The following is a 47,171-nucleotide window of genomic DNA, read 5'->3' on the forward strand; positions in this document are numbered from 1 at the left end:
ATAATATTTCGAGAAATTGATTGAATAGAATACATAAAGTAGGTGTAAATGTGAATAAAGACCCTATTCTTCAAATAAAGGACTTAAAGGTTTCATTCCAATCAGGTAAGAAATTTGTCGCTGCTGTAGATGGGATCAGTTTTGAATTGAAAGAGGGAGAAATTCTTGGGATTGTCGGCGAGTCCGGGAGCGGCAAAAGTGTGACATCATTAGCCACGATGGGACTTATCCCGTCTCCTCCAGGAAAAATTGAGCATGGAGAAATTATCTTTGAAGGAACAGACCTGAAAAATATTTCAGAAAAGGAATGGCGAAGAATCCGCGGAAATCAGATTTCGATGATTTTCCAAGAACCGATGACCTCGTTGAATCCTTTGTTTACGATTGGTAATCAGTTGATGGAAGCTATACGGTTACATACCGATCTCAATAAATCACAAGCAAAGGTACGAAGTATAGAATTACTAAGGCTTGTAGGCATTCCAAGAGCAGAAGGAATTCTTAAAGACCATCCACATCAGCTCTCAGGTGGAATGAGGCAGCGGGTCATGATTGCGATGGCGATGGCCTGTAATCCAAAGGTACTGATTGCAGATGAGCCCACAACGGCTCTCGATGTCACTATCCAGGCACAAATACTGGCATTAATGAAGGATTTAAATCAGAAAACAAATACATCGATTATCCTCATTACCCACGATTTAGGTGTTGTAGCGGAAATTTGCGAGCGGGTCATTGTGATGTATTCAGGCCAAATCGTTGAACAGGGTGATGTCAGAAAAATTCTAAAGGACCCACAGCATCCATATACAAAGGGACTTTTGAAATCCGTCCCAGACCTAAGCAGAAAAAAGGATCGGCTCTATAGTATTCCGGGGACAGTTCCTGCTCCAGGAACAGTTCTAAAGGGTTGCAAATTCGCGGCCAGGTGTGCTGAGGTATTTGGTCAATGCCATGAAGAAACACCGGAATTATATAATACGGAAAAAGACGGGCATGAAGTGCGCTGTTTCCTACATACCTTGAAGGAGGGGAGTGACAAACATGTCGGAGTTTCTTCTTGAAGTAAATGGTTTGAAAAAGTATTTTCCAATCACTGGTGGGCTTCTTGGGAGAAAACAAGGGGAAGTCAAAGCGGTTGATGATGTTTCTTTTTATGTAAAAAAAGGAGAGACACTTGGGATTGTAGGTGAAAGTGGTTGCGGGAAGTCCACGACTGGCCGATTACTCATGCGCTTGATTGAGGCTAGTGATGGAAGAATAATTTTCGAAGATAAAGAGATTACCAGTTTGTCAAAGTCAGAATTACGAAAAACACGTAGGGAAATTCAAATGGTATTCCAGGATCCTTATGCTTCCTTAAACCCTAGGCATTCGATCGAGCAAATTCTTGAGGAGCCTCTGATTGTTCATGGAATCGGAACGAAAGAGGAGCGCAGGAAGCAGGTAAGAGAAATGCTGGAGGTTGTTGGCCTTAGCAGTTACCATGCTAAAAGGTATCCCCACCAGTTCAGCGGCGGGCAGCGCCAGCGGATTGGGATTGCCAAAGCATTGATGACAAAACCGAAACTAATTATTGCGGATGAACCGGTTTCCGCTCTTGACGTTTCGATTCAGGCCCAGGTTCTCAATCTGATGAAGGACATCCAAAAAGAGTTCCAGCTTACATACATATTTATCGCACATGATTTAGGTGTTGTTCGACATATCAGTGACCGTGTCGGCGTGATGTATTTAGGCAGATTAATAGAATTAGCCGATAGTGAAGAACTCTATGAAAATCCACAGCATCCGTATACGAAGGCACTTCTTTCCGCTGTACCAGTGCCAGATCCTGATTTAAAAAAGAAAACCATATTAATTGAAGGGGAACTGCCAAGTCCAGCAAATCCTCCATCAGGCTGCGCCTTTCACACAAGGTGCGGACAGGTAATGGATATTTGCAAAACTGCTAGACCAGCAGAACACGTAGAAAATGGTCATTTTGTGGCATGTCACTTATATAACAAATGATATGCGGCATTTATGATAAAAAACAAATAATTAGGGGGAAAAAAGCTTATGAGGAAAAAGTCATTTACACTGCTGTTGATTTCTTTATTAGCCATCAGCATGTTTTTAGTTGGCTGTAACAGCAAATCGAGCAGCGAGTCTGACGGCAAAAAAGAGCCAGCCACAAGCAATGGTTCCAAAAAGGATACACTTGTGTATGGCCGTGGTGGAGATTCCACTTCTTTGGATCCAATCACTACAACTGAGGGAGAAGCCTTTAAAGTCACTGAAAATATTTTCGAAACCTTACTTGAGTATGGCGAAAAAGATACTACTGTCCAACCGGGACTTGCTGAAAAGTGGGAGCCGTCTGAGGATGGATTAACGTACACATTCCACCTGCGTCAAGGAGTGAAATTCCATGACGGTACTGATTTTAATGCAGAGGCGGTTGTCTTTAACTTTGATCGCTGGATGAATGGGGATGAAGAGAAATTCCCTTATTACACCATGTTTGGCGGCTATAAAGCGGATGAAGGGCATGTCATTAAAGAAGTGAAAGCGCTTGATGAGTACACAGTCCAGTTCGTCTTGAAACGTCCGCAGGCCCCTTTCTTGAAAAACTTAGCGATGTCGCCATTTGGAATTGCCAGTCCTGAAGCTGTTAAAAAGTGGGGCGATGATTTCAGAAGCCATCCGGTTGGAACCGGTCCATTTAAATTTGTTGAATGGAAAAAGAAAGACCGTATTGTCGTTGAAAAAAATCCAGACTACTGGCAAGAAGGTTTACCGAAGTTAAACAAAATCATCTTCCGCGTTATTCCGGAAAATGCTGCTCGTCTTAACGCCCTTTCAAAAGGTGAAATCGATGTCATGGATGGGTTGAATAATTCTGATGAGGCAACAGTTAAGTCTGACGACAAACTGCAAATTATCGAACGTCCATCAATGAACGTTGGCTATATTGGATTAACAAATACTCGTAAACCATTTGATAATAAGCTTGTTCGTCAGGCAATTAATTATGCTATTGATAAAAAGTCTATCATTGATGCGTTCTATGGCGGCAAAGCACTTCCAGCTAAAAACCCTATGCCACCTTCCATTGAAGGATATAACGACGCCATTGAAGAGTATCCATATGATTTAGAAAAGGCAAAAGCGCTATTGAAGGAAGCAGGTTATGAAAAAGGTTTTAAAATGGATTTATGGGCAATGCCTGTAGCTCGTCCATATATGCCTGAAGCACAGAAGGTTGCTGAAGTTATCCAAGAAAGCTTAAGCAAAATTGGCGTAACTGCAGAAATCAAATCAGTAGACTGGGCAACTTATTTAGAAAAAGCAACAAAAGGAGAGTTTGATGCCTTTATGCTTGGCTGGACAGGTGACAATGGTGACCCTGATAACTTCATTTACACATTGCTTGATAAAGATGCCATTGGCAGCAACAACTACTCTTACTACAGCAACGATGAACTACACAACATCTTAATTGAGGCGCAAACAGAAACAGATCAAGCAAAACGGAACGAGCTTTATAAAAAGGCTCAAGAAATCATCCATGATGATGCACCTTGGGTACCGCTTGTACACTCAACACCACTATTAGCGGCGTCTAAAGATGTACTGAATTACATCCCGCATCCAACTGGATCAGAATGCTTAAGTAAAGTTGAATTTAAATAGTAATGGGGGAAAAGGGGAGGGAGCATTGCCTCCCCTTTTCTTACCATTAGGCGGAGTGATGGTTCTGTTTTGGGTGAAAATCCGATGGAACATCGAAGTAGAGGGGTTCTATTTTCGTATTTTTTTCAAAAGAGGTGATGGTTATGTTAACGTATACAGTCCGGCGAATACTAGCCTTAATTCCAGTATTAATCGGAATGACCCTTGTTGTTTTTGCCATTATTCATGCAATTCCGGGGAATCCGGCACAAGTTATTCTTGGGCAAAGGGCAACGCAGGAAGCAGTTGCCAATTTGACAGCTCAATTAGGGCTGGACAGGCCTTGGTACATACAATATTTCGATTATATAAAATCTCTTTTACATGGGGATTTAGGTGTTTCTCTGGAGACAAGGTTACCGATTAATGAAGAAATATGGCCTTACCTGGCCGCCACATTGGAATTAACCATTGTTGCGATGATTATCGCCATTGTTATTGGCGTCAATGCTGGTATTATTAGTGCCTGGTTTTCAAATTCATGGTTTGATTATGCTGCCATGATTCTTGCCTTAATTGGTGTATCGATGCCGATTTTTTGGCTTGGTTTAATGGAACAATGGGCTTTTTCCATTGAGTTAGGCTGGCTTCCGACAACAGGAAGAGAGGATGTTCGGGATCCGATCACAGCAATAACTAATCTTTATATGATTGATACCTTATTACAAGGCAATTTTACTCAATTTATTACGGTCATCAAGCATCTCATTTTACCGAGTATTGCCCTTGCCACTATCCCGATGGCGATTATCGCAAGGATGACCCGTGCCACGATGCTTGAGGTAATGAAATCAGATTACATTCGTACTGCTAGAGCAAAAGGATTAAGAATGTTTTGGGTCGTGTACAAGCACTCGCTCAAAAATGCCATCATTCCTGTGCTCACAGTTATTGGATTGCAGACGGGGCTGCTACTAGGTGGAGCGATCCTAACAGAAACGATCTTTAGCTGGCCGGGCATTGGCCGCTATTTATACGACGCCATTGGCTACCGTGATTATCCGGTCATTCAGTCTGGAATTTTAATTATTGCGGCTATATTTGTCCTTATCAATCTAATCGTTGACCTATTGTATGTCATAGTGGATCCAAGAATTAAATTTACAAAATAAGGAGGGGATCAAAAGTGGCAGAATTAGCAAAAAACATTGCAGACATCGCGGTTGCACCTGCCGAGGAAAAGCTGGTACCACCATGGAAAGAGGCATGGCAATCCTTTTATAAAAATCGCTTAGCATTGGCAGGATTATGTATCGTTTTATTTTTTATCATTTTAGCCATCATCGCTCCTTTGATTGCTCCATATGGATTTAAGGAACAGGTATTAGCTGATCGGATGCAGGCACCATCAAGTAAACATTGGTTCGGAACCGATGATTTTGGCCGTGATATTTTTTCTCGTGTGATCTACGGGGCAAGAATTTCTTTATGGGTCGGATTTTTCTCGGTGTTGGGATCTGTTGTTTTTGGAACATTGCTTGGAATTGTGGCAGGTTACTATGGGCGCTGGGTCGATGCGATCATTTCCCGAATCTTTGATGTTATGCTTGCCTTTCCAAGTATCCTTTTAGCGATTGCCGTTGTTGCAATCCTTGGACCATCCCTGAAAAATGCGCTCATTGCGATCGCTGTTATCAACATCCCTAATTTTGGCCGGCTTGTCAGATCAAAGGTTTTAAGTGTGAAACAAGAGGAATATATTATGGCAGCTAGAGCTGTCGGAATGAAGGACATAAGAATTCTTCTGAGACATATTCTGCCTAACAGTATTTCTCCGGTAATTGTCCAAGCAACATTGGCGATTGCCACTGCCATTATCGAAGCCGCTGCTTTAGGCTTTCTTGGCTTAGGTGCTCAACCGCCAACGCCTGAATGGGGGAAAATGCTCGCCGATTCGAAAAACTATATTACCAATGCCCCTTGGACATTAATTTTTCCGGGGATGGCTATTATGCTGACGGTACTTGGATTTAACCTAATGGGTGATGGACTCCGGGATGTTCTCGATCCGAAAATGAAAAACTAGGCGGTGACAATCACCGCCTAGTTTTTTTACAATTTGAAGTATGTTTAGCATTGATTATTACATCAATAATAATCATACTTATCCCAGCATAACCACTTGAGATTGTTGTTTTTAAACACGATTTAGGGATATAATAATCCCAATTTAAAAACTGAAATTTCTTAATTTAGATTAATAGGGGGATCGGAAAGATTGACTAATAAAAGCATTGTTTTTATCGGATTTATGGGTGTCGGAAAAACGACAATCGGCAGAATGGTTGCAGAAAAACTTGGTCGTGAATTTATTGATGTCGACGAGGAAATAGAAAAAGAGTATGAAATGAGGATTTCAGATATTTTTGAAAAAATCGGAGAACGGGCTTTTCGAGATAAAGAAAAAAGTGTTATCACCAATCTATGCGAACAAACGAATAAGGTTTTGTCTTTAGGTGGCGGTGCCTTTTTGCAAGAAGACATTAGAGAGCTGTGCATGGATTCCAGTTATGTTATTTTACTAGACTTGTCATTTGAAAAATGGAAAGAGCGGATCAATCTAATTATAAACAGCCGCCCAGTATTGCAAGGAAAGTCATTAGCAGAAATGGAGGAGCTCTTTTATAAAAGGCAGGAAGTGTATGCAAAGCATCATTTGAAAGTGATTACGGATGGTCATACTCCTGGGGAAATAGCCGATCTAATCATAAATACAGTAATAGAGAAGGGTAGATAATGAAAAAAACAGTAACAGTACGAGGAATTACAATTGGTGAAGGGGCACCAAAAATTTGTGTCTCTTTAATAGGAAGAACGAAAACCGAGTTAATCGAGGAGGCTGCATTTTTAAAAACAGTAGATTTGGATATTGTGGAATGGCGGGCAGATTTTTTTAATCATGTAGAGAGTATGATAAACGTGAAAGAGGCCCTTGGTGAAATACGTGCTATTCTAGCAGATATGCCGCTAATTTTTACGTTCAGAAGTAAAAAGGAAGGCGGCGAAAAAGAAATAAGCAATAAATATTACATTGAATTAAATAAAGCAATGGCTGAAAGCGGTATGGTTGATATCATTGATATAGAGTTGTTTAATGAAGAAATCGAAGTGAAGGACCTAATTAACACTGCACATGCAAATGACGTTTTTGTTATTCTTTCTAATCATGATTTCATTAAGACTCCATCGCGAGAGGAAATAGTGGAACGATTAAGGAAGGCGCAGGAATGGGGAGGAGATTTACCAAAAATTGCCGTCATGCCGGCTAATTCCTCGGATGTCCTGACTTTATTGGAAGCAACCAATACAATGAATGAAAACTATGCAGACAGGCCATTTATTACGATATCTATGGGAACTAGGGGGATTATCAGCCGCCTTGCAGGGGGATCGTTTGGATCAGCCATAACCTTTGGAGCTTCTGGGAAGGGATCGGCACCAGGTCAAATTGGAGTGAATGAATTAAGAAATATTTTAAACCTACTTCAATAATCTTATAAAAGGACAGCAATCCATTTTCAAAAAGGATGCTGTTTTTTTAATAATCATGCATAAAAATTGTATCTAAATTTACACCGAAATGAAAACGTTTTCATTATTAAACTTGATTATTTTCAGTAAACGCAAAAAATTAAGTCATTTTAATATTGAATAATTATATACATGTATGTATAATAATTCATTATATAAGCAACGTGGGAGTTGAAGAAATGAAGGCTGCAATTATTGGTGGCACAGGTTATGGGTCAATTGAGTTAGTCAGGTTATTAAATAAACACCCTTACATGGAGGTTGGTTCTGTCGTTTCTAACTCCCAAGCAGGGTTTAATTTTAGCGATGTGTATCCGCACCTTTCTAATATAATGGTTCAACCGCTTGAAACATTCAATGCAGATAGATTAAGTGAAGAAAATGACATTGTCTTTTTTGCAACACCATCAGGGGTAAGCAGCAAGCTTGTTCCAAAGATGATAGAAAAAGGTAAAAAGTGTATAGATCTATCTGGAGATTTTCGTCTAAGGAGTGCTGAAGAATATGAGTCATGGTATAAGCATTTACCGGCCTCAGAGGACTATTTAAAGCAGGCAACATACGGATTAACTGAAATTTATTCAGAAGAAATAAAAACTGCTAATCTGCTAGCTAATCCAGGCTGCTACCCTACTGCAACGACACTTGGCTTAATACCCATTGTAAAAAATGGGTTTGTAGATGAAAAGTCAATCATCATTGATGCAAAATCAGGTGTAACTGGTGCAGGCAGGGGACTTACATTAACATCACATTATGCGGAAATAAATGATAATGTCAGAGCTTATAAGCTGGGAGCGCATCAACATATTCCCGAAATTGAGCAAGTCCTTCAAGATGAAACAGGGATAGAGATCGCCATTACTTTCTCGACACATTTGGTTCCGATGTCACGCGGTATTATGTGTTCGATGTATATGAATCTAAAAGATTATATTTCAACAGAGGAAGTTATAGAAATTTATACTCAATTTTATGAAAAGCATCCCTTTGTGAGGGTTCGGCCTATTGGAAATGTTCCAACCACTAAAGAGGTACTTGGCAGTAATTTTTGTGATATCGGCCTTTATGTGGATCCACGAACTAATCGCTTAACGGTCATTTCCGTCATCGATAATTTAGTAAAAGGGGCAGCTGGTCAGGCAATTCAAAATGCAAATGTAATGAACGGATGGGATGAACGGACAGGACTTACAGATATTCCATTGTATCCTTAAAATTCATAAATTAGTAGATACCTAGTTATACGACCAAAGGGAAAAATAAGGGGGAAATAAAATTGGCGCAAGCAACATCAGTAAATGAAATTGTTGTTCTAGAGGATGGGAGTATAACAGTTCCACAAGGGTACAAAGCAGGCGGAATGCACTGTGGTATTAAAAGAAAACGACTTGATCTTGGGTATATTGTTTCTGAAGTGCCAGCCACGGTTGCCGGTGTGTATACCACAAATATTTTCCAAGCAGCACCATTACTTGTTACGCAAGAAAGTATTGCAAAAGAAAATAAAGCTCAAGCGATCCTCGTGAATTCTGGTAATGCCAATGCTTGCACTGGCGAGCGAGGAGTAGCTGATGCACTTGAAATGCAAAAAGAATTTGCAAGCCAATTGGGAATTCAAGATCACCTTGTAGCAATTACCTCAACTGGAGTCATTGGCGAATTGCTCCCTATGGATTGTATTAAGACGGGAATCCATAACATTCTTAAAACAGAATATGAATTTGAAGAAAACTTCAAACAAGCCATTTTAACAACTGATACATGTACAAAACAGATTGCTGTTCAGTTTACCATTGATGGTAAACAAGTGAGCATCGGGGGAACTTCTAAGGGATCGGGAATGATTCATCCAAATATGGCGACGATGCTTGGTTTTGTTACAACAGATGCAAGTGTTGCCCAGGAAGACCTTCTACATGCATTAAGAGAGGTAACCAATACCACATTTAATATGATAACCGTCGATGGAGACACCAGCACGAACGACATGGTGTTAGTAATGGCAAACGGTTTAGCTGACAATAAGCAACTGACGATGGACCATCCAGAATGGGGCATTTTTAAACAGGGATTACAAATCGTTTGCGAATCACTAGCTAAAAAAATTGCCCGTGACGGCGAAGGAGCAACTAAACTAATTGAGGTGCAAGTTGAGGGGGCTTTTAGTCTAAATGCAGCTAGAGCAGTAGGAAAATCAATTATTTCTTCTAATCTTGTAAAAACAGCTATTTACGGTACAGATCCAAATTGGGGAAGAATTGTAACGGCTGCCGGTTACAGTGGGGTTCCAATCGAGCCGAATTTATTGGAGGTTTCTTTAGGGCAATACAAAGTATTTGAAAAAGGGCTGCCTTGTCCGATTGATGAAGAGGAAGTAAAAGGCTATTTGGAAAATGAAAATGTTGTTATTTATGTTCATTTACATCAAGGCGAGTACAGCGCAACTGCTTGGGGATGCGACCTTACTTACGACTATGTAAAAATTAACGCATCTTACCGCACTTAAGGGGGAAGTGAAAATGAAATATTTAGTCATTAAGTGCGGCGGAAGTGTGTTAGAAAATCTGCCAAGGTCTTTTTATGAGGACGTTGTGAAGATGTATCATTCTGGTGAATGGGTACCGGTAATCGTGCACGGCGGTGGCCCTTTAATTAATCAGTTATTAAAAAACTTAAACGTTGAGACCACCTTTGTGAATGGTTTAAGAGTAACAAACCACGAGGTGTTAGATATTGTTGAAATGGTCTTAAGCGGCATGGTTAATAAACAAGTAGTAAGAAATATTGCTGAAGTTAATGGAAGAGCAATTGGAATAAGTGGTGTTGATGGCACCTTGTTGAAAGCAAAACCTAGTCATGATGCTGAAACTTTAGGTTTTGTCGGCGAAGTGGTCGAAGTGAATGAAAGTATCATTGCAGGCATTGTAAATCAAGGATATATTCCTGTCATTTCTCCAATTGGGGTTGATGCAGGCGGCCAGCGCTACAATATTAATGGTGATATTGCTGCATCAGCAATCGCCAAAGCACTTGAAGCAAATTTATGCTTTATCAGTGATATCCCTGGGATCTTAATCGAGAAAGATAGTGTGAAAACCAAACTTGATAGAGTATCAAAACAAATGATTGAAGAAATGATTACTAATCAAACAATCTACGGCGGTATGATTCCTAAAGTAACGGCAGCGATTGACGGGCTGGTTCATAATATACCAGAGGTTGGAATCATAAACGGATTTGAAAAAAATAGCTTACTAGATTATACAAATGGAAAAAATGTCGGAACAAAAATAGTTCTAGAAGAGGTGATTGCATAATGGCTGCCAACCCAACTGTTTCACAAATCTCACCGGTAATGCCAACATACGCACGCTTCCCCATCACCCTTGTAAAGGGAAAAGGAAGTTATGTTTGGGACGATCAAGAAAACAAATACTTAGATTTCACTTCTGGGATTGCCACCTGTAACCTAGGGCATGTTCCCGATCCAGTGAAAGAAAAACTTGAAGAACAATTACAAAACCTATGGCACTGCTCAAACCTTTACCACATTCCAAACCAAGAGGAGCTTGCAGCATTGCTCACGGCGAACAGCTGCGGCGATCAAGTCTTTTTTTGTAACAGCGGGGCAGAAGCGAATGAAGCAGCCATTAAACTAGCAAGAAGATATGCTAACAATGTTAAGGGAAGTGGCTCAAACGAAGTTGTCACCTTTCAGCAATCATTCCATGGAAGAACGTTAGCCACCTTAACCGCCACAGGCCAGGAAAAAATTCAACAGGGATTTTCTCCGCTCATGCCCGGATTCAGCTACCTGCCGTTTAATGACAGTGGAGCACTTGATCAGCTTCAGACAATCAAACCTGCCGCGGTCCTGCTAGAGCTTGTCCAGGGCGAAGGAGGAGTGATTCCTGCCAACCCAGATTGGGTGAAAAAACTAGCCCAAATTTGTAAAGATAACGAAATTCTGCTAATGGTGGATGAAATTCAAACAGGCATCGGACGAACGGGTACACTTTTCGCCTACGAACAATACGGTATTGAACCGGATGTTATCAGCATCGCCAAAGGTCTCGGCTCAGGATTTCCAATCGGAGCCATTATTGCAAAAGAAGAAGCAGCAAAGGGGTTTGAGCCGGGCAGCCACGGCAGTACATTTGGCGGGAACCCATTTGCGACGGCGGCAGGGCTTGCGACCATTACACATATCCTTGAAAGTGACGTACTCAAACAAGTTGTCGACATATCAGCGTATTTAGATCAACAACTTCAAATTCTAAAAGAAAAGTACCTTGTTATAAAAGAAATCCGTGGTACCGGGCTGCTAAAAGGGTTGGTTGTCGAGACCAGCGCCTTAGAAATTGTCCAAAAAGCGATAGCAAACAATCTGCTAATTTTATCTGCAGGCCCGAATGTGGTACGGATTTTGCCTCCGTTGACCGCCACAAAAGAAGAAGTGAATGAATTTGCCAACAAATTGGAAAGTGCTTTCCAAAGTATAGAGAAAGGCGCGTGAGTATTTTGGAGAATGGTTATCTTACTTTGGAAACGGGAGAAGTGTTTGAAGGCATTCTAATCGGTGCAGAGAAGGATTCGCTCGGAGAAGTAGTTTTTAACACGAGCATGACGGGCTATCAAGAAATTATTACTGATCCATCATACGCCGGCCAAATCATTACTTTCTGCTATCCGATTATCGGAAGCTATGGAATTAATGCTATCGATGATGAAAGTATTTCACCTGCCTTATCAGGAGTGATCATTGGCGATTTATGTGAAACACCGAGCCACTATCAATCAATTAATAAATTCTCGGAAAAACTTAAACAGGCAGGGGTTCCTGGAATCGCAGGGGTTGATACGAGACTTCTCGTGAAAACCATTCGCAGTCGCGGTACTGTTAAAGGGTACTTAAGCTATAAGAAGAAAACAAACTTGCCAACAACAGGAAACCAGGCATTTTGGGTAGACAAAGTATCAACAAAGAAGACACAATTTTTCAAAAATAGCGGGCCACATATCGTTCTATATGATTTTGGCTATAAAAAGTCGATCCTAAATGCGCTATTAGAAGAAAATTGTGCGGTGACGATTGTGCCATACAATACTTCTTTTGAAAAAGTAAAAGCACTGAATCCCGATGGTGTCCTGTTAAGTAACGGACCTGGCGATCCCATGGAATTAAAACAGTGGTTCCCTGAGATTAAGAAAATAAGCCAGCAATTTCCAACACTAGGAATTTGCCTAGGACACCAGCTGATTGCCCTTGCCTATGGGGCTAAAACTACAAAACTTGCATATGGCCATCGCGGCGGCAACCATCCGGTTAAGGAAATAAATACTGGCAAGGTTAAAATAACAGCACAAAATCACGGCTATGTCGTCGTTGATGAAAGCATTGATGAAAAAGTTTTTGATGTCACATACAGAAATGTAAATGACAAATCAATCGAAGGTCTGAAGCATCAAAACTTTCCTATCCAAACCGTACAATTTCATCCGGAAGCACATCCTGGGCCAAGTGATACCGAATATATTCTGAAAGATTTCGTAAAACAGTTAGCATCAATGGGAGAGACAGTATATGCCGCTAAATAAAAAACTAAAAAAAGTACTTGTTATTGGATCTGGTCCAATTGTGATCGGCCAGGCAGCAGAATTTGATTATGCCGGTACACAGGCATGTATTGCCCTTAAAGAGGAAGGGATAGAAGTTGTTTTAATCAATAATAACCCTGCGACAATCATGACAGATGAGGCGATTGCCGACAAGGTATATATCGAGCCATTAAACGTTGAGACAATTGAAAAAATCATTCAAAAAGAAAAGCCTGATGGGGTCATTGGGACCCTTGGTGGGCAAACAGGTTTGAATTTAACCGTTCAGCTGTATGAACAAGGGATATTAGAAAAATACAATGTAAAACTCCTTGGCACCTCCGTCGAATCAATCAAAAACGGGGAAGACCGTGAAAGGTTCCGTAACCTAATGCTGGAAATCGGGGAACCAATACCGGAATCAGCGATCATACACAGTTTTGCAGAAGGCGAAGCTTTTGTGAAAGAAATTGGCTTTCCGGTCATCATTCGTCCGGCCTATACCCTTGGGGGAGAAGGGGGCGGTTTTGCCTACAATGACGAAGAACTTGAAATCGTCCTTAAGAAAGGCTTAGCAGCAAGTCCCATCCAACAAGTGTTAGTCGAAAAAAGTATTAAAGGCTGGAAGGAAATTGAATATGAGGTCATGAGAGACGCAAATGATACGTGCATTATTGTCTGCAATATGGAAAACATGGATCCAGTCGGCGTTCATACAGGTGATTCCATCGTTGTCGCTCCATCGCAGACATTAACAGATGTTCAGTATCAAATGCTCCGTGACGTTTCGATAAAAGTAATCAGAGAGCTAAAAATTATTGGCGGATGTAATATCCAGTTCGCGCTGCATCCGGAATCCAATCAATATTACATCATTGAAGTGAATCCAAGGGTAAGTCGTTCGTCTGCACTTGCTTCGAAGGCTACTGGTTACCCGATTGCCCGTATGGCAGCAAAATGTGCAGTAGGATATCACCTCGATGAAATTGTGAACCCGATAACAGGTAATACCTTTGCTTCGTTTGAGCCAGCGATTGATTATATTGTGGTAAAACTGCCTCGATTCCCATTTGACAAGTTCCCTGAAGCAGATAGAACACTAGGGACACAAATGAAAGCAACTGGAGAGGTCATGGCAATCGACAGGACGTTTGAAGGGGCTTTAAATAAAGCAATCCGGTCAATGGAAATGAACGTGTATGGACTTTGCCGCGATACAAACCATTCATTAAGTGAAGAAGTCCTTTTTGAACTGCTTGAAATCGCCAATGATCAGCGTTTATTTGTTATTGCTGAAGCATTCCGCAGAGGTATCTCGCTTGAAAAAGTGCATCAGTTGACCGAGATTGACCCATGGTTTTTGCACAAAATTAGCTCAATCGTTGCGTTAGAAACAGAACTTGCCTCCTATGAATGGAGCAATGTTCCAACAGCGCTGCTGAAAGAAGCAAAACGAAATAATGTTGCAGATAAGCTTTTATCGCAAATTTTTAATATCCCAGAAAAACAAGTCAGAAAGCAGTGGAAAGAATTTGACTGGAAACCGGGCTATAAGATGGTTGATACCTGTTCAGCAGAATTTGATGCGGTCACACCTTACTATTACTCAACATGGCACGGTGTTGATGAAGTAGAGCCAACAAATAAGAAAAAAATTCTGGTCATTGGGTCAGGACCGATTCGGATTGGCCAGGGAATTGAATTTGATTACTGCTCTGTCCACGCCGCAATGGCGATTAAGAAAAAAGGCTATGAGGCAGTTGTCATTAATAACAATCCGGAGACAGTCAGTACCGATTATTCCATTGCAGACAGTCTTTATTTCGAACCACTTGCTGCTGAAGATGTCCTCCATGTCATTGAAAAAGAACAAGTCGAGGGCGTATTGATCCAGTTCGGCGGGCAAACGGCGATTAATTTGGCCCATGCTTTAGAAGAAGAGGGTGTCAAGATTTTAGGAACTACCGTTGAAAATATTAATCTTCTTGAAGACAGAAAAGAATTTTATCAATTGCTGGAAGACTTAAGCATCCCGCATATCGAAGGAAAAACAGTATCGCATCCTGAAGAACTAGTGGAAGCTGCAGCTAAACTAGGATACCCGGTTCTCGTCCGCCCGTCGTACGTCATTGGCGGTCAGGCGATGTTTACGATTTTTTCAGAAGAGGAATTAGGGCAGTATATTTCCCAGCTTAAGAATAATTCATATGATGCGATGTGGCCGCTATTAGTAGATAAATTTTTACCAGGACTAGAATGTGAGATTGATGTTATTTGTGATGGAGACCAAATCGTAGTTCCGGGGATTTTTGAACATATTGAAAAAGCCGGTGTTCACTCTGGTGACAGCATATCGGTGTTCCCGCCCATCTCAATGTCTGAAGTGGTAAAAGAAACGATCATTCAGTATGCAGAGAAAATTGCTATATCGGCACCAGTTATCGGCATGATGAACATTCAATATGTGGTTTATGAAAATCAGGTTTTTGTGCTCGAAGTAAATCCGCGTTCATCAAGAACGGTGCCAATTATCAGTAAGGTAACAGGTATTCCGATGATTGATTGGGCAGTCAGTGCCCAATTAGGGGAGAAATTATCCGATTTATCGGAAGTTCAAGGTTTACTTCCTGAACCGGGTTATTATTCTGTAAAAGCCCCCATATTTTCATCCAGTAAGCTTAAGGGCGTTGACCATGTGCTAGGGCCGGAAATGAAATCAACTGGCGAAGCACTCGGAATGGGCGTAACGTTTCAAGCAGCTCTTGAAAAAGCACTCCCGGCTCTTGGGGGAAAAGCGGAAGAAAAGTATCTGTTTTGTTCTATTTCCGATCGGGAAAAAACAGCTAGTCTTCCAATCATTCGCGATCTTATCAACCAGGATTATCAGATTGCAGCAACAGAAGGTACTGCATTGTTTTTACGAAATAATGGAATATCGGTTGAACAGGTAGCTACGGACGATCAAGATGTAAGTGAACTTTTTCGAAAACAGCCAATAAAAGCAGTCATTAATATACCGAACCAAGGCCGACAAAAACAAAAGTTTGGTTTTCAAATTCGTGAGCATGCAGTTCGTTACAAAATACCTGTATTTACACATTTAGATACAATTGCAGCGACTAGTGGTTTACAAAATCAATCCAAGTCAGAGAATGAAGTCCTTACAGTCTGTGAGTATTACGATTTGGAAAAAAGGGGTGCTGAACATGTTAGAAGCATATAAATTGAAAAAGCAAGAATTAAAGGGAAAGGATTTTTTACAGCTGTCGGATTTTACTACAGATGAAATTCTCTATCTGCTTGAAGCGGCTCAGGAGTTAAAGGCACTGCAGAAACAAGGTACGCCCCAGCCGCACTTAAACGGGAAGGTATTGGGAATGATTTTTGAAAAATCTTCTACCCGTACAAGAGTATCTTTCGAGGTGGGAATGCTGCAGCTCGGAGGTCATGCGATTTTCCTAAGTTCGAAGGATATTCAGCTCGGAAGAGGAGAAAGCATTTCCGATACAGCGAAAGTGTTATCCCGTTATGTCGACGGCATCATGATTCGAACTTTTTCACATGAATCAGTAGAAGAATTAGCAGACCACGCAACAGTACCGGTAATAAATGGGCTAACGGACCTGCAGCATCCAACGCAGGTGCTGGCCGACTTGCTGACCATCTTAGAGCACAAAGGTAAATTGGCTGGTATAAAGCTTTGTTATATTGGTGATGGCAATAACAATATGGCCCATTCGCTAATGGAGGGCGCGGCTAAAGTGGGGATGAATATAAGCATTGCCAGCCCGACTGGATATTTGCCAAATGGTAAAATAACAGAACAGGCCATTCAAGTGGGTAAGCTTACAGGAAGTACGGTTACGGTTATGAATGATCCGCTGGAAGCAATTAAAGATGCCGATGTCGTGGTGACGGATGTTTGGACCAGCATGGGCCAGGAAGAAGAAACTGCGTTAAGATTAGAGGCATTCCGAGGCTTCCAGGTTAATGAGGAATTGTGTAAGTATGCGAAGAAGGATTTTATTTTCTTACACTGTTTACCGGCTCATAGGGGTGAAGAGGTTACCGCAGAAATTATTGATGGACCTCATTCAGTTGTTTTTGATGAAGCAGAAAACCGCCTGCATGCACAAAAGTCAATTTTAAAACTTTTACTTGCATAATAGTTTCATTTTTTATAAGATTAACTGTATAATAATTCTATTGATTGAATAAAAATTCATACATGACACAAGGAGAATACAGATGACGAAGGAAAAAATTGTTTTAGCATACTCAGGCGGTTTGGATACTTCCGTATCAGTAAAGTGGATTCAAGAAAAATATGGATATGATGTGATTGCATTAGGTCTTGATGTTGGCGAAGGTAAGGATCTAGAGGCGATAAAAACAAAGGCACTGAATGTTGGTGCCGTTAAAGCATATATCGTAGATGCTAAGGAATTGTTAGCGAAGGAATATATTCTTCCAGCTCTGAAAGCTAATTGTTTATATGAAGGAAAGTACCCGCTATCATCGGCGCTTTCAAGACCGCTCATTTCAAAATTATTAGTAGAGGTCGCGGAAAAGGAGGGCGCTGCAGCTGTTGCCCACGGTTGTACCGGTAAAGGGAATGATCAGGTTCGATTCGAGGTTTCCATCCAAGCATTAAATCCAAGTTTAAAGGTGGTCGCTCCGGTTCGTGAATGGGGTATGACCCGTGATGAAGAAATTGCCTATGCCGAAGAAAACGGCATTCCAATCCCAGTTGATTTAGACAATCCATTCTCGATTGATGCTAACATCTGGGGGCGTGCTTGTGAAGCTGGCGTTCTTGAAGATCCATGGGCAGAGGCGCCGGAAGCAGCATTCGATTGGACGAATCCAATTGAATTAACACCGGATGCGGCAGAATACGTGGAAATTGAATTTGAACAAGGTGTCCCTGTTTCCTTAAATGGCGAGCAACTTCCATTAGTACAATTAATCGAAACATTGAACGAGCTTGGCGGCAAGCATGGAGTTGGCCGTATCGATCATATTGAGAATAGATTAGTTGGAATCAAGTCGCGTGAAGTGTATGAAAATCCAGCAGCATTAATTTTAATTAATGCACATAAAGAATTAGAATTTTTGACATTACCTCGCGAAGTTTCACAATTTAAGACGCAAGTTGAACAGCAGATGGCGAAGATTATCTATGAAGGTCTTTGGTATTCGCCGTTAAAATCCGCTCTAGATGCTTTTATTGATGAAACGCAAAAAACGGTTTCCGGTACAATCCGTGTCAAGCTTCATAAAGGAAATCATACGGTTGTAGGCCGTAAGTCACCGCATAGCTTGTATAACGAGGAATTGGCAACATATGCAAAAGGCGACGCTTTTGATCATAATGCGGCGGTTGGTTTTATTAAGCTTTGGGGATTACCGACAAAAGTATATTCAGAGGTTAATAAGAAAGAATCGGTTCTTAAATAATATGGACATTGCCCTCGAAGGTGGAAATTCGGGGGCAAACTTCTATTGAATGTAAGGTATTTTGCGATTCGCCGATATACACTTAAAATTCGCTGAAAAAAAAGAAAAATACCAAAAATAGCCCAGTTTGAAGGGAGAAACACACATGTCTAAGCTATGGGGCGGACGTTTTACGAAAGAAACAAATAAATTGGTTGAAGAATTCACAGCTTCTATCACTTTTGATCAAAAACTAGCAAAAGAGGATATTGCTGGCAGCCTTGCCCATGTTCAAATGTTAGGGGAATGCGGCATTATTCCAATGGATGATACTGAGAAAATTAAGGATGGTCTCCTATCCATAAAAGAGATGGTAGATAATCACGAGGTTGAATTTTTAGTAGCCGATGAAGATATTCATATGAATATTGAAAAATTATTAATTGAAAAAATAGGCCCTGTCGGCGGCAAGCTTCATACGGGACGCAGCCGAAATGATCAAGTGGCGACCGATATGCATCTATATTTACGAACAAAAACAACAGAACTAATAAAATTACTTGAGGATGTCCAGCAGGCATTGATCTCTCAAGCAAAAGTGAATGTAGAAACATTAATTCCTGGGTATACGCATTTACAGCGGGCCCAGCCGGTTTCGTTTGCCCATCATCTCATGGCCTATTTTTGGATGTTTGAACGTGATAAAGAAAGATTAATAGACTCGTTAAAACGAATTAATTGGCTTCCGCTGGGTTCAGGTGCCCTGGCAGGGACGACCTTCCCGATTGACCGTGAACGTGTGGCCGAGCTGCTCGGATTTGAAACTGTTTATCCCAACAGTATGGATGCGGTAAGTGACCGTGATTTTATTCTAGAATTTTTATCGATTGGTTCCATCATCATGACACATATTTCAAGACTTTCTGAGGAATTGGTCATTTGGTCAAGCCAGGAGTTTCAGTTTGTGGAGTTGGATGATTCATTCTGCACAGGCTCAAGTATCATGCCACAAAAGAAAAACCCGGATGTACCGGAGCTGCTTAGAGGGAAAACAGGCCGTACTTATGGTAATCTAATCGGCTTATTGACCGTCTTAAAGGGCTTGCCACTCGCCTACAACAAGGATCTGCAAGAAGATAAGGAAGGTATGTTTGACACAGTGGAAACACTAGAAGGCTCTTTAAAGCTTTTGGCACCAATGATCGAAACGATGACGGTCAAGAAAGATGTGATGCGTAAGGCAATCAACAATGATTTTTCCAATGCAACAGATATTGCTGATTATTTGGTTAGAAAAGGCTTGCCGTTCCGTGAAGCCCATGAAGTAATTGGAAAAATAGTGTTGTATGCTATTCAAAACAACAAATTTTTATTGGATTTACGTTTTGAGGAATATCAAGAGTTCAGTGCATTATTTGGGGACGATATTTATCAGGTATTGGCTCCTGAGCATGTTGTGGCCGTGAGGAACAGCTTTGGCGGTACAGCTCCTGAACAGGTGATGAAACAAATTATCCTTGCTGAGGGGAAATTGGAAGAATAATGCTGAGCAAGGTTAATAAGAACCTATTGACATTACCAGAAGATTCAGCTAATATTCTTTTTATAACTTTGGAAATTTAAAGAAAAATTAAATAAAACTCTTATCCAGAGCGGCGGAGGGACTAGGCCCGATGAAGCCCGGCAACCATCAAGGTATTCCTTGAAAAGGTGCTAATTCCTGCAGGTTAATTTTAACCTGAAAGATAAGGGGAGGAATCTAGCCCTCTTCTTATGAAGAGGGCTTTTCCTGTATACAGAAAAATGAAAGGGGCGAATGACCATGGCTGTATTACAAGTGGCAATTCTAGGTTTTGGAACGGTTGGTGAAGGGGTTTATCGGACGATTCAATCACATGCGGAGGAGTTAACAGCGGTATTAGGGAAAAAAGTGGAAGTGGCAGCTGTTCTGATAAAAAACAAGCAAAAGCCAAGAAATATTAGTGAGGAGGTTCTTGTTACTACAGAATTTGCAGAAATTCTCTGCCTTCCGCAGCTTGATATTGTTGTCGAAGCCATCGTCGACAGAGAACCGCCCTTTTCATTTTTGAAAAAGGCAATTGACCATGGCTGTCATGTTATTACCGCTAATAAGGAAATGTTTGCCCATCATGGAAAAGAGCTGTTGGAGCTAGCGAATGAAAATAATGTATCGGTTGGCTATGAAGCAACAGTCGCCGGTGGGATTCCGGTTATTCAAACACTAAGACAATTATTAAATATCAATCGTGTAAAACAAGTTCAAGGAATCCTGAATGGGACTTCAAATTTCATTCTGTCTGAAATGCGTGAGAAAAAGCAATCATTTGCACAGGCACTGAAATTAGCCCAAGTGAACGGGTTTGCCGAGGCTAATCCAACAAATGATGTCGAAGGTTTTGATGCTTTTTATAAAACCATGATTCTTAGCAGAATCGCCTTTGGGGATGAACCAAATTGGCATGAAGTGGAGCGGGAAGGGATTACAACCATCACAAGTGAAATGATTGAATCGGCAGAAAAAATAGGGTTAAAGTATAAACATATTGCTACTATTAGCAGATCGGGTGATCAAATTAAAGCGACAGTTAAACCGGCACTGATTGGAAGGGATCATCCTTTTTACCATGTGGAAGGGGTTCAAAATGCTGTTAGTATTCAATCTGACATTGTTGGTGAAATCACGCTTCAAGGACCAGGTGCTGGGATGTTTCCAACGGCAAGTGCCGTCATCGAGGATTTGGTTTACGTGTGTAAAAACAATGCTCCTGCTCCTCGGTCAACGGCATTAACAATATAAAAATAAATCCCTCAAAAAGAGCCTCTCATGCTCTTTTTTTGTTTTCTCCAAAACAAAATGTATCCGAAATCACCTATACTAGGCTTAAGTTTAGTCAAAATCAAATGGTTATCATATTGTGTAAAAGCTCGACCAATGGGACTAGTTATTTGATGAAAACAAAAAATGAAGGGGTGCGTCATGTTAGAAAACAGCTTTACATGGTCAAAAAGCTTTAAAAATGAAAATACGCGAAAAAAGATGAAGCAAAATCCCCCAATAAGTACCGATGCGGAAGTATCCACAGTTAATAAGGACAATCACGATATTGAAGTTAGTATTATTATCCCATCACAAAATAAATATCCGCTTAATCTATTTACCCTCTATTCACTTGAACTCCAAACCTTTCATCCAGCAAAAATGGAGGTAATCTTTATTAATGATGCCTCTACAGATCAAACGGACGATCAAATAAAAGGTTATTCCCCGCAATACCATTTTAAATATATCCATAGTAAAGAAAAGTTGGGGAGGGCAAAGGTCAGGAATTTAGGTATTCGCTCTGCAAGAGGAAGCCTGCTGATTTTTCTTGATGCAGAAATGATGGTGGAACCCGATTTTGTCGCTAATCACTATAAGCATCACCAAACCAAGAATAACCTCATTTTGTCTGGGGTTATGCATTCCAAAGCACTTTATTCATGTGTTTTCCCGGCCTTCTCTGAGAAAAAAATAGATGCAATTACAGATTTATCCAAAAATAACAAGGAAATATATACGAGATTTCGTAACCGTAATGGCAATCTTGATCAACCATTCCCATTATTAAATAAAGGCGATTTAACTCGTAACACCTATCGAGATCTTGCCTTTAATGCCTTCCCATGGTTTCGGCAAATAATAAGAAATTACGGAAATGATTTAGAAGGCTTTGCGTTTCCATGGATGGCCTTTCTTACCGGGAATGTCTCGATCAAGAAGGAATTGATTGTCCAGGCTGGTGGGTTTGATGAAGAGTTTTATCACTATGGTTATGAAGACTGGGAATTAGGATACCGGTTATACAAAATGGGTGCGGAGTACATGGTCAGCGAACAATTAATTACCTACCATCAGGAGCATCCCGTTGGCGAAAGTAAATGGAAGGAAGCAGTTGGAAACTTTGGCCTGTTTACGATCAAACATCATGATGTTGATGTCCTCATCCTAGGACTTGAGCTTACCGGACTTACTGATCTACTAACGATGAGTAAGATTTTACGAGAATATAAAGCACTTGGACAATCGAGCCCTGAGCAGTTTAAAAAATTTCAAGAAAAATTTGTCCATATACTTGAAACCATCATCCTGATGCTCCAAGTCGATATCCGTCATTTCAATATCTTAGGTGCTTCAGGCTTTACTTCAGAGCAGCGGAAAGAACTCCTTGCTGATACAAAAAGTCTAAGCGGCTATCCCAATTTAGCAAACTTTTTAAAGCAGGTTATAAATTCCTAATATTTGAAGGAGTGAAAATGTGGTTTCCATTATAACGTGTACGATAAGAGAAGAGAGTATCGATAATGTCTTCAGAAATTACCAACAACAAACTTGGCCAGATAAAGAATTGATCATTATCCTGAACAGGGATTCGATGGATATTGACCAATGGATCAAAAAGGCCAAAAATTATTCTAATGTCCGGGTATTTCAATTGCATGAAAAAGCAACACTGGGGGATTGCTTAAATTTTGGGGTAATGAACGCAGGTTATGATATTATTGCGAAATTTGATGACGATGATTATTACGGTCCCGAATATATTGCAAGTTCAATCGAAGCTTTTACTAATAAACAGGTTTCGATCGTAGGAAAAAGCTCCTACTATATTTATTTTAAAAATAAAAAAGCCTTGATTCATGTGAATGGTACAGAGAATTCTATGACAGATACGGTTGCAGGAGCAACGTTACTGTTTAGGAAAGACATTTTTCATTATGTTCGCTTTGAAAAGGTAAATCGTGCCGAGGATTACTGGTTTATTGATCAATCGAAAAAAGCAGGCTTTCACGTTTATTCTACAGACCCACGACATTTTGCCGTTATTCGTAATGACTCAGACAAACATACGTGGAAGATTTCCGATGAAGATTTAATGGGGTGGGGTGATTTAGTCGGCTATACAGAAAATTTCGAGTCAATTGTATCAAATAGGAAGTAATTCTAATCAAGTGGAAGCAGGCCAAACCTGCTTCCATTTTTCTTTAGAGAGGATTACTTGCCTTTTCGGGCGCGCTGGTTAGCCGCATTCGCGCGGGCTTGTGCTTCCAAGTCCGCGTTATCTGCTAATTCTTGTGAATACTCTACATCCATTCCATCAGATTTCATGCTTTTCGGCACTTGTGGAAGTGATGCTTTATTTTTATCGCGACTTCTTTGTCCTCGTGACCGACCCATTAGAAAAACCCCTTTCATTTGTAAAAATAATAAGGAGCCGGAAACGCTCCTCATTACTAGCTTTTACAGGTAGGAAGAGGTTCATTAGTGGAAAAATCTTTAAGCGATTTAAAGCTTTGTTTTTCTGTCATGATAACCGCCAGCACGGTCAGCCATTTTAAATTCCCTTTGATAGGATACTTCCTGCATGCTCGAAAGCGTATATTTGCCTCTATCCCTATCCTTTTTCTTCTTTTCTGCCATTTTGCTCATTCCTTTCAACAATTAATAGTCAATCGTCATCAAGCGAAGTAGAAAAAAACTCATTTCCATTTTTACCTATTCGGAAAGGAATGATACTAATTTGTGGAAAATATATTTATTTACATCGAACTAGCAATGAAAATTATGATAAAGTAATGCTGAGGTGAAGGAATTGGCCATTATTACAAAGATCACCACGCAGCAGAAAAATAAGGATCGTTTTAATGTGTTCATGGATTATGGCAAAGGCGAAGAATTTGCATTTAGTGTTGATAGTGATGTATTCATCAAACATCAATTAAAAAAGGGAATGGAGCTTGATGATTTTTCACTCTTAGAAATTCAATACCAAGATGACGTTCGCAAGGCCTACAACCTAGCCGTCAATTATTTGGCAAGAAGAATGAGAGCGGAAAAAGAGATTAAGGATTACCTTCTAAAAAAGGAAATAGATGAACCAATCATAAAAGAGGTTATACATAGGTTGACCGCTCAAAAATACATCAATGATGAGGAATTTGCGTTAGCCTTCGTAAGGACACTAGCGAATACAACTGATAAAGGCCCTAATGTCATCAAAATGGAATTAAGGGAAAAGGGAATGGAAGAGAAGATTCTCCAACGCGCCCTAGAAGAATTTCCTTTAGAGCAGCAGATTGAAAAAGCAACGAAGCTAAGCAAAAAGCTGCTTCAAAAGTATGCAAAGGAATCACCTAAAATTCAAAAACAAAAGCTTGAGAATGTCTTGATTAGAAAAGGGTATTCTTTTGAGGTAATAGCTATGGTTATCAGTGAAATAGAAATGCCTAAAGAGGCTGATGAAGAGATGAATGCCATCAGATATCAAGGTGAAAAGGCGCATCGGAAATTTTCCCAATTAGCTGGGTATGAGTATCAGCAAAAGATGAAACAGGTTTTATATAGAAAAGGTTTTTCACTCGATCTAATTGAAAGGTTTCTTGCTGAATTAGAAAACTCATGACAATAAACGTCATGAGTTTTTCCTCTCGATTACAATTGAATCTTGATCCAACTGGCCCATAATGATCTCGGCAATTTCCTTGGCAGATCTTAGGGAGGATTTGTCTTTAATATGGTCGCTTTCATCCCAGAAAGGGGTATTCATACCGCCCATATAAACAGCGTTAAACTTAATTCCGCTGCCTTCATATTCTTTTTGCAGGCTTTCTGTAAAGCCCCTAATCGCAAACTTGCTAGCAACATACACAGCCTCATTCACTTTGCCCCTTAATCCGGCAGTAGAGATAATATTGATAATTTGCCCGGCATGATTGTGTTGCAGGACAGGAAGGACTGCCTTTGTCATCAAAATAGTCCCAAAGATATTTGTATCAATCATTTGGCTTATTTGCTGCTCAGTTATTTCCGTAAATGCGCCAAAATGCCCAATCCCTGCGTTATTGACCAAACCGAAAATCGTGTATCTACTGCTTAATTCTTTCACATTGTTTCCAATATCCTCAATGTTCCGGATATCTAATTGGAGAATATCTGCCTTTCCACCCATCGTTTCAATTTCCTTTTTTACCTCTGTTAATTTCTCCAAAGTTCTTCCAGTTAATAAAAGGTGATAGCCCTTTTGTGAAAAAAGAAGGGCTAATTCCTTTCCCAACCCTGAACCGGCTCCAGTTATAATAATTGTCTTCATTAATAGGCTCCTTTCAAAGTTATACCTTTATTAATTGTACAAATATTACTATACTAAAATAAAAGGATAAATGGGAGTGAAAGTGATGCAACAGGAGAAACGCTACAGTGCAATGTCAGAACATGAATTAAGGCAAGAAATTGCTAGCATACAAGAAAAGGCTAGAAAAGCAGAGCAATTGGGAATGGTCAATGAGTTTGCTGTTCTTGAAAGAAAAGTGCAAATGGCCAGGGCGTATTTAATGAATCCTGATTCTTTTAAACCCGGTGAGATTTATGAAATTGAAGGGGATCCTGGCCAATATTTTAAAATTGATTATATGAATGGCGTTTTTGCATGGGGCTACAGGCTTAAAGGTGATGGAAAAGAAGAAGCACTACCGATTTCTTTACTAAAGTGGTTAAAATAAATGAAAAGCCAGAGAACTCAATCTCTGGCTTTTCATTTTTAATATTGCGGTGATTCGTCATCGCGCTCCCCAGAAGCTCGCATTCGCTCTTGTGGATGGGTATTAATCGTACCATTTGCTCTCTTTGAAGCATATTCTGCTTTTGCTCGTGGCTCTCCCTCAAGCTTATTATTATTTTGATTAGGGAATCCTGTTTCTTTATTTCTCATGCTGGTACCTCCATTTAGGGAATGAGAAACACGTGAAAAGCAAAGAGCATCCTCGGGTGCTTACCACGTACTGTTAGTATTCACGCTTTGAAGGAAGCTTATTTTAAAAGAAAATGGAAAAAACGATGACCATAGTCAAAAGCTTTTTAGCTTGGTATTATACTCAACTTCTTCCGTAATTTCTTTTCACTAAACACCCAGCCCGTATATGAACTGATTCGATTTAAGTCCCTGTCTAATTGAACAACCGCCACAAAGGGGTAGTGGCCATTACTCCGGTAGCGTAAATCAATAAAACGAACTTCGTAAAAATCATTGTACTCATCAACTTCCCAGCGATATACAGGGGAAAATGATAAAAACGCTGAAAGATTCTTATCCTTTTTGGCTGCTTCGATGACAGGTGTATTAGGGACAGGTATTCGGTTAAAGCGGTCAAGAATGTCCACTTGATCCTTAACAGCTTTCCCGACAAAAAATTGCTGGTTATTCATGGCCGCAATTCGCCATTGATGATATCTCATGGTTGGTGCAATAATGATTTCTGTGGCGTCAGGGATGATGGCTCTTACCCCAACCAAAACTCGTTTCTTTGCTTGATACCGTCTGATATAGTAGGTAAAGATGACGGCATACATTAGTAAAAAGGTAATGCCCGGATTTGCCCCTAAAATCCAAATAAATATCCCTATAACATGAATGCCGAAAATAATCGGATCAAAGGTGTTTATGACGCCGAGCGCTACCCATTTTGTAGAAAAAGGTCTCAGCGCTTGCGTGCCATAGGCATTAAAAATATCAACAAATACATGGATGAACACAGCTGCGAACGTCCATGCCCATAAATGCAATAAATTGGCTGATGTAAAGAAAGGGTAAATGACAGCTACAATGAGGAGCGGCCATAATAACACTGCAGGTATGGAATGTGTCACTCCACGATGATTCCGAATGTAAATGGCATTATTTCTTAGTTTTAACACTGTATCGATATCTGGTATTTGTGAACCTGCAATCGTGGCAATTAACACACTGGTTGCAGTAGCGTGGCTGGCGGCGACGGATGGATCCAAGGTTGCAAGCCCACCCAGGGCAATCCCCATTACAACATGTGTTCCAGTATCCAAAAGGAAAATCCTCCTTTAATAATTTCTTGTCAAAAGAAATAAATTAGCTTATCGTAAAACGAAAATGTCTTATTATTATACCCTTTTTAACAATTTGGAGGCACTAATTATATGTTAATTGGACACGAAATTTTCAAAAATATCAATATAAATGCTTTTCAAAATGATTTAATAGCCTGGTTTAAAAATGAACAGCGTGACTTGCCTTGGCGCAAAGACCAAGATCCATATAAGGTATGGGTTTCAGAAATTATGTTGCAGCAAACAAGAGTCGACACCGTCATCCCGTATTTTAATCGTTTTATTGAATGGTTTCCTACAATTGATGATTTGGCTGAAGCGGACGAAGATAAAGTGCTTAAAGCTTGGGAAGGGCTCGGATATTATTCAAGAGTGCGAAACCTGCAATCTGCGGTTAAGGAAGTAAAAGAAAAATATAACGGAGAGGTGCCAAATACACCAAAGGAAATCGCAGAACTTAAAGGGGTAGGGCCCTATACAGCAGGTGCGATTCTAAGTATTGCCTACGGAATCCCAGAGCCTGCAGTTGATGGAAATGTGATGAGGGTCTTATCACGAATTCTCTCCATTTGGGATGACATTGCTAAACCCTCATCCCGAAAGATATTTGAACAAGTCGTGCGTGGATTAATTTCCCATGAGGACCCATCCGCATTTAATCAGGCGTTAATGGAATTAGGGGCGTTGATTTGTACTCCGACATCTCCTTCCTGTTTATTATGTCCGGTCCGCGAACATTGCCAGGCCTTCTTTGCAGGGGTCCAAAATGAGCTGCCGGTAAAAACGAAGAAAACGAAGACGCGTGATGTCCAACTGGCCTCAGCAATCATTACGGATACATCGGGTAAATTTTTAATTCATAAGCGCCCTAAAAATGGGCTGCTTGCGAATTTATGGGAATTCCCAACAATCGAGCTCCATCATCCCATGCTAAACGATCGGGAGCATATAGTTACCCGTTTTAACGAAACCCTTGATTTGGATATCAATCTTGAGCAAATCATTGGTCAAATTGACCATGTATTTTCCCATTTAGTTTGGAATTTGAAAGTATACACTGGGACCATTACTTCTGAATTTACGGAAACCGACGAGTGGAAGCTGGCTTCCTTTGAAGAAATGAAAGAATATGCCTTCCCTGTTCCTTATCAAAAAATGTTTAAACTGTATCAAAGTTTGTAAGAGAAGAGACCGTCCTAACGCGCGGTCTCTTTTCATTCACATTTTAATCCCGCCGCGGCTTTCAATTTCTTCAATGATTTCACGATGAATGGTCTGCCCTTCACTGTTTAAATAGGGGGCAATTTGCTGCAAGGAATGATGAAAAAAGGCAAGCTCCGAATCCTCCCAATTAGATTTCCCCATCATCGAAAGCTCAGTCATATCTCGTCCATCATACATAGCCTACATCTTCCTCCCAAATGATTAATTTGTCCTTAGTGTCTTTTATAAATTGTCTTCTATACGTAGAAAAGATAAAATAGTAACAAAACTGTACATGAAGAAGGGAATAGAGAAAATGACACAAAAAGTAGCATTAATAACAGGCAGCAGCAGAGGAATTGGCAAGGCAACCGCACTTAGGTTAGCAGAAGCCGGATATGATATCGTGATTAATTATGCGAGAAGTAAAAAATCTGCTCTAGAAGTGGCTGAACAAATTGAAGCACTGGGTCGAAAGGTATTAATTGTTAAAGCCAATGTGGGAGATGTGGCTAAAATTAGAGATATGTTTGCTCAAATCGACCAGGAATACGGTCGTTTAGATATATTTGTCAATAATGCCGCATCAGGTGTGCAGCGACCTATCATGGAACTGGAAGAGTCACACTGGGACTGGACTTTAAATATTAACAGTAAAGCCTTATTATTCTGTGCTCAAGAAGCGGCAAAATTGATGGAAAGAAATGGCGGCGGGAAAATTGTCAGCATCAGTTCGCTTGGATCCATTCGCTATTTAGAAAATTACACAGTAGTTGGTGTATCAAAAGCAGCCCTTGAAGCATTAACAAGATATTTAGCGGTTGAATTGGCATCGAAAAATATTATTGTTAATGCTGTTTCTGGCGGCGCAGTGGATACAGAAGCATTGAAGCATTTCCCTAATCGAGAAGAACTTCTTCAAGAAGCGAAAGAAAAAACCCCAGCAGGAAGAATGGTAGAAATTGATGATATGGTGAATAGCATCATGTTCCTTTTATCCGATGAATCAAGTATGATTAGAGGTCAAACCATTATTGTTGATGGCGGAATTTCATTACTCGTATAAGTTATTTCTAAATAGTAATTTTAATGGATAATCTCCGCGAAGCATGGATACATTATATTCGTGGAGGTGATAACCATGGCAAAATTCAATCAACAGCCAAACAAGACTTCAGCTGGAACAAACATCCAGGAAGTAAGACAACAAAATGCGGGGTCTGCTGGTGCAGGTTCTGCAGGTCAATTTGGTACTGAATTCGCAAGTGAAACCAATGCTGCAGAAGTAAGAAAGCAAAATGCTCAATCTGCACAAGGCGGTTCACAAGGTCAGTTCGGAACTGAATTTGGCAGTGAAACAAATGCACAAGAAGTAAGAAAGCAAAACCAAGCTGCTGAAGCTCGTAAAAACCAAAACGCAGGTCAATTTGGACAAGAATAAATATACTTAATCACTAGGGAGGCGCTCTTTTCGTTAAAGAGTGCCTTCTTCCTGTAATGCAGGGCGCTTCCGCTTTTCGATTTTCGACAAAACTTCCTCCCTTTTTACATAAGTAGTCAAAGGAAATCAGCAGTTGGAAAAGAATACATAGTATAGCTTAAAAAAATAAGGCGGTGAGGGAAATGGATCAGTTTAACCGATTGGTTTCCGAACAAATGGCGACAATGGAAAAATTACTATACCTTCAAACAGAACTCGAGCGTTGCCAACAAATTGAAGAAGAGCTTCAAACCTTAGAGAATGCCACAGACCTCGATAGTATTCAAAATGATATTCTCTTGATGAAAAAAGAGCTGAAAGAGATTCAACACATTTTTGAGAAGCAAACAGAAGAGGTTATTAATTCCTATCGAGAAACAAACTTAACCACGTCTGTCTAATTTTTTAGAGAGAAAATCAGGCACTTTTGCCGTGTTCTGCCCTATTTCCACAATAAATTCGCAATTTTTTACAAAGAGCCACTTGAATTGTGGCTCTTTTGTTTTAAATTCTGTCCTTAACCGTTATAATAATAAAAAATAGGAATTTTACTTTGTTACCTCTTATCATTAATTAGTAAAGGTTTAGGAATTAGGTTGCAAAGCGTTCAGGAATGAAGGTAGGGGAGAACATGGGCGTACCCATAGAAGGTGAACCAATGCAAATACATAGCTATAAGCATAATGGGCACATCCATCGCGTCTGGGAGGAAACAACCGTTTTAAAAGGGTCACAGAATTTGGTGATTGGTGGAAATGACCGAACTCTTGTTACAGAATCAGATGGCAGGACATGGATTACAAGGGAACCGGCAATTTGCTACTTCCACTCACAGTACTGGTTCAATGTCATAGGAATGATTCGTGAAGACGGCATTTATTATTACTGTAATATCAGTTCACCATTCATTTTTGATGGTGAGGCACTAAAGTATATTGATTATGACCTTGATATCAAGGTGTATCCTGATATGACCTTTAATTTACTAGACGAGGATGAATATGAACGCCATCGCCGTGAAATGAATTATCCAGATGCGATTGATCAAATTTTAAAAAGAAATGTGGAAAAATTAATTCAATGGATTCGGCAGCGGAATGGCCCGTTTGCACCAGATTTTATTGATATTTGGTATGAACGATATCTAACGTACAGACGTTAGAAACTTAACACCTGTTGATTGTTATATCAACAGGTGTTCGTATGTTCTGAAGGAAGGGGCATCTATTACTTTGAATAGTATTCGCAGATATCTTCAATTTGTGAAACCATATCGACTGCAGATTATCGGGACAGTCATTATAGGGGTAATAAAGTTTTCCATCCCGTTGATCATCCCGATGTTAATTAAGTATGTGGTTGATGATATTGTTGGGAATCAAACCCTATCCCATGATGGGAAAATTAATAAACTTATGCTCATTATGGTAGTCATGATTGTCGTTTTTGTCATCCTAAGACCGCCGATTGAGTATTATCGCCAATATTATGCCCAGTGGACGGCTAGTAAAATTTTATATGATATTCGCGATCAGATGTACACCCATATCCAAAAGTTAAGCTTCAAGTATTATTCCAATACCAGAGCAGGGGAAATTATTTCACGTGTAATTAATGATGTGGAACAGACAAAGACCTTTGTAATATCAGGATTAATGAATCTTTGGCTTGATATTGCCACTATTATCCTTGCTATTATTCTTATGTTTTATATGAATGTGAAATTAACAGTCGTATCGATCCTGCTCTTCCCGCTATACGCCTTTTCCGTTCGATATTTTTTTGGTAATCTTCGTCATTTAACAAGGAAGAGATCGCAGGCACTGGCGGAGGTGCAAAGCTATTTGCATGAACGAGTGCAGGGAATGCCGGTCATCAAGAGCTTTGCGATTGAAGAGTACGAGCAGACACAGTTTGATAAGCAGAATAAAAACTTTTTAGAAAAAGCTTTACAGCACACAAGCTGGAACGCTAAGTCATTTGCAGTAGTCAATACGATTACAGATATTGCCCCTTTAATTGTTATCGGATACTCTGCCTATCTTGTCATTCAGCAGCAATTGTCATTAGGAACAATGGTTGCGTTTTTTGCGTATATTGATAAACTTTATAATCCGTTAAGAAGGTTAGTGAATTCTTCTACCACCATTACGCAATCGTTCGCTTCCATGGACCGTGTATTTGAATTTTTAGATGAGAAATATGATATTGTTGATGAGCCAAATGCGAGGGTGTGCAGCAATGTAAAAGGGGATATTTCCTTTGAACATGTTTCTTTCTCGTATGATAAAGAAGATGAAATGGTCCTAAAAGAGATTCATTTAGATGTAAAAAGGGGAGAAACGATTGCGCTGGTTGGAATGAGCGGCGGCGGAAAATCGACGCTGGTCAGTTTGATTCCCCGATTTTATGATGTCACCAAAGGAAGAATTACCTTAGATGGGGTGGATATCCGTCAATTTAAGGTTCAAACGCTCCGTGATAAAATTGGCGTGGTTTTTCAAGATAATATTCTTTTCAGCGAATCCGTTATCGACAATATTTTATTGGGAAAACCGGGGTCCACTGAGGAAGAGGTCGTTCAAGCAGCTAAAGCAGCAAATGCCCATGAATTTATTCTAAATCTTTCAGATGGATACAACACCAAGGTGGGGGAAAGAGGTGTGAAGCTTTCCGGAGGTCAGAAGCAAAGGGTTGCAATTGCTAGGGTATTTTTAAAAAATCCTCCCATCTTAATTCTTGATGAGGCAACATCAGCACTGGATTTAGAAAGCGAGCATTCGATCCAGGAATCACTAGAAGAGCTGGCTAAGGATCGAACCACCTTCATTGTCGCACACCGGTTATCAACGATTACACATGCCAATCGGATTGTCCTAATTGAACATGGTCAAATCGTAGAAATTGGGACACATGAGGAACTAATGAATAAGCGTGGAAATTATTATAATTTATTTCAGGTGCAGCAGTTAGAACAGAAAGAACCCGTTGCGGAGTAATGTGATCCGCAACGGGTTCTTTTTTAATCGGCATTTTCTACTTCTATTGATATTTCGTTGTGATGAAAGGAATGGAAGCTGGTGATTAGAGTATCGAGATGTTCTACCTGTTCACCGTAATCAATAATAGAAGCGACAATTTGCATGGTATGGTAGTGATGTGGGCTATTTTGCTCGGCAGTTTCCTTTTGATGGGCTAAAAAGTAGTCGAAAAGTTCCTGCTTATTTAGGTAAAGATTCTCTTCAGGATTTGGAGTAGGAGTGGGAATCTTTCCTATGAATCTCAGTAAGACTTGTTCATGATGATAGATGAGGCTGTCGACTTGTTCTTGAATCGATTGCTTAAAGTCTTCAGGAAGCTGTAACAGTTCATTTTCATAACGATGTAATCTTTTTAACGTATCGAGAGCTTTTTTTGCGGTTACATTTAATTGTCGATAAATCACAAGCTTACGTGATTTTTCCGGAAGATTTTTTTTCAAATAATAGCGTTCTTCCTTCAACATTTTATAAAACAAATCCATCATATTGATACTTTCTTTAAATTTCTTTATATCTGTTTTTAGCTGCTGATGGTCATAATCATGTCGTGTACTTAGTCGAATCCATTTAATAATTTCCTCGGTTGCATCAACGATTTTAGAATAAAGCTTATTTTCATATTTTGGCGGCATAAACACGAGATTAACAATAAATGCTGAAAATACTCCAATCATAATAGTTGAGAAACGGATTCCAGCAAACTGAATAAAATTGCCGCTTTGTGTTTCCATAATCGAAATGAGGGTGACGAGCGTAAGTCCAATGGTATTCTCTAGTTTTAATTTAAGATTAATAATAATGACAATGATAGCCGCCAAACCAATGACAATAATATGATTTCCTAATAGAAGGACGAAGATGACTGCAAGTATTGCGCCAATGAGATTTCCTTGAACTTGCTCAATAATCGTTAAATAGGACCGATAGATGGTTGGCTGGATGGCAAAAATGGCTGCGATCCCAGCGAATACAGGAGAGGGTGAGTGCAGCAATAGACCTAAGTAAAGGGATAAAACAATAGCTATTCCCGTTTTTAAAATGCGGGCACCTAACTTCATTCCGTTTGAATTCCTTTCAAAAAATAGTCGTTTTCTTCTATATTGCTCACTGAAGAACAAATATGTACTATACATGGATTAAACCATTTTATCAAGAGAAAGTATATGAATTTATATTCGTAATGTTATAGTTTTATGTACCTCAAAAAACGTCCGCTAAACAGCGGACGTCTCTTAGAATAAATCGTAAACATAGAATTTGAAAATCATCCAGCCCCAGGGACCATCCGTATTTCTTATATCATTCTGTGGAAACGGACGGATCAGCTTGTTCTTTGACTGGAAGGATTTGGATAAAGTGATTTTCCGGGTCTGCTAAAAGACCGCGAAGCTGACCTGCTTCCTCAAGTTGACCATTTTGCTCAAGTATATCGGTATATTTTCCAAGAAGTTCGTTAATATCCTGTTTGCCTTTTTCATTTAAGTCAACAACAGATACTTTCGCACCCTTGGCAATTCGTCTTTTTAAGGCGTCCTTTGTCAAGCCCATAGCAGGGAGCTGGCGGACATAAACGACACCACCGGTCATACCGGCACAGATCCAAGGACCTGGGTCGCCTAGAACTAACCCGCGACCGTTTGTCATATATTCAAAGGCAAAGCCTTTAATATTGGCATTAGCTGCAATGTTTCCGGCTTCCTTTTCGGGTAGCGGTTGTTTCACCCCGCCGCCAATAATTAAATCTGCTCCGGAGAGGCGGATACCGGCACGGGCATCAGCATTACCTTGGGCAACAAGCAGCCCCTTCTGTGCGCCGTATCCAAAACCTTTTCCAACAGAACCATTTAGCATAAGGCCATTTTTCCCTTTAGACTTAAGGACATGAATATTTCCGCCAAAAGAGGTTTTTCCAACACCGTCTTGACCGCCGCCGTTAACAGTGATTTCAATTCCTTCACTATTATAGGCGCCTAAGCCGTTACCGGGAATAGAGCCCTCCTTATACTTAAGCTGTACAGACGGCAGTTGTTTGTAGGACCCATCTAATCTTCCACGGACACGGTGGCAGGAAACACGGCTTCCTAACACGCGCTGTTCGGACGTAACACTTACGAATTCACGAGAAGAAAGGAGTTGATCTACACTTGCATCAAGGTATTCTGCGCCTGCAGCTACCTGCATTTGAACTTCTTCAATTGATTTCGACGCTTCCACTTTTGCAAATTGGCTAATTTCAAGTGGCTTTAGAAGATAAGACAGGCTTAGCTGCTGCTTTCCTTTTGCTTGCTCCAATAATTCAGAATGGCCGACAGCTTCCTGTAAGTTTTTGATTCCTAATGAAGCAGCAAGAGCTTTTAATTCTGTTCCAAAAGCAGTAAAAAGATTCATGATTCCTTGAACGGCTAATTCTAATTGGCGCGGAACAAAGCGTCTTAGTCCATGCTCTTTGGCTTGTGCTTCTGATTCAATTTGGGTGGCAATCCCAACATGGCAAGTATCTAAATGGCACCCTCGACAGGTGGTACACCCAATAGCGAGCATCGATAATGTTCCAAAGCCCACACGATTTGCACCAAGAAGCATAATTTTGATGACGTCCATGGCACTCTTCATACCGCCGTCAGCCCAAATCTCTACCTTATGGCGGAGACCGCTCTCTAAAAGGGCGTTATGCGCTGCTTTTACACCAATCTCTACCGGCAATCCGACGTATTGCAGGGCATGAATTCTCGCCGCACCTGTTCCGCCGTCAAAACCACTGAGGGTAATAATGTCGGCACCGGCTTTTGCAATCCCAACAGCAATGGTTCCAATATTCGGCACAACCGGTACTTTAACAGCAATTTTTGCCTGGTCGTTTGCTGTTTTCAACTCAAGAATCATTTGTGCCAGATCCTCAATAGAATAAATATCATGGTTGTTTGATGGTGAAATCAAATCAGAGCCAAGTGTAGCATTCCGTGCTTCAGCAACCTTTGCGGTAACCTTAGAACCTGGCAAATGACCGCCTTCTCCCGGTTTCGCCCCTTGACCAATCTTTATTTCTAATAGATTAGAAGAATTTAACAGTTCAGCGTTTACCCCAAACCTGCCGGATGCAATCTGCTGTCCGCGCGTTTTCGGATATTTGCCAAGCATATCCTTGATTTCGCCGCCTTCACCATTCAGACTGACCATATTTAAGCGGTCTGCCCCTTCAGCATAGGCTCTAAAAGCTGTCTCATTCTGCGAACCAAATGACATGGAAGAAATCAGAAACGGTAAATCATGATCACCGACACTTAGATTGACTTCACTTGGTGCAATTGATTTATTGCTCTTCTTTAGCTGAACTAAATGGCGAATCGTTGTTGGGTTTTCCGTTTCTTGTTCAGAAATTTTATCACGATATGCACTGTAGTCACCTGTTGCAGCCACCTCGCCGATTGCTTTCCAAATCCTTGGGAAGAGGTGAAAGGTTTTTCCGACCCTTTCTTTCTCATTCTGGTAATCTTCCGCTCTTTTCAATGCATCAAGCTTCATCGCTTCAAAGTCAGTTTTGAGTTCTTGTGAACCAAAGAAGTTTACAATGTTTAAAACCTTTGCGATTTCTTCATGTAAACCAATGCTAGAGAACAGTCTGCCATAACCGCGGAGCTCATGAATGCCAATTGTCGAGATTACCTTTTCCAGTCCTTTTGTTAGAGCGTTATAAAGATTTAATAACGGTTTTTCCGATTCATCAAGTACGGTTAAGAACATGTAGTATGGGCTAATTAGATCTGCACCGAGACCAAAGGCAGTAATAATGTCATGAAGCGAGCGAATCGCTGCAGAACGTAACAAAATGGAGCAATCTCTTCTTACTTCAGCCTTTACTAACGCATGATCGATTGCAGAAATAACAAGATGTGGGTCCATCCAATATAAATCCCCTTGATGGGACTTTGCATCATCCAAAATAAGTAACGTTTTCCCAGCCTGAACAGACTGAACTGCTTCATTAGCGAGCCTTTTTAATGCATCGTCTACATTTTCATCCTTTTTGAATGTGGTAGAAATATAGGCAGATAATTTTTGCTGGTGAAAATGCTGAACAACTTGATCATAGCTTGGCTGACCACTGACTTCCGAACAGGCAAAACCTATTTTTCCTTCCACTAGAAGTGGTGTGGTTAGCTCAACAACTGTTTCCGTTTCTTCTTTAAAAAATAAAGTTGGACGTTTGCCGATAATAACACGGGTGGAGAAATGCTCTGTTTCCCGGTCACGGTCAATGGCAGGATTGGTGACAACGGCAACACTTTCTTTGATATAATCAGCGATATTCACGCGTTCAGGGTTCAAGGCCGCAAGTGGTGCGTCATGTCCTAATGAACGAATGGGTTCAACCCCTTTTTCGGCCATTTGTTCAATTAACTGGATATGATCCCTTTCCCAGCCAAAGGCCTTATATTGTCCATTATGGATTTTGTCAGGGTAATTCATCGTAACCGTTTTAGCTAAAGCAGGCGGCTGCAAGCGTCCTCTTGATTCCTCGATATTTAAGCGCAAAGAAAAGCGCTGGTACACTTCTTCTTGGAAACTGTTTTGCTCGTAAACTGCTAATTTTTCTCCGTTCCACTTAAATCCAACCTTTTCACCCGGTGCTAATGGTTTCGGATCATTAACATACTCTGTCGAAGGAATAATTCCTGGTTCAGAAGAAAAGAGGTAGGAGCTTTCTGTTTCTAGCAGCCAAAGTGGTCGTAAGCCAAGTGCATCGACACTAAATACGGCTTCTTCCCCGTAACGGGAAATAATTCCAGCTGGCCCTTGGGCAAAATGTCCCCATGCTTCGCGAAGGTACGTATATAAATCTTGCAAGTGTTTAGGATAGGCCTTGATTTCATTAATAATTGGCGGAAACAAGAGATCCATTGCTTCAAACAAAGTATACCCATCACGGCAAATTAGTGTTTCCATGGTTCGGCTTAAATCTTGGGAATCACTACCGTCTTTGACTAGTGGTACATTGATCATTCGTGCTTCATCGCGGAGTTTTGAAATGGTGTTAATTTCTCCATTATGACCAAGGACGCTAAAGGGCTGTACCCGGAAAAAGCTTGAAAGAGTGTTAGTAGAATAACGATTATGACCCAATGTCATGGTTGATGCTACAAGTGGATTTGCTAAGTCATGGTAGTAACGAGGGAGAATATCCCCGGCGCCCATTACTTTGTAGACCACTTGATGATGACTAAGTGATGCCACATGGACGTGTTCATTTAACTCAAAATCAATTAAAGTTTCGAAAAGAATCTTTGTTAATTCATGGCCCTTTGTTGTTGACAAACAAGCAAATTGCCAAAACACAGGATTTTCCTGAATAGCGATCGGACCTAGGGCAGAGGAGTCAGTGACATTAGTTGTTTCAAAAACTATCTCTAATTCATGGTTGGAAAGTTTTTTTACAAGTTCTTGTTTCGTTGATTCCCAGTCAACATTTTGACTGATAAACACGTGACCAACAGCGAATTCTTCCCTATCAACAAGGTTCGGGTCAAGATCGTTCTTAAGAAGCTTTTCTTTCCAAAGCTCGGTTGGGATATCCATATGGATTCCGACACCATCGCCCTCTCCGTTAATAAAGCCGGCACGATGATTCATCGTCACAAGAGCATCGATACAAGCAAATATATTCTTTCTTGTCGGAATTTTGCTCTTTTCAAGACAGGCGACTATTCCACATGCATCATGTTCCTGTTTGTGAAAATCTTTAAATTGGGAAGGGGACCATTTTTTTGTCATATTGTTTGGCTTCATCGGTTTAGCCGCTAAAGCCGTTCACCTCCTATGAATCTTTTAAATTGTGATCATCCTGTTTTTGGGTGAAAATAGTTGATGCTTTAATGAGGTAATAAGGATAAGGATAAAAAGAAAAAAATAATAAGCTAATATTATCATAAGAATTTTCAGAAATCAAATAAATATACATTAATTTGGATGGTAAATGAGGCGGAAATATGGTGTAATAAATGCTGTAAGGTATTATTGTAAACGTTTTCAAGAAAATAAAAAAATAAAAGGAAGTGATTTCCACTTCCTTTTGTTGCATAAAAAATGCATATTTATTCGGATTTTAGTAAAGAAAATGCATTTCTTACTGCATGTAATGTAGCTTCTACATCCTCTTTTGTATGTGCGATTGTCAAGAACCATGCTTCGTATTTTGATGGAGCAAGATTAATTCCCTGCTTTAGCATCAGCTTAAAGAACCTTGCAAACATTTCACCATCCGTGTTTTCAGCCTGCTCGTAGTTTACGATTGTTTCATTTGTAAAATATACAGTGAAAGCACCTTTTAATCGATTGATCGTTATGTTGATATCATATTCCTTAGCGGCCTCTAGGATTCCCTTTTCAAGCATCGCGCCTAATTGATCTAAGTAATCATAAATTCCCTGTTGTTTTAACACTTCAAGGCATGCAATCCCGGAAAGCATGGAAGCAGGGTTTCCAGCCATTGTTCCTGCTTGATAGGCTGGTCCAAGCGGGGCGACAGTATCCATGATTTCCTTCCGTCCGCCGTAGGCGCCTATCGGTAAGCCGCCGCCAATTATTTTTCCAAGAGCCGTTAAGTCAGGCTGAATCCCTAATAAATCTTGTGCTCCACCATACATAAAACGGAAGGCGGTGATTACTTCATCATAAATGACAAGTGCACCAGCAGCATGGGTGAGATCATTGACTTGCTGTAAGAACCCTGGTTTTGGTTCAACAATCCCAAAGTTTCCAACAATCGGTTCAACTAGAACCGCAGCGATTTCGGATCCCCATTTTTCCAATGCCTCTTTAAATGGTTCAATATCATTAAATGGTACTGTAATTACTTCCTGGGCAATGCTTTTTGGAACCCCAGCGGAATCAGGTGTTCCAAGTGTAGATGGCCCGGATCCTGCTGCAACAAGGACAAGATCAGAGTGCCCATGATAACAGCCAGCAAACTTAATAATTTTATCACGGCCTGTGAAGGCACGGGCAACACGGATTGTGGTCATTACTGCTTCGGTGCCTGAGTTGACAAAGCGAACTTTATCTAATGAAGGAATAGCTTCCTTAATCATTTTTGCAAATTTCACCTCATGTGGTGTTGGTGTTCCATATAGAACACCCGTTTCGGCAGCGCGCTTGATTGCCTCTGTTATATGAGGATGTGCATGACCGGTAATAATTGGACCATAGGCTGCAAGATAATCGATATATTGGTTACCGTCTACATCCCAGAAATAAGCGCCCTGGCCACGTTCCATTACAACAGGTGCACCACCGCCTACAGCTTTAAAGGATCGGGATGGGCTATTAACCCCACCGACAATGTGTTCTAATGCTTCAGTATGTATTCGTTCAGAATTAGTAAATTGCATTTTTTACCCTCCTAAAATGGTCTCTTTCCCATTCTAGCACTTTTTTCATTGACCTTTAGCTGTTTTAACATTTAGATAATTTGCTAAGGATGCGAGAAAGTTGTGTTGACGTTGTGATTTAGCTAAACTAAATCATTAGAGAAAAGCGTTAGGGGGTTCGAAAAATGGAAAATGTAATCGAGGTAAAACAGCTTCGAAAGGAGTTTAAAGCCTATTCTAGCCGGACAGGCTTAAAAGGGGCATTTAGGGACTTGTTAACGCGGAATTATAAAGTGGTTCCAGCGGTGAATGACATTAATTTTTCAATCCGAAAAGGTGAAATGGTAGGCTATATCGGTGAGAATGGTGCCGGAAAGTCAACCACGATTAAAATGCTGACAGGAATCCTAACTCCAACATCTGGAGAAGTGATTGTAAATGGAATGAATCCTCATAAAGAGCGTGAAAGATTTGTACAGACAATCGGTGTTGTATTTGGTCAACGATCGCAATTATGGTGGGATATCGCTGTTCAAGAATCCTTTCGTCTCTTGAAAAAAGTATATAAGGTAACGGATGAACAATATGATAGCCATATGAACCATGTGATTAAAACATTGGACATCGAGCCGCTATTAGATAAGCCTGTTCGCAAATTATCACTTGGACAGAGAATGCGCTGTGAACTTGCCGCTGCTTTAATACATAACCCGCCGCTGCTTTTTTTAGATGAGCCGACCATTGGACTGGATGTACTGGTGAAATTGAAAATCCGTGAATTTTTAAAGGAAATTAATGAGAAATACAACACTACGATTCTGTTAACGACCCACGATCTTTCAGATATTGAGGCATTGTGTGAGCGAGTCGTCATGCTTGATGAGGGGAAAGTGATCTATGACGGGGCATTAATGGAATTAAAAGAAAAATGGGGAGATCGTAAAGAACTTCAGTTTCAATTTCTTGAAAATATCAATCTCACTGCCATACAAAAGCTAACTTATGGAATACCTGTTGAGTGGGAATTGGATGAAAAGAAACAGACTTTTACTGCAGCTGTGGAAGATAGCGATGAACTAATTTCACAAGTAATAGGGAAGGTAGTTGCTGCCTTCAAGGTTAAGGACGTCAAAATTAACGAAACTTCTACAGAAGAAATCATTCGCAATATTTATGAAAAGGGTGCTGTTGAAGTTGGATAAGTATATAGAAATGATTAGGATTCGTTTTCTTATGATGTTGGCGTACCGGACTAACTATTATACAGGGATTCTCATTTATAGCATTAATATCGGTGCTTATTATTTTCTCTGGAAGGCTATTTATGGAGGAAAAGATCAAATTATGGGCCTATCAGTCGTTCAAATGACCTCCTATGTGGCAGTAGCTTGGATGGCTAGAGCCTTTTACTTTAATAACCTTGACCGTGAAATGGCTCAAGAAATTATGGAAGGTAAAGTAGCGATTGAATTAATAAGACCCTACAATTATCTCGGAATGAAGACGATGCAGGCATTAGGGGAAGGGATTTTTAGGTTATTCTTTTTTTCTGCACCCGGTCTCATAATTGTGTACATCGTCTTCCCGATTCAATTTACCTGGGAACCTAGTGTTTGGGGATTATTTGGGCTCTCGACCTTATTGAGTTTCTTGGTTAATACAGAGCTCAATTTATTAACGGGGATTACAACTTTCTTCTTATTTAATAATTCTGGGCTAATCCGAGCTAAACGGGTTGTGATTGATTTGTTTTCCGGGCTTCTTCTTCCAATCAGTTTCTTTCCGGTCTGGGCACAAGATATGATGAAATTCCTTCCTTTTCAAGGAATCAGCTATACCCCTAGTATGATTTTTACCAAAGGCTTTTCCCAATCGCAGTCTATCACCGCGATTGGGCAGCAATTTATCTGGGTAATTGTTCTTATGGTGCCAATTTATCTGCTGTGGAATTTGGCGAAGAAACAGCTGATTATTCAAGGGGGATAAGCCATGTTTTACATGTCGATGTTTTTTCAATACATGTCACAATATTTAAAAACAAGACTGCAGTATCGGGCGGATTTGTTTGTTGAGTTTTTCTCTGATTTGCTTGCGCAAGCCATTAACCTTGTCTTTATTCTTGTGGTTTTTGGTCATACCAGTTTGCTCCATGGATGGAGCAGGGATGAAATTATTTTTATTTATGGCTTCTTCCTTGTCCCATATGCTGTCTTTTCTGCCTTTTTTAATATTTGGGATTTTAATGAGCGGTATATTGTAAAGGGGGAACTGGATCGGATTTTAACGAGGCCCATCCACAGTCTGTTTCAAATCATACTGGAGCGGCTAGAGCTAGAGTCTTTATTAGGTTCGATAACAGGTCTTGCAATTATGTTTTACGCAGGTTTCAGACTTGGTCTTACTATTGATTGGTACGACCCGATTTTGTTTATTATTTTCGTTATGGGCGGGGCACTTGTTTACGGGGGAATTTTCATTATGCTGGCCTGCATTAGTTTTTGGGCTGATGCCAGAACATCGCTTATGCCAATGATGTACAATATCAGCAATTATGGCCGTTATCCAGTCAATATCTATAATAAATTAATCCGCTTTGTCTTAACCTGGATCTTGCCCTTTGCTTTTGTTGGGGTCTATCCAGCAGCCTTTTTTCTTGAAAAACAAGAATGGTATTGGTACGCCTATTTAACACCTCTTATCGGTGTTGTCTTTTTTACCCTCTCTGTTTTGCTTTGGAATCAGGGGGTGAAGAAATATCGCGGGGCGGGAAATTAATGCTATTTTATTGACCAAGCATGCATAGAAATAGAATAGAAGTAACCCGAGAGTTTGAGGTGGTCTTTCTTGATCTATTTCTTGCTGCCAATCGTCATTTTCTGCATATTCATGAGCATCCGCACATTATTTGTGCCAAACACGATCAAGGGCAAATTAGTGTCTGTAGATAACTTTTTTTATCTAGGAACCTGTTATTTAACTGTGATTATCGGATTCGGACTTCTTTATCTCCTATTTCATTTAGTTGGCACGCCTGTTCTAAAGGAAGCGAGTCATAATCACGGGAAAAACATATTTGAAACAAGCTTTTATTTTAGTGCGATGATGCTGTTTTCTGTTGGGAATGGGGATGTCATTCCACTGGGGATTGGCCGATTTATTGCGGTCACAGAAGCGCTAATTGGCTATACCTTACCCGCTGCCTTTGTTGCCCAAGTAATGTTTAATCGGGAAAAATAGCTTTATTTGTGCAGAAAAGTTGTTTTGGAAAGAGAGTTTGGTTACGCTAATTTAGAAGAAATTTACATAATGGAGTGAGAACATGTCAATTGAAATTGGAAAAAAGGCCCCTGATTTTACATTAGCGGCCCATACAGGGGAATCGATTACATTATCAAACCTTAAGGGCAAACATGTCGTACTTTATTTTTATCCGAAAGACATGACACCTGGATGTACGACAGAAGCGTGTGATTTTCGTGATCAGATTCAACAATTTAATGAATTGAATGCGGTCATCTTAGGGGTTAGCCCAGACCCTGTAGAGCGCCATCAAAAGTTTGTGGAGAAATACGGTCTTCCGTTTTTATTACTCGCTGATACTGAGCACCAAGTAGCTGAGGCCTATGATGTGTGGAAGTTAAAGAAAAACTTTGGTAAAGAATATATGGGAATTGAAAGGACTACCTTTTTAATTGATCAGGAAGGGAACATCGCCAGAGAATGGCGTAAAGTTCAAGTAAAAGGGCATGTGGAAGATGCGTTAACATATATACGTGAGAATTTGTAATCAAAAGGTTACGCCTATTTTCGCGATAAAAGGCATTTGTCCAATGCAATAAGAGGGAAAGTGAATATCATTTTATTAGGGCATACCTCCTCAGATAAATTTTTGGGTCCACAGTGACCCATTTTTTTTATGGAAAAGGGGCGGAGCGCCATATTGTTTTTTTGTTGAAAAAAAGGGTTTTAGACTTTTATACATAAAATATAAAAGAAATGGAAAACAACACTTTTATAGGGGGAATTTAAAAATGAAGATTTATACTAAAACAGGTGATAAAGGAACCACATCGCTCATTTATGGAACTAGGGTGGCAAAGAATGATATACGGGTCGAAGCATACGGAACCTGTGATGAAACCAATTCCATGATTGGACTGGCACTAAGTTATTTACTTAAGGAAAATTTTCTAGGGAAAGAAATAATTGAAAATGTATATCATAAAATACAAACAAACCTATTTCACGTGGGTGCCGAATTGGCGACGCCAAAAGGGAAAGAAGTGAAGTGGTCACTATCGCTTGAGGATATTGAAGAATTAGAACAACAAATAGATGCTTGTGAGACAGAGCTAACGGCACTAACGAATTTTATTCTACCAGGAGGGCATCCAGCGGGTGCGGCTTTTCATGTCGCCAGAACCGTTGCAAGGAGAGCGGAGAGGTGTGCGGTTTCACTGGGGGAAGAAGTAAGCCCGCTTGTATTGGCCTATTTAAATCGGCTTTCAGACTTATTATTCGTGACGGCACGTTATGTGAATTATAAACTAGGAGCTACCGAGCAAACTTTGCATGGAAAAAGGTAACCGATGGTTAGGCTGGGTCACCAAAAATGGTACCTTGAGAGTACAATATTGACAAAAGTAGTAATACCCTTGTAAAATAAATTATAACAATTATAATTTAAGAATACTTTTTAGAAAGAAGGTGCATGACGATGAATCAGTTAAAAGAAGCGTTGGATACCTTGAAGGATACTGGGGTACGAATTACTCCGCAACGTCATGCGATACTTGAATATTTAATAAACTCGATGTCACATCCCACAGCAGATGAGATTTATAAAGCCCTTGAAGGAAAATTCCCTAATATGAGTGTGGCGACAGTTTACAATAATTTACGAGTATTTCGTGAGGTAGGTCTTGTAAAAGAGTTAACCTATGGGGATGCATCAGCCCGTTTTGATTTTGTTACAACCAATCACTATCATGTTATTTGTGAACAGTGTGGTAAAATTGTTGATTTTCACTATCCAGGCTTAGACGAAGTGGAGCATCTTGCTTCCCATGTGACAGGTTTTAAAGTGGAAAATCACCGTATGGAAATTTACGGCTCATGTCCAGAATGTGCGAGTAAAGAGGTTCATTAGAAAAAAGAGGGTGACATAAACCTAGCGGCTAAAAGCCACTGAGGTTTTGGTCAGCCTCTTTTTATTTTGACTTTTTACTGTTAAAGGATTCGTCAAATTTTATACCTTCGAGTTTAGGGTCTAGGGTCAATGGTTCGCGGCAATGCATACACATGTCCACCCTTCCAAGCATTTTTGTGGGTTTACCACAGCTTGGACATTTCACTTGAATGGTTTTGGTTGATAACATACCGATCCAAAAATAGACAGCTGTACTAGCAATAATAAAAATAAGACCCAAAAGCATAAAGATGGTCATAATAACTGGTGAAGTACGAAAATAGATTCCGGCATACATAACAATAAAACCAACAAAAATTAATGATAATGCAAAGGTACGGATTTTATTTATTTTACTCGAATATTTTGCCATGCCTCTCCCTCCTAGAGAAACTATACCATATTTAGCAGCTAAGAAAAAACGCTTAGCAAAGAATGTCGAAATTTGTCTTGGATGAAAGAAGGAAATAGAGAATCACTGTCGAACATATTAAACTTACCTGAAAAAATGGAGGAATGATGAATGGAAGACATCCTTCGGCCTATTTACCAAGAAAGGGCGAGCCAATCAAATACTCTTGGAGTTTTGCTGATTGAAAAGAAACAAAAATCAAGTCATGTGACAGAATCTTTTGATGAAATATTATTAATCATTGTTAAAGAGGCGGATCAGCCGCTATTCATAAAACATTATTCGTATAATAATCAAAAGGCTGCCATGCATGTCATTACAGAGTCACAATTACAGGAATGGTTATTATTGGGCACGAACCGAAGAATTTTTGAATGGATTCATGAGGCGAAAATCCTGTTTGATCGGAACGAAAATGTTGCCAATTTAAAAATGGAATTAAGTGAATTTCCTTTTAATGGGCGAAAAATCAAAATGGGCTTAGAATTTGCCAAGTTAATACGCCGTTATGTAGATGGAAAGGCTCTATTCGAAAGTAAGCAGTTTTTGGATGCCTATAATTATGTTGTTCATTCCCTACACCATCTTGCACGATTAGCGGTGATTGAAAATGGTTTACATCCAGAGCTCACCGTTTGGCAACAAGTCAAACAAATCGAACCGGAAATCTTTAAATTATATGAAGAACTTGTAAATAGTGAAGAAACACTTGAGAAACGGCTCGAACTGCTCTTCCTTGCAAGTGAATTCATGATCCATTTCAGGACAAATATCGGTACGGCACATTTATTAGAAGTTTTAAGCAGAAAGGAATATTGGCAGTTTAATGAAATTATGAGCGAAAAAGAATTAATTCCTTATTCTGTTGATTTGGCGGTACTAATAGAGTATTTAATTGAAAAACATTTACTTGATGTAGTAAATATTGAAACGAAGGGCCAAGGGATTTATCATCGATGTTATTGTGTGCATAAAAAATTATCGTAAAAAAACAACAAAAGGTGTTGACCTTTTTCTTTTTCCTTGGTATATTAATAACCGTCGCTGCGAAACATTCACATATAACCTTCGCAAGTGGCGGTTGTTAAAAAATATATTGACATCTTAAAAAGCTTTGTGGTATATTAAAAAAGTCGCTTACGACAGTTAAAGAAAATTGTTCTTTGAAAACTAAACAAACAAAAACGTCAACAAACAATATTTTTTAGTTTCAATATAGATGAAACTAAGCCAACGTAACAAATGAGCTAATCAACTTTCTTGGAGAGTTTGATCCTGGCT

General features: G+C 40.0%; 45 protein-coding genes and 1 riboswitch. Of the genes, 35 read left to right on the forward strand and 10 right to left on the reverse strand.

Annotation, left to right across the window (positions count from 1 at the left end; translation table 11 throughout):
- Positions 1-50: 50 nt before the first annotated feature.
- The 19 genes from G6554_RS19220 (at position 51) to G6554_RS19310 (ending at position 23,288) form a co-directional block, all read left to right on the forward strand.
- Positions 51-1,064 (forward strand): ABC transporter ATP-binding protein, encoded by a 1,014-nt coding sequence (locus tag G6554_RS19220; protein WP_166244796.1) that lies wholly within the window; start codon positions 51-53, stop codon positions 1,062-1,064.
- Positions 1,045-2,013, forward strand: coding sequence for an ABC transporter ATP-binding protein (locus tag G6554_RS19225; RefSeq protein ID WP_166244798.1), 969 nt, complete (start codon positions 1,045-1,047; stop codon positions 2,011-2,013). The genes G6554_RS19220 and G6554_RS19225 overlap by 20 nt, the downstream gene beginning before the upstream one ends.
- 48 nt (positions 2,014-2,061) lie before the next feature.
- A complete protein-coding gene (locus G6554_RS19230) occupies positions 2,062-3,678 on the forward strand; it encodes an ABC transporter substrate-binding protein (protein ID WP_166244799.1) in 1,617 nt (538 codons plus the stop codon).
- Positions 3,679-3,821: 143 nt separating this feature from the next.
- Entirely contained in the window at positions 3,822-4,829 is a 1,008-nt protein-coding gene (locus tag G6554_RS19235) for an ABC transporter permease (RefSeq protein WP_166244801.1), read from the forward strand.
- Between the two features lie 14 nt (positions 4,830-4,843).
- On the forward strand, positions 4,844-5,743 hold the full coding sequence (gene nikC / locus G6554_RS19240; protein ID WP_166244803.1) for a nickel transporter permease: 900 nt from the start codon (positions 4,844-4,846) through the stop codon (positions 5,741-5,743).
- Positions 5,744-5,935: 192 nt separating this feature from the next.
- Positions 5,936-6,454, forward strand: coding sequence for a shikimate kinase (locus G6554_RS19245; RefSeq protein WP_242637883.1), 519 nt, complete (start codon positions 5,936-5,938; stop codon positions 6,452-6,454).
- Complete coding sequence (gene aroD / locus G6554_RS19250) at positions 6,454-7,209, forward strand: type I 3-dehydroquinate dehydratase (RefSeq protein ID WP_166244805.1); 756 nt, start codon at positions 6,454-6,456, stop codon at positions 7,207-7,209. Before G6554_RS19245 ends, aroD begins: the two co-directional genes overlap by 1 nt.
- A gap of 218 nt (positions 7,210-7,427) precedes the next feature.
- Complete coding sequence (argC, locus tag G6554_RS19255) at positions 7,428-8,465, forward strand: N-acetyl-gamma-glutamyl-phosphate reductase (RefSeq protein ID WP_166244807.1); 1,038 nt, start codon at positions 7,428-7,430, stop codon at positions 8,463-8,465.
- Positions 8,466-8,527: 62 nt separating this feature from the next.
- The gene (gene argJ / locus G6554_RS19260) at positions 8,528-9,757 is read left to right on the forward strand and encodes a bifunctional glutamate N-acetyltransferase/amino-acid acetyltransferase ArgJ (RefSeq protein WP_166244809.1); all 1,230 of its coding nucleotides are present in this window, start codon (positions 8,528-8,530) and stop codon (positions 9,755-9,757) included.
- A 13-nt stretch (positions 9,758-9,770) separates the two neighbouring features.
- Positions 9,771-10,568, forward strand: coding sequence for an acetylglutamate kinase (gene argB / locus G6554_RS19265; RefSeq protein WP_166244811.1), 798 nt, complete (start codon positions 9,771-9,773; stop codon positions 10,566-10,568).
- Positions 10,568-11,767 carry an acetylornithine transaminase gene (locus G6554_RS19270; RefSeq protein ID WP_166244813.1) on the forward strand — a complete coding sequence of 400 codons (1,200 nt, stop codon included), beginning with the start codon at positions 10,568-10,570 and terminating at the stop codon, positions 11,765-11,767. Before argB ends, G6554_RS19270 begins: the two co-directional genes overlap by 1 nt.
- Positions 11,768-11,772: 5 nt before the next feature.
- Entirely contained in the window at positions 11,773-12,849 is a 1,077-nt protein-coding gene (locus G6554_RS19275) for a carbamoyl phosphate synthase small subunit (protein WP_166244864.1), read from the forward strand.
- Positions 12,836-16,072 (forward strand): carbamoyl-phosphate synthase (glutamine-hydrolyzing) large subunit, encoded by a 3,237-nt coding sequence (gene carB / locus G6554_RS19280; RefSeq protein ID WP_166244815.1) that lies wholly within the window; start codon positions 12,836-12,838, stop codon positions 16,070-16,072. The genes G6554_RS19275 and carB overlap by 14 nt, the downstream gene beginning before the upstream one ends.
- Positions 16,056-17,015 (forward strand): ornithine carbamoyltransferase, encoded by a 960-nt coding sequence (argF, locus tag G6554_RS19285; protein ID WP_166244817.1) that lies wholly within the window; start codon positions 16,056-16,058, stop codon positions 17,013-17,015. Before carB ends, argF begins: the two co-directional genes overlap by 17 nt.
- An 82-nt stretch (positions 17,016-17,097) precedes the next feature.
- On the forward strand, positions 17,098-18,309 hold the full coding sequence (locus G6554_RS19290; RefSeq protein WP_166244819.1) for an argininosuccinate synthase: 1,212 nt from the start codon (positions 17,098-17,100) through the stop codon (positions 18,307-18,309).
- Positions 18,310-18,454: 145 nt separating this feature from the next.
- The gene (gene argH, locus G6554_RS19295; RefSeq protein ID WP_166244821.1) at positions 18,455-19,831 is read left to right on the forward strand and encodes an argininosuccinate lyase; all 1,377 of its coding nucleotides are present in this window, start codon (positions 18,455-18,457) and stop codon (positions 19,829-19,831) included.
- A gap of 97 nt (positions 19,832-19,928) precedes the next feature.
- A riboswitch (SAM riboswitch) is annotated at positions 19,929-20,040 on the forward strand.
- Between the two features lie 70 nt (positions 20,041-20,110).
- The gene (locus G6554_RS19300; protein WP_166244822.1) at positions 20,111-21,106 is read left to right on the forward strand and encodes a homoserine dehydrogenase; all 996 of its coding nucleotides are present in this window, start codon (positions 20,111-20,113) and stop codon (positions 21,104-21,106) included.
- A 180-nt stretch (positions 21,107-21,286) separates the two neighbouring features.
- Positions 21,287-22,585: a glycosyltransferase family 2 protein gene (locus tag G6554_RS19305; RefSeq protein WP_166244823.1), complete on the forward strand. Its 1,299-nt coding sequence runs from the start codon at positions 21,287-21,289 to the stop codon at positions 22,583-22,585.
- Between the two features lie 19 nt (positions 22,586-22,604).
- Complete coding sequence (locus tag G6554_RS19310) at positions 22,605-23,288, forward strand: glycosyltransferase (RefSeq protein ID WP_166244824.1); 684 nt, start codon at positions 22,605-22,607, stop codon at positions 23,286-23,288.
- 53 nt (positions 23,289-23,341) lie between these two features.
- Here the strand turns inward: G6554_RS19310 and G6554_RS19315 are convergent, their stop codons facing one another.
- Together G6554_RS19315 and G6554_RS19320 are read right to left on the reverse strand one after the other, a co-directional pair.
- Positions 23,342-23,524 (reverse strand): YfhD family protein, encoded by a 183-nt coding sequence (locus G6554_RS19315; RefSeq protein ID WP_166244825.1) that lies wholly within the window; start codon positions 23,522-23,524, stop codon positions 23,342-23,344.
- Positions 23,525-23,632: 108 nt separating this feature from the next.
- Positions 23,633-23,767: a YfhE family protein gene (locus G6554_RS19320; protein WP_166244826.1), complete on the reverse strand. Its 135-nt coding sequence runs from the start codon at positions 23,765-23,767 to the stop codon at positions 23,633-23,635.
- A gap of 172 nt (positions 23,768-23,939) precedes the next feature.
- Between G6554_RS19320 and recX the strand changes: the two genes are divergently transcribed.
- Entirely contained in the window at positions 23,940-24,749 is an 810-nt protein-coding gene (gene recX, locus G6554_RS19325; RefSeq protein WP_166244827.1) for a recombination regulator RecX, read from the forward strand.
- Positions 24,750-24,758: 9 nt separating this feature from the next.
- On the opposite strand, the gene G6554_RS19330 is transcribed toward recX, so the two are convergent.
- A complete protein-coding gene (locus tag G6554_RS19330; RefSeq protein ID WP_166244828.1) occupies positions 24,759-25,436 on the reverse strand; it encodes an SDR family NAD(P)-dependent oxidoreductase in 678 nt (225 codons plus the stop codon).
- 85 nt (positions 25,437-25,521) lie between these two features.
- On the opposite strand from G6554_RS19330, the gene G6554_RS19335 reads away from it, so the two are divergent.
- Complete coding sequence (locus G6554_RS19335) at positions 25,522-25,845, forward strand: YfhH family protein (protein WP_166244866.1); 324 nt, start codon at positions 25,522-25,524, stop codon at positions 25,843-25,845.
- Positions 25,846-25,883: 38 nt separating this feature from the next.
- Here the strand turns inward: G6554_RS19335 and G6554_RS19340 are convergent, their stop codons facing one another.
- Both G6554_RS19340 and G6554_RS19345 read right to left on the reverse strand, forming a co-directional pair.
- On the reverse strand, positions 25,884-26,054 hold the full coding sequence (locus tag G6554_RS19340; protein ID WP_149869100.1) for a small, acid-soluble spore protein K: 171 nt from the start codon (positions 26,052-26,054) through the stop codon (positions 25,884-25,886).
- A gap of 146 nt (positions 26,055-26,200) precedes the next feature.
- Positions 26,201-27,181 (reverse strand): metal-dependent hydrolase, encoded by a 981-nt coding sequence (locus G6554_RS19345; protein WP_166244829.1) that lies wholly within the window; start codon positions 27,179-27,181, stop codon positions 26,201-26,203.
- Between the two features lie 111 nt (positions 27,182-27,292).
- Between G6554_RS19345 and mutY the strand changes: the two genes are divergently transcribed.
- Positions 27,293-28,384 carry an A/G-specific adenine glycosylase gene (gene mutY, locus G6554_RS19350; protein ID WP_166244830.1) on the forward strand — a complete coding sequence of 364 codons (1,092 nt, stop codon included), beginning with the start codon at positions 27,293-27,295 and terminating at the stop codon, positions 28,382-28,384.
- Positions 28,385-28,420: 36 nt separating this feature from the next.
- Here mutY and G6554_RS19355 read toward each other — a convergent pair whose 3' ends face one another.
- A complete protein-coding gene (locus tag G6554_RS19355) occupies positions 28,421-28,603 on the reverse strand; it encodes a hypothetical protein (protein WP_166244832.1) in 183 nt (60 codons plus the stop codon).
- 118 nt (positions 28,604-28,721) lie between these two features.
- Here G6554_RS19355 and fabL point away from each other — a divergent pair, with 118 nt between their 5' ends.
- From fabL to G6554_RS19380, 5 genes are all read left to right on the forward strand, one after another.
- Positions 28,722-29,471, forward strand: a complete 750-nt coding sequence (gene fabL, locus G6554_RS19360; RefSeq protein WP_166244833.1) for an enoyl-[acyl-carrier-protein] reductase FabL — start codon at positions 28,722-28,724, stop codon at positions 29,469-29,471.
- Between the two features lie 75 nt (positions 29,472-29,546).
- Entirely contained in the window at positions 29,547-29,846 is a 300-nt protein-coding gene (locus tag G6554_RS19365) for a gamma-type small acid-soluble spore protein (RefSeq protein ID WP_166244835.1), read from the forward strand.
- Between the two features lie 182 nt (positions 29,847-30,028).
- A complete protein-coding gene (locus G6554_RS19370) occupies positions 30,029-30,286 on the forward strand; it encodes a YgaB family protein (protein ID WP_166244837.1) in 258 nt (85 codons plus the stop codon).
- 230 nt (positions 30,287-30,516) lie between these two features.
- Positions 30,517-31,047 (forward strand): nucleoside tri-diphosphate phosphatase, encoded by a 531-nt coding sequence (gene ntdP / locus G6554_RS19375; RefSeq protein ID WP_166244839.1) that lies wholly within the window; start codon positions 30,517-30,519, stop codon positions 31,045-31,047.
- Positions 31,048-31,117: 70 nt separating this feature from the next.
- Positions 31,118-32,884 (forward strand): ABC transporter ATP-binding protein, encoded by a 1,767-nt coding sequence (locus G6554_RS19380; protein WP_166244841.1) that lies wholly within the window; start codon positions 31,118-31,120, stop codon positions 32,882-32,884.
- 23 nt (positions 32,885-32,907) lie between these two features.
- On the opposite strand, the gene G6554_RS19385 is transcribed toward G6554_RS19380, so the two are convergent.
- From G6554_RS19385 to G6554_RS19395, 3 genes are all read right to left on the reverse strand, one after another.
- The gene (locus G6554_RS19385; RefSeq protein WP_166244843.1) at positions 32,908-33,984 is read right to left on the reverse strand and encodes an FUSC family protein; all 1,077 of its coding nucleotides are present in this window, start codon (positions 33,982-33,984) and stop codon (positions 32,908-32,910) included.
- A gap of 241 nt (positions 33,985-34,225) precedes the next feature.
- Positions 34,226-38,695: a glutamate synthase-related protein gene (locus tag G6554_RS19390; protein ID WP_166244868.1), complete on the reverse strand. Its 4,470-nt coding sequence runs from the start codon at positions 38,693-38,695 to the stop codon at positions 34,226-34,228.
- A gap of 320 nt (positions 38,696-39,015) precedes the next feature.
- Positions 39,016-40,311 (reverse strand): glutamate-1-semialdehyde 2,1-aminomutase, encoded by a 1,296-nt coding sequence (locus tag G6554_RS19395; protein ID WP_166244845.1) that lies wholly within the window; start codon positions 40,309-40,311, stop codon positions 39,016-39,018.
- A 164-nt stretch (positions 40,312-40,475) separates the two neighbouring features.
- On the opposite strand from G6554_RS19395, the gene G6554_RS19400 reads away from it, so the two are divergent.
- The 7 genes from G6554_RS19400 to perR all read left to right on the forward strand — a co-directional run bounded on the left by G6554_RS19400 (position 40,476) and on the right by perR (position 45,439).
- Positions 40,476-41,492: an ABC transporter ATP-binding protein gene (locus tag G6554_RS19400; RefSeq protein ID WP_166244847.1), complete on the forward strand. Its 1,017-nt coding sequence runs from the start codon at positions 40,476-40,478 to the stop codon at positions 41,490-41,492.
- On the forward strand, positions 41,485-42,276 hold the full coding sequence (locus G6554_RS19405) for an ABC transporter permease (protein ID WP_166244849.1): 792 nt from the start codon (positions 41,485-41,487) through the stop codon (positions 42,274-42,276). Before G6554_RS19400 ends, G6554_RS19405 begins: the two co-directional genes overlap by 8 nt.
- A gap of 3 nt (positions 42,277-42,279) precedes the next feature.
- Positions 42,280-43,065, forward strand: a complete 786-nt coding sequence (locus tag G6554_RS19410; RefSeq protein WP_166244851.1) for an ABC transporter permease — start codon at positions 42,280-42,282, stop codon at positions 43,063-43,065.
- Between the two features lie 69 nt (positions 43,066-43,134).
- A complete protein-coding gene (locus G6554_RS19415; RefSeq protein WP_207343066.1) occupies positions 43,135-43,527 on the forward strand; it encodes an ion channel in 393 nt (130 codons plus the stop codon).
- An 82-nt stretch (positions 43,528-43,609) separates the two neighbouring features.
- On the forward strand, positions 43,610-44,077 hold the full coding sequence (gene bcp / locus G6554_RS19420; protein WP_166244853.1) for a thioredoxin-dependent thiol peroxidase: 468 nt from the start codon (positions 43,610-43,612) through the stop codon (positions 44,075-44,077).
- A 244-nt stretch (positions 44,078-44,321) separates the two neighbouring features.
- Positions 44,322-44,876, forward strand: a complete 555-nt coding sequence (locus G6554_RS19425; protein ID WP_166244855.1) for a cob(I)yrinic acid a,c-diamide adenosyltransferase — start codon at positions 44,322-44,324, stop codon at positions 44,874-44,876.
- Positions 44,877-45,001: 125 nt separating this feature from the next.
- Entirely contained in the window at positions 45,002-45,439 is a 438-nt protein-coding gene (gene perR / locus G6554_RS19430; RefSeq protein ID WP_166244857.1) for a peroxide-responsive transcriptional repressor PerR, read from the forward strand.
- Between the two features lie 61 nt (positions 45,440-45,500).
- Here the strand turns inward: perR and G6554_RS19435 are convergent, their stop codons facing one another.
- Entirely contained in the window at positions 45,501-45,851 is a 351-nt protein-coding gene (locus G6554_RS19435; protein WP_166244859.1) for a YgzB family protein, read from the reverse strand.
- Between the two features lie 150 nt (positions 45,852-46,001).
- Between G6554_RS19435 and G6554_RS19440 the strand changes: the two genes are divergently transcribed.
- A complete protein-coding gene (locus tag G6554_RS19440; RefSeq protein WP_166244861.1) occupies positions 46,002-46,877 on the forward strand; it encodes a nucleotidyltransferase-like protein in 876 nt (291 codons plus the stop codon).
- Positions 46,878-47,171 lie beyond the last annotated feature (294 nt).

The organism is Bacillus sp. MM2020_4 (assembly GCF_011250555.1).
Lineage (GTDB): Bacteria > Bacillota > Bacilli > Bacillales > Cytobacillaceae > Neobacillus.

Coding starts and splice junctions, on each gene's coding strand:
- G6554_RS19225 (WP_166244798.1), top strand. CDS start 1,045: ATGTCGGAGTTTCTTCTTGAAGTAAATGGTTTGAAAAAGTATTTTCCA.
- G6554_RS19230 (WP_166244799.1), top strand. CDS start 2,062: ATGAGGAAAAAGTCATTTACACTGCTGTTGATTTCTTTATTAGCCATC.
- G6554_RS19235 (WP_166244801.1), top strand. CDS start 3,822: ATGTTAACGTATACAGTCCGGCGAATACTAGCCTTAATTCCAGTATTA.
- aroD (WP_166244805.1), top strand. CDS start 6,454: ATGAAAAAAACAGTAACAGTACGAGGAATTACAATTGGTGAAGGGGCA.
- argC (WP_166244807.1), top strand. CDS start 7,428: ATGAAGGCTGCAATTATTGGTGGCACAGGTTATGGGTCAATTGAGTTA.
- argB (WP_166244811.1), top strand. CDS start 9,771: ATGAAATATTTAGTCATTAAGTGCGGCGGAAGTGTGTTAGAAAATCTG.
- G6554_RS19270 (WP_166244813.1), top strand. CDS start 10,568: ATGGCTGCCAACCCAACTGTTTCACAAATCTCACCGGTAATGCCAACA.
- carB (WP_166244815.1), top strand. CDS start 12,836: ATGCCGCTAAATAAAAAACTAAAAAAAGTACTTGTTATTGGATCTGGT.
- argF (WP_166244817.1), top strand. CDS start 16,056: ATGTTAGAAGCATATAAATTGAAAAAGCAAGAATTAAAGGGAAAGGAT.
- G6554_RS19290 (WP_166244819.1), top strand. CDS start 17,098: ATGACGAAGGAAAAAATTGTTTTAGCATACTCAGGCGGTTTGGATACT.
- argH (WP_166244821.1), top strand. CDS start 18,455: ATGTCTAAGCTATGGGGCGGACGTTTTACGAAAGAAACAAATAAATTG.
- G6554_RS19300 (WP_166244822.1), top strand. CDS start 20,111: ATGGCTGTATTACAAGTGGCAATTCTAGGTTTTGGAACGGTTGGTGAA.
- G6554_RS19305 (WP_166244823.1), top strand. CDS start 21,287: ATGTTAGAAAACAGCTTTACATGGTCAAAAAGCTTTAAAAATGAAAAT.
- G6554_RS19315 (WP_166244825.1), bottom strand. CDS start 23,524: ATGGGTCGGTCACGAGGACAAAGAAGTCGCGATAAAAATAAAGCATCA.
- G6554_RS19320 (WP_166244826.1), bottom strand. CDS start 23,767: ATGGCAGAAAAGAAGAAAAAGGATAGGGATAGAGGCAAATATACGCTT.
- G6554_RS19330 (WP_166244828.1), bottom strand. CDS start 25,436: ATGAAGACAATTATTATAACTGGAGCCGGTTCAGGGTTGGGAAAGGAA.
- G6554_RS19335 (WP_166244866.1), top strand. CDS start 25,522: ATGCAACAGGAGAAACGCTACAGTGCAATGTCAGAACATGAATTAAGG.
- G6554_RS19340 (WP_149869100.1), bottom strand. CDS start 26,054: ATGAGAAATAAAGAAACAGGATTCCCTAATCAAAATAATAATAAGCTT.
- mutY (WP_166244830.1), top strand. CDS start 27,293: ATGTTAATTGGACACGAAATTTTCAAAAATATCAATATAAATGCTTTT.
- G6554_RS19355 (WP_166244832.1), bottom strand. CDS start 28,603: ATGTATGATGGACGAGATATGACTGAGCTTTCGATGATGGGGAAATCT.
- fabL (WP_166244833.1), top strand. CDS start 28,722: ATGACACAAAAAGTAGCATTAATAACAGGCAGCAGCAGAGGAATTGGC.
- G6554_RS19365 (WP_166244835.1), top strand. CDS start 29,547: ATGGCAAAATTCAATCAACAGCCAAACAAGACTTCAGCTGGAACAAAC.
- G6554_RS19370 (WP_166244837.1), top strand. CDS start 30,029: ATGGATCAGTTTAACCGATTGGTTTCCGAACAAATGGCGACAATGGAA.
- ntdP (WP_166244839.1), top strand. CDS start 30,517: ATGGGCGTACCCATAGAAGGTGAACCAATGCAAATACATAGCTATAAG.
- G6554_RS19385 (WP_166244843.1), bottom strand. CDS start 33,984: ATGAAGTTAGGTGCCCGCATTTTAAAAACGGGAATAGCTATTGTTTTA.
- G6554_RS19390 (WP_166244868.1), bottom strand. CDS start 38,695: ATGACAAAAAAATGGTCCCCTTCCCAATTTAAAGATTTTCACAAACAG.
- G6554_RS19395 (WP_166244845.1), bottom strand. CDS start 40,311: ATGCAATTTACTAATTCTGAACGAATACATACTGAAGCATTAGAACAC.
- G6554_RS19400 (WP_166244847.1), top strand. CDS start 40,476: ATGGAAAATGTAATCGAGGTAAAACAGCTTCGAAAGGAGTTTAAAGCC.
- G6554_RS19410 (WP_166244851.1), top strand. CDS start 42,280: ATGTTTTACATGTCGATGTTTTTTCAATACATGTCACAATATTTAAAA.
- bcp (WP_166244853.1), top strand. CDS start 43,610: ATGTCAATTGAAATTGGAAAAAAGGCCCCTGATTTTACATTAGCGGCC.
- G6554_RS19425 (WP_166244855.1), top strand. CDS start 44,322: ATGAAGATTTATACTAAAACAGGTGATAAAGGAACCACATCGCTCATT.
- perR (WP_166244857.1), top strand. CDS start 45,002: ATGACGATGAATCAGTTAAAAGAAGCGTTGGATACCTTGAAGGATACT.
- G6554_RS19435 (WP_166244859.1), bottom strand. CDS start 45,851: ATGGCAAAATATTCGAGTAAAATAAATAAAATCCGTACCTTTGCATTA.
- G6554_RS19440 (WP_166244861.1), top strand. CDS start 46,002: ATGGAAGACATCCTTCGGCCTATTTACCAAGAAAGGGCGAGCCAATCA.